Source organism: Sphingomonas sp. AC449 (assembly GCF_979253475.1).
In genome coordinates, this window is sequence record NZ_CEEDCZ010000008.1 from 1 (window position 1) to 57,671 (window position 57,671).

Annotated in this window: 47 protein-coding genes and 2 tRNA genes (1 of these 49 running past the window's edge); 32 read left to right on the plus strand and 17 right to left on the minus strand. The window is 67.5% G+C overall.

Translation table 11 applies throughout. The annotated features are described in order from the left end of the window. Positions 1-321: 321 nt before the first annotated feature. The gene (locus AC0CH3_RS13175; RefSeq protein WP_333951432.1) at positions 322-1,557 is read left to right on the plus strand and encodes a hypothetical protein; all 1,236 of its coding nucleotides are present in this window, start codon (positions 322-324) and stop codon (positions 1,555-1,557) included. 65 nt (positions 1,558-1,622) lie between these two features. After that, positions 1,623-2,945, plus strand: coding sequence for a hypothetical protein (locus tag AC0CH3_RS13180; protein ID WP_465237987.1), 1,323 nt, complete (start codon positions 1,623-1,625; stop codon positions 2,943-2,945). Positions 2,946-3,343: 398 nt separating this feature from the next. Here AC0CH3_RS13180 and AC0CH3_RS13185 read toward each other — a convergent pair. Continuing rightward, positions 3,344-3,417, minus strand: a tRNA-Gln gene (locus tag AC0CH3_RS13185). 185 nt (positions 3,418-3,602) lie between these two features. Here AC0CH3_RS13185 and AC0CH3_RS13190 point away from each other — a divergent pair. Both AC0CH3_RS13190 and AC0CH3_RS13195 read left to right on the plus strand, forming a co-directional pair. Beyond that, positions 3,603-4,622 carry a Ppx/GppA phosphatase family protein gene (locus AC0CH3_RS13190; protein ID WP_056018214.1) on the plus strand — a complete coding sequence of 340 codons (1,020 nt, stop codon included), beginning with the start codon at positions 3,603-3,605 and terminating at the stop codon, positions 4,620-4,622. Next, the gene (locus tag AC0CH3_RS13195) at positions 4,619-5,299 is read left to right on the plus strand and encodes an RlmE family RNA methyltransferase (RefSeq protein ID WP_031393473.1); all 681 of its coding nucleotides are present in this window, start codon (positions 4,619-4,621) and stop codon (positions 5,297-5,299) included. The genes AC0CH3_RS13190 and AC0CH3_RS13195 overlap by 4 nt, the downstream gene beginning before the upstream one ends. Positions 5,300-5,758: 459 nt before the next feature. Here AC0CH3_RS13195 and rpoZ read toward each other — a convergent pair whose 3' ends face one another. Then, positions 5,759-6,103, minus strand: a complete 345-nt coding sequence (gene rpoZ, locus AC0CH3_RS13200) for a DNA-directed RNA polymerase subunit omega (protein ID WP_031439727.1) — start codon at positions 6,101-6,103, stop codon at positions 5,759-5,761. Between the two features lie 159 nt (positions 6,104-6,262). Between rpoZ and AC0CH3_RS13205 the strand changes: the two genes are divergently transcribed. Continuing rightward, positions 6,263-7,471, plus strand: a complete 1,209-nt coding sequence (locus AC0CH3_RS13205) for a phospholipase D-like domain-containing protein (RefSeq protein WP_465237988.1) — start codon at positions 6,263-6,265, stop codon at positions 7,469-7,471. A 24-nt stretch (positions 7,472-7,495) separates the two neighbouring features. Here the strand turns inward: AC0CH3_RS13205 and tldD are convergent, their stop codons facing one another. Together tldD and AC0CH3_RS13215 are read right to left on the minus strand one after the other, a co-directional pair. After that, positions 7,496-8,926 carry a metalloprotease TldD gene (gene tldD, locus AC0CH3_RS13210; RefSeq protein WP_354300668.1) on the minus strand — a complete coding sequence of 477 codons (1,431 nt, stop codon included), beginning with the start codon at positions 8,924-8,926 and terminating at the stop codon, positions 7,496-7,498. An 18-nt stretch (positions 8,927-8,944) separates the two neighbouring features. Continuing rightward, positions 8,945-9,178: a zinc-finger domain-containing protein gene (locus tag AC0CH3_RS13215; protein WP_056018220.1), complete on the minus strand. Its 234-nt coding sequence runs from the start codon at positions 9,176-9,178 to the stop codon at positions 8,945-8,947. A gap of 266 nt (positions 9,179-9,444) precedes the next feature. Between AC0CH3_RS13215 and AC0CH3_RS13220 the strand changes: the two genes are divergently transcribed. The 5 genes from AC0CH3_RS13220 to AC0CH3_RS13240 all read left to right on the plus strand — a co-directional run bounded on the left by AC0CH3_RS13220 (position 9,445) and on the right by AC0CH3_RS13240 (position 17,808). After that, a complete protein-coding gene (locus tag AC0CH3_RS13220; RefSeq protein ID WP_333995711.1) occupies positions 9,445-10,368 on the plus strand; it encodes an ABC transporter ATP-binding protein in 924 nt (307 codons plus the stop codon). Next, positions 10,365-11,942, plus strand: a complete 1,578-nt coding sequence (gene nadB / locus AC0CH3_RS13225) for an L-aspartate oxidase (protein WP_333995713.1) — start codon at positions 10,365-10,367, stop codon at positions 11,940-11,942. The genes AC0CH3_RS13220 and nadB overlap by 4 nt, the downstream gene beginning before the upstream one ends. Before the next feature lie 116 nt (positions 11,943-12,058). Beyond that, positions 12,059-13,168 (plus strand): serine hydrolase, encoded by a 1,110-nt coding sequence (locus tag AC0CH3_RS13230; protein ID WP_354300665.1) that lies wholly within the window; start codon positions 12,059-12,061, stop codon positions 13,166-13,168. Between the two features lie 229 nt (positions 13,169-13,397). Next, positions 13,398-16,172, plus strand: coding sequence for a DNA polymerase I (gene polA, locus AC0CH3_RS13235; protein ID WP_354301284.1), 2,775 nt, complete (start codon positions 13,398-13,400; stop codon positions 16,170-16,172). Between the two features lie 118 nt (positions 16,173-16,290). Next, a complete protein-coding gene (locus tag AC0CH3_RS13240) occupies positions 16,291-17,808 on the plus strand; it encodes a lipopolysaccharide biosynthesis protein (RefSeq protein WP_354300663.1) in 1,518 nt (505 codons plus the stop codon). A gap of 35 nt (positions 17,809-17,843) precedes the next feature. Here the strand turns inward: AC0CH3_RS13240 and purH are convergent, their stop codons facing one another. The 4 genes from purH to AC0CH3_RS13260 form a co-directional block, all read right to left on the minus strand. Further along, positions 17,844-19,406, minus strand: coding sequence for a bifunctional phosphoribosylaminoimidazolecarboxamide formyltransferase/IMP cyclohydrolase (purH, locus tag AC0CH3_RS13245; protein ID WP_354300661.1), 1,563 nt, complete (start codon positions 19,404-19,406; stop codon positions 17,844-17,846). A 207-nt stretch (positions 19,407-19,613) separates the two neighbouring features. Further along, positions 19,614-21,347 carry a heparinase II/III family protein gene (locus tag AC0CH3_RS13250; protein WP_354300659.1) on the minus strand — a complete coding sequence of 578 codons (1,734 nt, stop codon included), beginning with the start codon at positions 21,345-21,347 and terminating at the stop codon, positions 19,614-19,616. After that, on the minus strand, positions 21,344-22,003 hold the full coding sequence (rpe, locus tag AC0CH3_RS13255) for a ribulose-phosphate 3-epimerase (RefSeq protein ID WP_056018230.1): 660 nt from the start codon (positions 22,001-22,003) through the stop codon (positions 21,344-21,346). The genes AC0CH3_RS13250 and rpe overlap by 4 nt, the downstream gene beginning before the upstream one ends. Before the next feature lie 171 nt (positions 22,004-22,174). Next, positions 22,175-23,464 (minus strand): RsmB/NOP family class I SAM-dependent RNA methyltransferase, encoded by a 1,290-nt coding sequence (locus AC0CH3_RS13260; RefSeq protein ID WP_354300657.1) that lies wholly within the window; start codon positions 23,462-23,464, stop codon positions 22,175-22,177. A gap of 106 nt (positions 23,465-23,570) precedes the next feature. Here AC0CH3_RS13260 and AC0CH3_RS13265 point away from each other — a divergent pair, with 106 nt between their 5' ends. Then, positions 23,571-23,729: a DUF1674 domain-containing protein gene (locus AC0CH3_RS13265; protein ID WP_082445075.1), complete on the plus strand. Its 159-nt coding sequence runs from the start codon at positions 23,571-23,573 to the stop codon at positions 23,727-23,729. Positions 23,730-24,005: 276 nt separating this feature from the next. Continuing rightward, positions 24,006-25,862 carry an AsmA family protein gene (locus tag AC0CH3_RS13270; protein WP_465237989.1) on the plus strand — a complete coding sequence of 619 codons (1,857 nt, stop codon included), beginning with the start codon at positions 24,006-24,008 and terminating at the stop codon, positions 25,860-25,862. A 48-nt stretch (positions 25,863-25,910) separates the two neighbouring features. Here AC0CH3_RS13270 and AC0CH3_RS13275 read toward each other — a convergent pair whose 3' ends face one another. Further along, a complete protein-coding gene (locus tag AC0CH3_RS13275) occupies positions 25,911-26,888 on the minus strand; it encodes an NAD(P)H-dependent glycerol-3-phosphate dehydrogenase (RefSeq protein ID WP_354300653.1) in 978 nt (325 codons plus the stop codon). Positions 26,889-26,899: 11 nt separating this feature from the next. Then, positions 26,900-27,925: a tRNA (adenosine(37)-N6)-threonylcarbamoyltransferase complex transferase subunit TsaD gene (gene tsaD, locus AC0CH3_RS13280; RefSeq protein WP_354300651.1), complete on the minus strand. Its 1,026-nt coding sequence runs from the start codon at positions 27,923-27,925 to the stop codon at positions 26,900-26,902. A gap of 74 nt (positions 27,926-27,999) precedes the next feature. On the opposite strand from tsaD, the gene hemC reads away from it, so the two are divergent. Together hemC and AC0CH3_RS13290 are read left to right on the plus strand one after the other, a co-directional pair. Next, positions 28,000-28,908 carry a hydroxymethylbilane synthase gene (gene hemC / locus AC0CH3_RS13285; RefSeq protein WP_056018241.1) on the plus strand — a complete coding sequence of 303 codons (909 nt, stop codon included), beginning with the start codon at positions 28,000-28,002 and terminating at the stop codon, positions 28,906-28,908. Beyond that, on the plus strand, positions 28,905-30,563 hold the full coding sequence (locus tag AC0CH3_RS13290) for a uroporphyrinogen-III synthase (protein ID WP_354300649.1): 1,659 nt from the start codon (positions 28,905-28,907) through the stop codon (positions 30,561-30,563). The genes hemC and AC0CH3_RS13290 overlap by 4 nt, the downstream gene beginning before the upstream one ends. Before the next feature lie 16 nt (positions 30,564-30,579). On the opposite strand, the gene AC0CH3_RS13295 is transcribed toward AC0CH3_RS13290, so the two are convergent. Continuing rightward, positions 30,580-32,145 (minus strand): globin-coupled sensor protein, encoded by a 1,566-nt coding sequence (locus AC0CH3_RS13295; protein WP_354300647.1) that lies wholly within the window; start codon positions 32,143-32,145, stop codon positions 30,580-30,582. Positions 32,146-32,660: 515 nt separating this feature from the next. Beyond that, a tRNA-Gly gene (locus AC0CH3_RS13300) sits at positions 32,661-32,735 on the minus strand. 163 nt (positions 32,736-32,898) lie between these two features. On the opposite strand from AC0CH3_RS13300, the gene AC0CH3_RS13305 reads away from it, so the two are divergent. The 7 genes from AC0CH3_RS13305 (at position 32,899) to AC0CH3_RS13335 (ending at position 41,009) form a co-directional block, all read left to right on the plus strand. Further along, positions 32,899-33,702, plus strand: a complete 804-nt coding sequence (locus tag AC0CH3_RS13305) for an ImuA family protein (RefSeq protein ID WP_056018245.1) — start codon at positions 32,899-32,901, stop codon at positions 33,700-33,702. Continuing rightward, positions 33,671-35,161: a Y-family DNA polymerase gene (locus AC0CH3_RS13310; RefSeq protein WP_354301282.1), complete on the plus strand. Its 1,491-nt coding sequence runs from the start codon at positions 33,671-33,673 to the stop codon at positions 35,159-35,161. The genes AC0CH3_RS13305 and AC0CH3_RS13310 overlap by 32 nt, the downstream gene beginning before the upstream one ends. Continuing rightward, entirely contained in the window at positions 35,158-38,499 is a 3,342-nt protein-coding gene (locus tag AC0CH3_RS13315) for an error-prone DNA polymerase (protein WP_465237990.1), read from the plus strand. Before AC0CH3_RS13310 ends, AC0CH3_RS13315 begins: the two co-directional genes overlap by 4 nt. A 200-nt stretch (positions 38,500-38,699) precedes the next feature. Continuing rightward, positions 38,700-39,596 carry a tetratricopeptide repeat protein gene (locus AC0CH3_RS13320; RefSeq protein WP_333997007.1) on the plus strand — a complete coding sequence of 299 codons (897 nt, stop codon included), beginning with the start codon at positions 38,700-38,702 and terminating at the stop codon, positions 39,594-39,596. Next, complete coding sequence (locus AC0CH3_RS13325; RefSeq protein WP_354300644.1) at positions 39,593-40,195, plus strand: LON peptidase substrate-binding domain-containing protein; 603 nt, start codon at positions 39,593-39,595, stop codon at positions 40,193-40,195. Before AC0CH3_RS13320 ends, AC0CH3_RS13325 begins: the two co-directional genes overlap by 4 nt. Next, positions 40,192-40,380 (plus strand): Trm112 family protein, encoded by a 189-nt coding sequence (locus AC0CH3_RS13330; protein ID WP_056018254.1) that lies wholly within the window; start codon positions 40,192-40,194, stop codon positions 40,378-40,380. Before AC0CH3_RS13325 ends, AC0CH3_RS13330 begins: the two co-directional genes overlap by 4 nt. After that, on the plus strand, positions 40,380-41,009 hold the full coding sequence (locus AC0CH3_RS13335; RefSeq protein ID WP_354300642.1) for a DUF2238 domain-containing protein: 630 nt from the start codon (positions 40,380-40,382) through the stop codon (positions 41,007-41,009). Before AC0CH3_RS13330 ends, AC0CH3_RS13335 begins: the two co-directional genes overlap by 1 nt. On the opposite strand, the gene AC0CH3_RS13340 is transcribed toward AC0CH3_RS13335, so the two are convergent. After that, the gene (locus tag AC0CH3_RS13340; RefSeq protein ID WP_354300641.1) at positions 40,991-42,205 is read right to left on the minus strand and encodes a UbiH/UbiF/VisC/COQ6 family ubiquinone biosynthesis hydroxylase; all 1,215 of its coding nucleotides are present in this window, start codon (positions 42,203-42,205) and stop codon (positions 40,991-40,993) included. The genes AC0CH3_RS13335 and AC0CH3_RS13340 overlap by 19 nt on opposite strands. Before the next feature lie 188 nt (positions 42,206-42,393). Between AC0CH3_RS13340 and AC0CH3_RS13345 the strand changes: the two genes are divergently transcribed. The 6 genes from AC0CH3_RS13345 to AC0CH3_RS13370 all read left to right on the plus strand — a co-directional run bounded on the left by AC0CH3_RS13345 (position 42,394) and on the right by AC0CH3_RS13370 (position 49,736). Further along, a complete protein-coding gene (locus AC0CH3_RS13345) occupies positions 42,394-44,712 on the plus strand; it encodes a DNA translocase FtsK (protein WP_056018260.1) in 2,319 nt (772 codons plus the stop codon). A 149-nt stretch (positions 44,713-44,861) separates the two neighbouring features. Further along, on the plus strand, positions 44,862-46,247 hold the full coding sequence (locus AC0CH3_RS13350; RefSeq protein ID WP_465237991.1) for a carbohydrate porin: 1,386 nt from the start codon (positions 44,862-44,864) through the stop codon (positions 46,245-46,247). Between the two features lie 134 nt (positions 46,248-46,381). After that, complete coding sequence (locus AC0CH3_RS13355) at positions 46,382-47,011, plus strand: LolA family protein (protein ID WP_354300638.1); 630 nt, start codon at positions 46,382-46,384, stop codon at positions 47,009-47,011. 328 nt (positions 47,012-47,339) lie between these two features. Continuing rightward, positions 47,340-48,122: an exodeoxyribonuclease III gene (locus tag AC0CH3_RS13360; protein WP_333995744.1), complete on the plus strand. Its 783-nt coding sequence runs from the start codon at positions 47,340-47,342 to the stop codon at positions 48,120-48,122. 25 nt (positions 48,123-48,147) lie between these two features. After that, entirely contained in the window at positions 48,148-49,227 is a 1,080-nt protein-coding gene (gene ribA, locus AC0CH3_RS13365; protein ID WP_354300637.1) for a GTP cyclohydrolase II, read from the plus strand. Next, the gene (locus AC0CH3_RS13370; protein WP_056018266.1) at positions 49,224-49,736 is read left to right on the plus strand and encodes a YdcF family protein; all 513 of its coding nucleotides are present in this window, start codon (positions 49,224-49,226) and stop codon (positions 49,734-49,736) included. The genes ribA and AC0CH3_RS13370 overlap by 4 nt, the downstream gene beginning before the upstream one ends. Positions 49,737-49,758: 22 nt before the next feature. Here AC0CH3_RS13370 and AC0CH3_RS13375 read toward each other — a convergent pair whose 3' ends face one another. Together AC0CH3_RS13375 and AC0CH3_RS13380 are read right to left on the minus strand one after the other, a co-directional pair. Continuing rightward, positions 49,759-50,433, minus strand: a complete 675-nt coding sequence (locus tag AC0CH3_RS13375; RefSeq protein ID WP_354300636.1) for an HAD family hydrolase — start codon at positions 50,431-50,433, stop codon at positions 49,759-49,761. After that, a complete protein-coding gene (locus tag AC0CH3_RS13380; protein ID WP_354300635.1) occupies positions 50,430-51,122 on the minus strand; it encodes a YggS family pyridoxal phosphate-dependent enzyme in 693 nt (230 codons plus the stop codon). The genes AC0CH3_RS13375 and AC0CH3_RS13380 overlap by 4 nt, the downstream gene beginning before the upstream one ends. Before the next feature lie 67 nt (positions 51,123-51,189). On the opposite strand from AC0CH3_RS13380, the gene AC0CH3_RS13385 reads away from it, so the two are divergent. Continuing rightward, on the plus strand, positions 51,190-51,672 hold the full coding sequence (locus AC0CH3_RS13385) for a thiamine phosphate synthase (protein ID WP_354300634.1): 483 nt from the start codon (positions 51,190-51,192) through the stop codon (positions 51,670-51,672). A 38-nt stretch (positions 51,673-51,710) separates the two neighbouring features. Here the strand turns inward: AC0CH3_RS13385 and AC0CH3_RS13390 are convergent, their stop codons facing one another. Further along, positions 51,711-52,424: a hypothetical protein gene (locus AC0CH3_RS13390; RefSeq protein ID WP_465237992.1), complete on the minus strand. Its 714-nt coding sequence runs from the start codon at positions 52,422-52,424 to the stop codon at positions 51,711-51,713. Between the two features lie 300 nt (positions 52,425-52,724). Between AC0CH3_RS13390 and AC0CH3_RS13395 the strand changes: the two genes are divergently transcribed. From AC0CH3_RS13395 to holA, 4 genes are read left to right on the plus strand one after another with little or no spacing between them, the layout of a single operon-like run. Continuing rightward, entirely contained in the window at positions 52,725-53,156 is a 432-nt protein-coding gene (locus AC0CH3_RS13395) for a DUF3576 domain-containing protein (protein ID WP_056019170.1), read from the plus strand. 10 nt (positions 53,157-53,166) lie between these two features. Next, positions 53,167-55,680, plus strand: a complete 2,514-nt coding sequence (gene leuS / locus AC0CH3_RS13400; RefSeq protein WP_354300632.1) for a leucine--tRNA ligase — start codon at positions 53,167-53,169, stop codon at positions 55,678-55,680. Then, positions 55,677-56,219, plus strand: a complete 543-nt coding sequence (lptE, locus tag AC0CH3_RS13405) for an LPS assembly lipoprotein LptE (RefSeq protein ID WP_056018273.1) — start codon at positions 55,677-55,679, stop codon at positions 56,217-56,219. The genes leuS and lptE overlap by 4 nt, the downstream gene beginning before the upstream one ends. Then, positions 56,216-57,235, plus strand: a complete 1,020-nt coding sequence (holA, locus tag AC0CH3_RS13410) for a DNA polymerase III subunit delta (RefSeq protein WP_354300630.1) — start codon at positions 56,216-56,218, stop codon at positions 57,233-57,235. Before lptE ends, holA begins: the two co-directional genes overlap by 4 nt. Before the next feature lie 70 nt (positions 57,236-57,305). Here holA and AC0CH3_RS13415 read toward each other — a convergent pair whose 3' ends face one another. Then, positions 57,306-57,671: the 3' end of a ParB/RepB/Spo0J family partition protein gene (locus AC0CH3_RS13415; RefSeq protein ID WP_056018278.1), read on the minus strand. 546 nt of this gene lie beyond the right edge of the window; the window shows 366 of its 912 coding nt (coding positions 547-912); the start codon falls outside the window, past its right edge; the stop codon is at positions 57,306-57,308.

Genomic DNA, 57,671 nt, shown 5'->3' on the forward strand with positions numbered 1-57,671 from the left:
GGATGCTGTCGCCCGTCGAGTTCGAACGGCAGCAGGCTTTGATGGCTCAAGGCGTCTAGAAAACGAGGGGCTACTCATTGTGACACGCGCTTAAGTGCAGCTTTTTACTTTTCGCGGAGGGAAATGTTGCTAGTCCAAAAGGGCCCATGAGCTGTCGGTCCGCTCACGGCGCGAGCTGCCGGACGGGAATGCGCCCCAATATCGGTCATTCAGATCGTCGTGAGGGAGCCTGAAAGCGGATGCTTGTGTATGTGAGAACAGCCAGCGAAGCGAACGACGGATCATTGCGCTAGTGTTGATCCCAACTTGAGGGGGAATGCGATGTCGAAAAAAGCTACGTTGGCTTCTTATCTCGACCCACCCAGCTGGCGACCCTTTACTCTCGACGAACAAAAAGCCTATTTCGCTGAACTGCGTGGTCGCGCGAAGGCGGGAAACAAGAGGCGTGCGGCGACCCGGGGACGCAAGGCCGCGCTCGTTCTGCAGGAGAGCGTCTCGCCCTTCGACGCCTACACCTATTTGCACGCCCGATTTGGCGCGCCGAACGGTCTCCAGACGATGCTGGCGCGGGACGATTCCGACAACCTGTTCCACTGGGACTACTATCTGAAGGCGGGCGGTGCGAAACTCCAGTTTGTTGGAGCGTCAGAAGAGGTCCATGTCCACTTCGACATCAACGTTACCGACGAGCAATGCGTCGCCTTCATCAAGGCGTTCCGCGCCGATTTCGGAAGGGTCGGCCAAGACAAGGGGCGCTTCGCCGCCAGCCTTGAGAAATGGAACATTTTCCCCAACCAGTTCCTTGCGATCGCCGATCGCTGCGCGGAACTCTATGACGACATCGCCACAGCGCTGCCCAAAATCGAGCGCAAAATACTCGCCGACAAGTTGACCACTCAGGCACTAATGGCCGAAAAGCGGCGTAAGGCGCATGCCCGGTGGATGAAGGCGGTCACGACCGCGCCGACGGAGCTGTCGGTGCTGATGCCCGTCCTTTTCGAATCCTTTATCGGTCTCATCGTCGCCTTGCTGATCAAGCCGGAGGTGAAGAGCAACGCGGAGGCCTTCAACGCTTTCGTCAGGAGTCCCCTCAATCAAAAGCTCCTCGCGATAGCCGACCGGTGCACGGGCTTTGGTAGGCCGCTCGCACAGGAAGATCCGGTCTTCGGGCGGTATTGGACGGTAGTGAACCGACGCAACGACATCATTCACGGTAATGTCGATCCGGTCCGGGATGCGCTCGAGGCAGTCTATTTCCATGGCAAGCGCCCGCTCTACAAGACGGGGGGCGACCGCATGCGCCAGCACTGGAAAAGGTTAATCGACCGGTACCGGCCACAGGATGTTGTGGACGACTATCTGGCGATGCACGCCTTCATCATCGACATCCTCGACCACATGACCCCTAATGGGCGTCGTGTGGTCGAAATGGTGATGGAGGACACCCAGCCCGGCTGGGATAACCGGCGCAAGATCGCCGGTCGCTTGTTTCCCGACCATGTGGCGACGACGGTGTTCGAGGGTATGCGGTACGATTGGCAGCTGGAGCGAAATTAGGCTTCGCGCCGATCGCGCACTCGAAGCAGGAATGAGGACGAGACGACACCATGGCGCGAAATCCAATGTGGATCGCCACTAGGCAGGGACAGGATTGGCGCGACGAAACATCGCTCGCGGCAATCGACTGGCTCGTTTCGACCGTCCCGCTCGCCGACTGGACCACCCGCATGGACCGCGTCCGCGCAGTGTTCGAGCCCGCTCGCGACCTTTGGCCGACTGGCGCCCGGCCTCCACTCTACGATCCGCGCGATCTAATTGCCTGGTACATATTCCAGGCAAACGCCTATGCCACCGATCGCGCAAACCTAGCGGAGCATGAGGCGTATCGGATCGCTCCGGTTTTCCGCCGGCTCGGCCAGCTCCTGCCGACGTTGAAGTGCGTCGTAGGCGCCGAAGAGCGAGCCGCGCGTATGATGGTCAATAATCGTTCTACCCCCGACGAAGCACTTTATGAACTACTGGTGGCGGGTGCCTACGGTTCGCGCGGCTGGAGCGATGTCCGCTTCGTGCCCGAGGACCCACCCAACCGGACACCGGATCTCCATATAAGTCGCGGACGCAGCCGCTGGGCGGTCGAATGCACGCGCACAGGCCGATCTGACTATATGGCGCAGGAGCGCGCGGCCGGCGACGTCCTAGCTCGTTTGGCGCTTGAGGAAGCCGAGCGGGCCCGAGTGTCGATCCGGGTGGAGACGATCTACCAAGACGAGTTGATCAACCTCCCCGAGCGGTACCTCGCCGACAGGGTCGCGAACTTTCTTTTGGGCGGGCCCGGCGAATGGGAAGATGCGGCCGGCGGGGGCAGAATCGAACGTGCGGATCTCAGGCAGCTGCGAGCCTTGCTTCCCCATGACGACATCATCTTCGGTGCAAGCCGGATGATCGAGTTGGTGATGGGCGACTATATGGATGCCGTCGACTATCGCATGGCGGGCGAATGGACGCCGGCGCCCGGCCGCGCCTTTCATGCGACGGCGGTTTCTCGAGCCAGCGTGATCGGCTGGATAAGCGCGTCGGAGGAGGCCGCACGGCGCAAGGCGATGCACTTTCGGTCGTTGGTCGCCAAAAAGGCAGGCCAGTTGCACGACCGGCCCGGTGTTCTCCATGTCGCTTATGAAACGACAGGCGGGAATGCCGTGGAGGGGCTGCGGCATCGGTTGAACGCCGAGCAGATGCGAAGCTTTGAGTCGCGTGGCAGCACGCTCGAATGGGTCTACGGGAACTATCTGACGCCGGAGCACACGACCGCGCGATTGGAGTCGGCGGCGCTTTCGGAAACCACCGCCACTTATCCAATCAGAGGCCGCCGGCATCGCCAGCCACTCCGACACCATATGCTTTTCCTCGACGACGACGGAACGCCGGGAAGCCACTGGCTACGGTGAACGTTGAATTCACGACCTCAGCCTTACTAAGGCCGTTCGCATCCCGTCCTATGTCAGCTTATCCTTGGAGCGTTCTTGATAACTGTCAGGCAGCTTTCGGCTCACTTCCAGCCGTTCAGCGGCACCTGAACGAACGCCCGGTTTCGGGAAGCGCATCATTAGCGCTGAATGGTCGGGATTGGATCTTAGGCGCACAGCTCCCTAATCCGACACATTCGATCTTGTAGGCATCTCTGTCGGGGTGAAGCGCGCATTTCATCCCAGCGACTTTACCTCTCACCAGCCATCTCAGCCCCACATCCCAGAGAAACGCGGCGATCTCCAGCCGCCAAGGGAAAGCACGCCCAAGGCGTACTCCTGTCACGGAGGTCCGGTTTCGGTGTCAAAGGATAAAGCGCTGGATGCCCCGTGAGGATTCGAACCTCAATAGGCGGTATCAGAAACCGCAGTCTTACCATTAGACGACGGGGCATCAGCGAGGGCGCGATCTAGGCGGGGCTTTGCCGCCTGTCAACGCCCCGATGTTGCCGATTCGCCACGTCGCTTGCGTAATCGCCGGGCTGCGCTACATTCGTTGCCAAGCACCGGGCGGGTATTTTCCCGCGGCGGCAGATATAGATAGTGAGTTTTGCGGCGATGGGGGATGTTTCCGCCCGAATGCCGTCCCGGCAGGGTGGTCCTGCCCGTCCGGCGGCGATCCGGCCCAGTCGTGGGCGATGGCCCGATGCGCAGGCCTTTGCCGCGCTGGATCTCGGCACCAACAATTGCAGATTGCTGATCGCACGCCCGCAGGCCGGCGGATTCGCGGTGATCGACGCGTTCTCGCGAATCGTCCGACTCGGCGAAGGGCTCGCCTCGACCGGCCAGCTGAGCGACGCCGCGATCGAGCGGACGATCGCCGCGCTGCGCGTGTGTTCGGAGAAATTGAAGCGCCGCAACGTCACGCTCGCGCGCTCGGTCGCAACCGAGGCGTGCCGCCAGGCGCGCAACGGCCCCGCTTTCATCGCGCGCGCGCTCGCCGAGACGGGGATCCATCTCGACATCATCACCGCGGAGGAAGAGGCGCGGCTGGCGGTGCTCGGCTGCCATGCGCTGATCGAACCCGGTAACGACCCCGCGCTGATCTTCGACATCGGCGGCGGTTCGACCGAGCTCGTGCTGGTCGATACGTCGACACCGATCCCGACCGTGCTCGACTGGCATTCCGCGCCGTGGGGCGTCGTGTCGCTGACCGAGCATGCAGGCGGCGGCAAGGGCGAGGCGGGCCGGCGCGCGGCCTATGCGCGGATGCGGCAGGTCGTCGCGGACAGCATCGCGCCGTTCGCCGCGCGGCTGCCGGCCAATGTCGAGCGGCCGCGGCTGCTCGGTACCAGCGGCACCGTGACGACGCTCGGCAGCGTGCATCTGGGGCTGAGCCATTACGACCGCTCGGTGGTCGACGGGTTGATCGTGCCCGCCAGCGCAATGCGGCGGATCAGCGCGAACCTGTCGCACATGGCGATCGAGGAGCGGGCGAAGCTCGCCTGCATCGGAAACGAGCGCGCCGACCTGGTGGTCGCGGGCTGCGCGATATTGGAGACGATCATGGACATCTGGCCCGCCGAACGGCTCGGCATCGCCGACCGCGGCATTCGCGAGGGCATATTGCGCCGCCTGATGGGCAGCCCGAAGCCATGAGCCGTGGTGGTTCGGGCGGGCATACCCGCGTCCTCACCGCGCGCAAGCGGACCGCGCAGTCGACGCGCTGGCTCGAGCGCCAGCTGAACGACCCGTACGTCAAGCGCGCCAAGGCCGAGGGCTATCGAAGCCGGGCGGCGTACAAGCTGACCGAGCTCGACGAACGGTTCGAGGTCATCAAGGGGTCGAAGCGCGTCATCGATCTCGGAATCGCGCCGGGCGGCTGGGCGCAGGTGATCAAGCGCCGCCTGCCCAAGGCGGCGGTGGTCGGCATCGACCTGTTGCCGGTCGACCCGATCGACGGCGTGACGATCTTCCAGATGGATTTCATGGACGATGCGGCGCCCGCGATGCTGATCGATGCGCTCGGCGGCGCGCCCGACCTCGTGCTGTCGGACATGGCGGCGAACACCGTCGGCCATCCGCAGACCGACGCGCTCAGGACGATGGCGCTCGTCGAGGCGGCGCTCGATTTCGCCTGCGACGTGCTGGAGAAGGGCGGGACGTTCGTGTCGAAGGTCTTCGCGGGCGGTGCCGATTCGGCGCTGGTCGCGGAGATGAAGCGCAACTTCACCAGCGTGAAGCATGCCAAGCCGCCGGCAAGCCGCAAGGGATCGGTCGAGTGGTTCGTCGTGGCGCAGGGGTTCAAGGGTCGATCGGTGGACCGGGAGCGCTGATCCACCGATCGACCCGGCCAGCGCCGCCCTGCGGCGTCTGACCCCGCGGCTTTGCCGCGGCGGGGTGGTTTTGGGGCCTGATGGCGGTGGCATCGCCGGCGCCCCTGCCCCCTGCGCCCTTCAGGCTTAATTCCGTGTCCCGCGACCCGGCACCCTCCCCCCGTTCGTGCTGAGCGTAGTCGAAGCACCTTGAGTCCCACGCCCTTCGACTACCCTCAGGGCGAACGGTGGGGGGGGTGGCGACCGATGGCCACCTGCACCGTGAAGGCGAACCTGCTCCCGCTACACTCCCTCCGCTTCACCCCCAACGACACCCGCGCAGAGAAAAGGCCCGCGGACCTTCAGGTCCACGAGCCTTTCAATCGCACCAACCAAGCGATGCCGCAGCATCGTTCGCCGGAAACCGATCAGGGTCGGATCGCAACATGGCCCGGCTCGCGCCGCACCACGTCCGTGCGATCAACCCTCGTAATCGGCACCCAGATTCTGGTTGCGCGGCGGGGCGGCGGCGGTGAGGCGCAGTGCCTCGGCCGATGCCGCGAGGCTGCCGACGGCATCGACCTCGTCGTCATCGTCGACGCGGACCTTCTGCAGGCCCTGGATGACCGATTCCTTGAGATGCGCGGGCTTGACGTTCTCGTCGGCGATCTCGCGCAGCGCGACCACCGGGTTCTTGTCGCGGTCGCGGTCGAGCGTCAGTTCGGCGCCGCCCGAGATCTGCCGCGCCCGCTGTGCTGCGAACAGCACCAGGTCGAACCGGTTGGGGATCTTGTCGACACAATCTTCGACAGTAACGCGCGCCATGACGCTTCCTTCGCAACGAACACCGATAGGGAGAATGACGGCGCCTACCCACACCCCGCCACAAAGTCAAGATTTTGCCGCCGGGGGGCGCCCACGTCCCCCCGCGCCGCATGGCCGCGAGGTTGCATCGGCCCGAGCCTGTGTCCACTAGCTCTTGCCATGACCATGCCCGCCCCCCAGCTCGATCGCACCACGGCCCCGCAGGCGGTGGACTCGGTCTTCACCGTCGACGGCAACCGGCTGACGCTGCTCGAAGCGGGACCCGAGCGGCTCGAGGCACTGATCGGGCTGATCGACGGCGCACGGCATTCGTTGCGAATCCTCTATTACATCTACGCCGACGACGACGCGGGGCAGCGCGTGAACGACGCGATGATCGCCGCGGCGAAACGCGGCGTGACGGTTGCGCTCATCGTCGACGGCTTTGGCAGCGACGATGCGGCGAGCGTCGACTTCTTCGACCCGCTCAAGGCCGCCGGGATCGCGGTGTGCCGGTTCTCCGCACGGTTCGGCCGGCGGTATCTGCTGCGCAATCACCAGAAGCTCGCGCTGGCGGACGGCGAGCACGACGACGCGCGGATCATCGTTGGCGGCTTCAACGTCGAGGACGATTATTTCGGGACGGTCGCCGACAATGCCTGGCGCGATCTCGGCCTGCTGATCGAAGGCCCGGCCGCGGGACGGCTGGCGGGCTATTTCGATTCGCTCAGCGGGTGGATCCATCAGCCCAAGGGCAAGCTGCGCAAGCTCAACCATGCGCTGCGCCGCTATAGCGAGACGCAGGGACCGATGCGCTGGCTGATCGGCGGACCGACGCGGCGGCTGTCACCCTGGGCGCGGGCGGTCCGCGACGACATGCGCCGCGCGACGAGTATCGACATCATCGCCGGCTATTTCACGCCAAGCCCGACGATGTTGCGCAGGCTGGATCGCGCGGGGCGTCGTACCGACCGCGTGCGCATCGTCACCGCCGCGAAATCGGACAACAACGCGACGATCGCCGCCGCGCGGTTCACCTATGCGGGGCTGTTACGCAAGGGCGTGCACGTCTTCGAATATCAGCCGACGAAGCTGCACACCAAGCTCTACGTGATCGACGACGCGGTCCATATCGGCTCCGCCAATTTCGATATGCGCAGCCTGTTCATCAACATGGAGCTGATGATCCGGATCGAGGACGCCGCCTTCGCCGCGCATGTCCGCCGCTATGTCGAATCCGAGATCGCGTGCTCGACCGAGATCACACCGGCGTTGTACAAGGAAAAGACCGGCTGGCTGCAGCGTGTGAAACAGTTCTGCGCGTATTTCGTCGTCGCGGTCGTCGACCCCAACGTCTCGCGCGGACTGAACTTCGGGGTCGAGGACTAGGGCGCTGACGGTCGGTGGCGACGCTTACTGCGCCGCCGTTCCGCCGACCGTCAGCCCGTCCACGAGCAACGTCGGCTGGCCGACGCCCGCGGGCACCGACTGCCCGCCCTTGCCGCACATCCCGATCCCTTCGTCGAGCGCGAAGTCGTTACCGATCCCGCGCACCTTGGTCAGCGAGCTCGGCCCGTCGCCGATCAAAGTCGCGCCCTTGATCGGTGCGCCCAGCTTGCCGTCCTCGACCAGATAGGCCTCGGTGCAGCTGAACACGAACTTGCCCGACACGATGTCGACCTGCCCGCCGCCGAACGCCTTGGCGAAGATACCCTTCTTCACGCGGCTCAGCAGCTCGGCGGGATCGTCGTTGCCCGCCTTCATGAAGGTGTTGGTCATCCGCGGCATCGGCGCGTGCGCATAGCTTTCGCGGCGGCCATTGCCCGTCGCCTCGACGCCCATCAGCCGCGCGTTGAGCCGGTCCTGCATATAGCCCTTGAGGATGCCGTCCTCGATCAGCACGGTCTCGCGCGTCGGCGTGCCCTCGTCGTCGATCGTCAGCGAGCCGCGGCGATCCTGGAGCGATCCGTCGTCGACCACGGTCACGCCCTCGGCTGCGACGCGCTCGCCGATCCGCCCCGAAAAGGCCGACGTGCCCTTGCGGTTGAAGTCGCCCTCGAGCCCGTGGCCGATCGCCTCGTGCAGCAGGATGCCGGGCCAGCCATTGCCGAGCAGCACGGTCATCTCGCCCGCGGGTGCCGCGATCGACTCGAGATTGACGAGCGCCTGCGACAGCGCTTCGTCGATCGCGCGGTTGTACGTCTCGGGCTGGAAGAGGTCGGTGTAGAGATAGCGGCCGCCGATGCCGTAGCTGCCCGTCTCGCGACGGCCGTTCTGCTCGGCGACGATCGACACGTTGAGCCGCACCAGCGGCCGGACGTCGGTGGCGACGAAGCCGTCGGCGCGGACGATTTCGACCACCGACCATGTCCCCGAGAGGCTGACCGAGACCTGCGCGACGCGCGGATCGCGCGCGCGCGCGGCGGCGTCGATCGTCTGGCATAGGTTCACCTTATCTGCGAACGGCACGAGGTCGAGCGGATCGGCGGCGGTGTAGCGGTGGCGGTTGGTGCCCTGCGGCGGGCCGGCCTTGGCGGCGACGCCGGGCTCGATCAGCGCCATCGTCTCGGCGGCGCGGCGGATCGCGGCGGGGGTCATCTCGTTCGAATGCGCGAACGCGGTCATCTCGCCCGACACCGCGCGCAGGCCGAAGCCCGAGCTCGTGTCGTACGAGGCGGTCTTCAGCCGGCCGTCGTCGAACCCGAACGCCTCCGCCTTGCGGTACTGGAGATAGAGTTCGCCGTCATCGGCCTTGGACAGTGCCTTGGCGGTGAGGGCCTGCGCCTGCTCGGGGTCGAGCGTGTCGCGGTAGAGGAACGAGCGGGGGTCTGCGGCTATCGTCATCCGATAGATATAAGGGGCTTAGCGCCCTGCGCCATCCCCATGGTCGCGCAATGTCGACTGGTCCGCACCATCGGCAGGGCCGCCGACGAGGATGAAGCGCCGGTCGCAATAGCCGCAATCGACATAGCCGGTCTCGTCGATCTGCAACCAGACGCGCGGATGGCCGAGCGCTGCGCCGCCGGGAATGTCGGTGGCGCCATCGCAGGCGACGCGGGCGTGGGTGACGCGGGTGGTTTCGAGCGGCGGATGCATGGCTGCGCGATAGCAAGCGCGGGCGGGGCGGGCAATTGGTTCTTCTGTGGTGATAGGAAGGAAGGATTTGTTCACGCGGAGGCGCGAAGGCGCGGAGATGATGCGCTTGTCGCGAAGCGTCCTTCACATCGGGAACGGCAGAACAGGACTTGGGTCTCCCGACCGAGAGGCTGGATGCGACTTCTCCGCGCCTCCGCGCGAACAAATCTTCTTTGCAACGCCCGAGGGGAGATGACCCGCCCTCCCCGCCCCGCTATGCCGCGACCATGACCGAAGCCGCGATCGCCATCACCAATCTCTGCAAGACCTATGCGGGCGGCAAGCGCGCGCTCGACGGCGTGACGTTCGACGTGCCGCGCGGCCAGATCTTCGGGCTGCTCGGCCCGAACGGCGCGGGCAAGTCGACGCTGATCAACATCCTCGCAGGCCTCGTCAACAAGACCGACGGCAACGCGGCGATCTGGGGCTTCGACACCGACGACCATCCGCGCAACGCCAAGGCGTCGATCGGGATCGTCAACCAGGAGATCCTGTTCGATCCCTTCTTCTCGCCGTTCGAGACGCTCGAGATCCAGGCCGGGCTGTACGGCGTCCCCAAGGCGAAGCGCCGGACGATGGAGCTGCTCCGCGCGGTGCATCTCGAAGACAAGGCGCACGCCTATGCGCGCACGCTGTCGGGGGGCATGAAGCGCCGCCTGATGGTCGCCAAGGCGATGGTCCATTCGCCCCCCGTGCTCGTCCTCGACGAGCCGACCGCGGGCGTCGACATCGAGCTGCGCCAGCAGCTCTGGACCTATGTCCGCAGCCTCAACGCGGCCGGCGTGACGGTCGTGCTGACGACGCATTATCTCGAGGAAGCCGAGGAGCTCTGCGACCGGATCGCGATCATCAACAACGGCCGCCTGATCGCGAACGAACCCACGCGCGAGCTGGTCGGCAAGGCGCAGGAGAAGATCGTCGCGGTGACGGTGGACCGCGACGTGACCGAGGTCCCCGCCAATGCCTGTTTCCAGAAGATCGCGCTCAAGGGCAGCCGGACGCTGGAGATCACCTATGCCAAGGACCGCGTGAACGCGGGCGAAGTGCTGGCCGCGATCCAGGGTGGCGGGTTCGGCATCGTCGACGTCTCGACCAAGGAACCCGATCTCGAGGACGTCTTCCTCAGCCTGACCCGCGCCGCCAACGCATGACGAGCGACATCCTGATCGTCGGATCGGGTGCCGCCGGGCTGACCGCAGCACTGAACCTGGCCGACCGCTTCACCGTGACCGTACTCGCCAAGGGCGCGCTCCACGAGGGCTCGACCGCCTGGGCGCAAGGCGGGATCGCCGCGGTTCTCGAACCTGGCGACACGTTCGAGAACCATGTCGAGGACACGATGGTCGCGGGCGCCGGCCTCAACGACCGCGCGGTCGTCGAGATGGTCGTCGAGGGCGCCCCCGCCGCGATCGAGCGCCTCACGCATCTCGGCGTCCCGTTCGAGACCGAAGGCAACGCGCTCCATTTGACGCGCGAGGGCGGGCACAGCCATCGCCGGATCGTCCATGTTGCCGATGCGACCGGCTGGGCGGTGCAGGAGGCGCTGCAAAAGGCCGCCGAGGCGCATCCCAACATCACGCTCGTCCCCGATCAGATCGCGATCGACCTCGCGACCGGTCGTCACGAGGAGCGCTATTCGGGTGCCGGCAACGTCTGGGGCGTCTACGCGGTCGATCGCCACACCGAACGCGTCGCGCTGTACACCGCGCGGGCGACGATATTGGCGACCGGAGGTGCCGGCCGGACCTATCTCTTCTCGACGGCGCCGCGCGGCGCGACGGGCGACGGCATCGCGATGGCGTGGCGGGCGGGTGCGCGCGTCTCCAACATGGAGATGATGCAGTTCCACCCGACCTGCCTCTACAATCTCGACGTGAAGAACTTCCTGATCACCGAGGCGGTGCGCGGCGAAGGCGGGCGGCTAATCAACCCGTCGACGGGACACCGGTTCATGGTTGATTACGATCCGGACCGGATGGAACTCGCCCCCCGCGACGTGGTCGCGCGCGCGATCGACGCGGAGATCAAGCGCGACGGGCTCGATTACGTCCATCTCGACATCAGCCACATGCCCGCCGACTTCATCCGGCATCATTTCCCCAACATCCACGACAAGCTGCTCGGGCTTGGCATCGACATGACGACCGGGCCGATTCCGGTCGTGCCGGCGCAGCATTACACCTGCGGCGGGATCGTCATCGACGAGCATGGCAAGACCGACCTCCCCGGCCTGTATGCCGCGGGAGAATGCACCGAATCGGGCCTGCACGGCGCGAACCGGCTGGCGTCCAACTCGCTGCTCGAATGCTTCGTGTTCGGCGAGGCGGCCGCGGACAGCATTGCCGCCGCATGGGACAGCCTGCCCCCGCCCCCGCCGATCCGCCCCTGGGACGAAAGCCGCGTCACCGATTCGGACGAGGAGGTGGTCATCAAGCAGACCTGGACCGAAATCCGCCGGTTCATGTGGAATTACGTCGGCATCGTCCGCACGACCAAACGGCTCGAACGCGCGCAGCACCGGATCAAGCTGCTCAACGACGAGGTGGCCGAATATTACCAGCATTTCCGGGTCACGCCCGACCTGATCGAGCTGCGAAATCTGCTCCAGACCGCCGAGCTGATCGTCCGCTCGGCGCTACACCGCCACGAAAGCCGCGGGTTGCACTATACGCTCGACTATCCCGGCATGCTGCCCGATGCGATCGATACCGTGCTCGTTCCCTGATTTTTCGCGGCCCGACGTGTCCAGAGTGCGGCTCGTCGCACGTGGCCGGTACGGGCATATCGCGGACGGTGCGGGCCGATAAGGATTGCCGCCGGATCACGGGGCAATCGGTACATATGGCATCTGGCAGGTTCGCGTGTCTCTTGGGGGTCACCGGCATCGCGCTCGCGGTTGCGGGCTGTGGCCCCTCGTCGCGACCGGGGACGAGCACCGCCGCGCCGCAGGGCGATCCGCAGGCGACCGTCTCGATCCCGATCCCGCCCGTCGCCGCGCGTCCTGTTCGTGCCGCGCCGGCACAGCTCGATGCTGCGATCGTCGCGCTGCATCAGGGGTTCGAGGGAAAGTCGGGGATCGCGATCCGCGCGGTCGATGATGGCTGGACGGTCGAGGTCGGCGGACGCCAGCATTTGCCGCAGCAATCGGTCAGCAAGCTCTGGGTCGCGATCACGCTGCTCGACCTGCGCGACCAGGGGAAGGCACGGCTCGAGGATCCCGTCGTGGTCCGGCCCGAGGACCTCACGCTGTTCCACCAGCCGATCGCGATGCTGGTCAAGGGCGACGGCTATCACACCACGGTCGGCGAGCTGCTGACGCGCGCGCTGACGCACAGCGACAATACCGCGAACGACCGGTTGCTGAGCTATGTCGGCGGCCCGCGGGCAGTGCGCGGCATGATCCTGCGCAAGCAGCTCGGCGAGATCCGCTTCGGTCCGGGCGAGCGCCAGCTGCAGAGCGGGACCGCCGGGCTCGTCTGGCAGCCGGCCTATGCGCTCGGCAATGCGTTTGCCGTCGCCCGCGCGCAGCTCGATCCCACGGTCCGTGCCGCGGCGCTCGATGCCTATGTCGCCAACCCGCCCGATGGTGCTGCGCCGATCGCGATTGCCGATGCGCTCGCGCGGCTTGCGCGCGGCGAATTGCTCAGCGCGAGCTCGACGCAGGTGTTGCTCGACACGATGGGGGCGTCGGTCACCGGCCGCGCGCGGCTTCGCGCTGCGCTGCCCGCGGGGTGGCGGATCGCGCACAAGACCGGCACCGGTCAGGATCTCGGGCGCCGCAACGCGGGCTTCAACGATGTCGGCCTGCTCACCGCACCCGACGGCAAGCGCTATGCGATCGCGGTGATGATCGGCGACACGCTGCGCCCGATCCGCGAACGCCAGATGCTGATCCAGTCGGTTGCGGCGGCCGTCGCCGCGCATGCGGGCAGCGCGCGCCCTCAAAGCTGACTTCAATCCTCCCCCGCCAGGGGGAGGTGGCTGGCACTTGCCAGACGGAGGGGGCGGTAAAGGCGACCTCGGCTCCGTGTCCTCCCCCTCCGTCAGGCTGACGCCTGCCACCTCCCCCTGCCGGGGGAGGATCGCCTGATCGAGACGCGCGAGATTTCCTCCAACCTGATACCCAACAGCCACGCTTCGCCCATTGGTCCGCGCGCGCGCATCCGCTAGACCGCGCGTGATGCCCCATCTCTATCTCGTCGACGGCTCCGGCTATATCTTCCGCGCCTATCACCGGCTGCCGCCGCTCACCAACAAGCATGGCGAGCCGGTCGGCGCGGTCTATGGCTATACGACGATGCTGTGGAAGCTCGCGGACGAGGTCCACGCCGCAGACGGCCCGACTCACATGGCCGTCATCCTCGACAAGTCGTCGAAGACGTTCCGCAACGATCTCTACGACAAGTACAAGGCGCAGCGTCCGCCGCCGCCCGAGGATCTCGTCCCCCAATTCCCGATGATCCGCGACGCGACGCGCGCCTTCTCGCTGCCGTGCATCGAGACCGAGGGGCTCGAAGCCGACGACATCATCGCCTGTTATTCGAGGGCCGCACTCGCGCAGGGCTGGGAGGTCACGATCGTCAGCTCCGACAAGGACCTGATGCAGCTGATCGAGCCCGGTCTCGACATGTACGACACGATGAACAACCGCCGGCTGGGCGCGGAGCATGTCGCGGAGAAATTCCACGGCGTGACCCCGGCGCAGCTCGGCGACGTGCTCGCGCTGATGGGCGACAGCGTCGACAACGTCCCCGGCGTCCCCGGCGTTGGCCCCAAAACCGCCGCCAAGCTGATCCTCGAGCATGGTGACCTCGAATCGGTGCTCGCCGCGGCCGAGGGGATGAAGAAGGGCAAGCTGCGCGACAATCTGATCGAGCATGCGGAGATGGCGCGGCTGTCGAAGGTGCTCGTCACGCTCAAATGCGACGTCGCGCTGCCCGAGCCGCTCGAGGATCTCGAGCTCAAGGGTATCCCCGACGCGCCGCTGCGCGCGTTTCTCGAACATCACGGCTTCAAGTCGCTGATCGCCAAGCTCTCCGCAGTGGCCGAGGCGCCGGTCGCCGAGTCGACCGTCGTCGCGGACATGGATGCGGACGAACCGTGCAAGCATGACGACTATGAGACCGTCGTCGACGAGGGCGCGCTCGACCGCTGGATCACGCTGGCCAGGCACCAGGGCTGGATCGCGATCGACACCGAGACGACGGGGATCGACGCGACGCGCGCGGATCTGGTCGGGATCAGCCTCGCGCTGCATCCGAACCTCGCCTGCTACGTCCCTATCGCGCATGGCGGCACCGATTTGCTCGCGGAAAACCCGGTCCAGATCGACCGCGCTACCGTGCTGGCGAAGATGAAGCCGTTGCTCGAGGATCCGAGCATCCTCAAGATCGGCCATAATCTCAAATACGACATGATCGTCCTCGCCCGCGCCTATGCGGCCACCGGCGGCGTGACGATCGCGCCGTTCGACGACACGATTTTGATGAGCTTCGATCTCGATGCCGGGCTTCACGGCCACGGCATGGACGAGCTCGCCGCCACGCACCTCTCGCACACCTGCATCGCGTTCAAGGACGTGGTCGGCACGGGCAAGTCGCAGCGCAGTTTCAACGAAATCGACCTCAAGGCCGCGACCCACTATGCCGCCGAGGACGCCGACGTCACGCTCCGCCTCTGGCGCCGGTTCAAGCGCCGCCTGCCCGCCGAGGGCTCGACGCGCGTCTACGAGATGGTCGACCGCCCGCTCGTCCCCGTCATCGCGCAGATGGAGATGCACGGCATCAAGGTCGATGCCGCGAAACTGTCGAAGCTCTCGACCGAGTTCGCCGCGCAGATGGCGAGCCTCGAAACCGAGATCCACGCGCTCGCCGGCGCGCCGTTCACGATCGGCAGCCCCAAGCAACTGGGCGACGTGCTGTTCGAGAAGATGGGGATCAAGGGCGGCCGCAAGGGCAAGTCCGGGGTCTATTCGACCGACGTCACCGAACTCGAACGCATCGCCGCCGACAAGGATTCGCCCGGCGCGGTGATCGCGCGCAAGGTGCTAGACTGGCGCCAGCTCTCGAAGCTGAAATCGACCTATACCGATGCGTTGCAAGCGCAGATCAACCCCGCGACGGGTCGCGTCCACACCTCCTACTCGCTGACCGGCGCGCAGACCGGACGGCTGTCGTCGACCGATCCCAACCTGCAGAACATCCCGATCCGCACCGAGATCGGCCGCCAGATCCGCGACGCGTTCGTGGCGGAGCCCGGCAACGTCATCCTCGCCGCCGATTACTCGCAGATCGAGCTGCGGCTGGCCGCGCACATGGCCAACGTCCCCGCACTGAAGCAGGCGTTCGCGAACGGCGACGACATCCACAGCCTGACCGCGCAGGAGCTGTTCGGCGAGGTCAACCGCGACACGCGCGGCCGCGCCAAGACGATCAACTTCGCGATCCTCTACGGCATCTCGCGCTGGGGGCTCGCAGGTCGGCTCGATGTGAGCGCGGACGAAGCGCAGGCGATGATCGACCGCTATTTCGATCGCTTCCCGGGCATCTCGAGCTACATCGTCGACACCACCGAGAGCGTCCGCGCGACCGGGTTCACGACGACGCTGTTCGGGCGGAAAACGCATTTCCCGCGGATCCGCTCGAAGATCCAGCACGAACGCCAGGGCGCCGAGCGCGCCGCGATCAACGCACCGATCCAGGGGACGAGCGCGGACATCATCAAGCGCGCGATGGTCCGCATGGGGCCCGCGCTGCTCGAGGCCGGGCTGCCTGACGTGCGCATGCTGCTCCAGGTCCACGACGAACTCGTGTTCGAGCTGCCCGAGGGTGATGTCGAGGCGGCCAAGCCCGTGATCGAACGCGTGATGGCCAACGCCGCGACGCCGGCGGTCACGCTCGACGTTCCCCTGGGTATCGAAATCGGTACCGGCCTGAGCTGGGGCGCAGCGCATTGATCGCGCAGGGCGGCAGCCGGCCGCGTCCGGCTGACTCGCACCAGCGCGGCCGGCGGAGCGCTTGCTCCGACCGACGACGCGGCTGTGCCGCGGCGCGACGCACCGACGGCGCCCGCCCGTGACGGAATCGACCAAGGATATCGACACGCTCGCCAAGGGCGGTCGGACCAACATCGCGGGCTTCGTCCTGCGGCTGGCCGCGCGGATCCCGTTCCTGTTCATCGCGGGCCGCATCTACGGCCCGGACCTGGTCGGCCGCTTCGCGATCGCGGTCGTGGTCGTCGAACTCGCCGCGTTGCTGGCCACGCTCGGCCTCAAGCGCGGTCTCGCGCAGGCGCTCAGCAGCGCGGATCGCCCGCACGCCAACGTTGTCTGGGACGCAATGGCGGTCGCGTTCATCGCCTCGCTGATCGCCAGCGCGGTGCTCTGCACCTTCCCGCAGATCATGTATCCCAACAGCGCGATCACCGGGCTCGACCGGTTCCTGCCGCTGATCATCGTCGCGGTCGCCTGGTCCGACGTCAGCCTCGCCGCGCTCGCCTATCGCCTCAACGTCAAGGCCGCGGTGACGGCGCGCGCGGTCGTCGAGCCGTGGACGATCTCGATCGCGGCCTGGGCCTTCTCGTATTTCACGATCCGCGACGGGCTCGTGCTCAGCTATGTCGCGTCGATGATCGCGGCGCTGATCGCCAGCCTCGTGCCGTTCCTGCGCAGCTACGGCGCCCCCCGCGGCTGGTCGCCGCACCTCCGTCCGCTCTATACGCTAGCGCGTGCCAACGTGCCGCTGGCGGGCGCGGACATCCTCGAATGGGGCAGCCGCAACGTCGACCGCTTCATCCTCGGCGTGATGTTCGAGCCCAAGATCGTCGGCATCTATTACATGGCGCAGCAGGTCGCGAGCCTGCCGCAGAAGCTCAAGACCAGCTTCGACCCGATCCTCGGCCCGGTGATCACGCAGAGCCTCGCGAACAACGACCGCGCCGCGATCGCCAACCAGGTCCGCCAGGTCGCGTTCTGGATCATGGCGGCACAGGGCGGGCTCGCGCTGATGGGCTCGATCCCCGGCGAAGCGGTGATGGGTGTGGTCGGCCCGCAATTCGTCGCCGGCACCGCCGCGCTCGCGTTCCTGCTGACTGCCGAATTCCTCGCCTCGACCGGCGCGGTCAGCGAATCCGCGCTCGTCTACATCGCGCGTCACCGGAACCTGATGATCTCGGCGGCGATGCTCGCCTTCCAGATCGGGCTCAGCTTCGCGCTGATCTTCCTGATCCGCGGGCTCGGTTATCCGGTCAATTATCAGGCGGCGGGGCCCGCGGTCGCGCTCATGCTGTCGGTCGCGCTGACCTCGGTGATCAAGTCCAGGCTGCTCGGCCACCTGCTCGGTGCGAGCGTGTCGCCATGGCGCTGGCCGCTCGTATGGGCCGCGCTGGCTGCGATCGTCGTCGGCGCCGCCTTCACCGCGCTGCCCAAACGGTATGAATGGGTCGAACTCGCGGTCGGGGAACCCGCTATCGCCGGGACGTATCTTTTCATCCTGTGGAAATGGGCGTTCGGCCCGGCAGATCGGGCGTTGTTCAAGAAGAAGCCACCCGAAGCCGAACCGGTGCTCCCCAACGCCGGTTCGGCCATCCCGTAACTGGCCCCCCGCAATCGCAGGGGGCCCGGGTCCGATCAATGCCGGAAGTGGCGCATCCCGGTGAACACCATCGCGAGACCGGCTTCGTCCGCGGCCGCGATCACATCCGCGTCGCGGATCGACCCGCCGGGCTGGATCACTGCGGTCGCGCCTGCCTCGACCGCGGCGAGCAGGCCGTCGGCGAACGGGAAGAACGCGTCCGAGGCGACTGCCGAGCCGATCGTGCGCGGGGTCGACCAGCCGGCCTTGTCCGCGGCGTCCTTGGCCTTCCACGCGGCAATGCGTGCGGATTCGAGGCGGTTCATCTGCCCCGCACCGATGCCCGCGGTGCTGCCGTCCTTGGCATAGACGATCGCGTTCGACTTGGTGTGCTTGGCGACGGTCCAGGCGAAGCGGCAGTCGATCAGCTCCTGCTCGGTCGGCTGGCGCTTGGTCACGACTGTGAGTTCGCCCGGCGTGCCGTTGTCGCGACCCTGGACGAGCCAGCCGCCGGCGATCGACTTCGCCGTCAGACCCGCACGGGCGGGATCCGGGAGCTCGCCGGTCAGCAACAGGCGGAGGTTCTTCTTCGCGGCGAACAGCGCGATCGCCTCCTCATCGGCGTCAGGCGCGACGACGACCTCGGTGAAGATCCCGGTGATCGCGCGCGCGGTTTCCGCGTCGAGCGTGCGATTGACGGCGATGATGCCGCCGAACGCCGAGACGGTGTCGCACGCGAACGCAGCGGCATAGGCCTCGGCAAGCGTGGCGGCGGTGGCGACGCCGCACGGATTGGCGTGCTTGACGATCACGACCGAGGGTTCGGCGTCGCGGAACTCGGCGATGAGCTCAAGTGCGGCGTCGGCGTCGTTGAGGTTGTTGTAGCTGAGCGCCTTGCCCTGGAGCTGGCGCGCCTGGCCGATGCCGCGGACGCTGTCGGTCGCGGTGTAGAAGGCGGCGGACTGGTGCGGGTTCTCGCCGTAGCGAAGCGTGTCGCCGCGCTTGAGTGTGATCGGCAGCACGGGCGGGAATGCCTCGGCCTGGTCGACGGTGCCGAACCACGTCGCGATCGCCGAGTCATAGGCGGCGGTGGTGGCGAAGGCCTTGGCGGCGAGGCGCTTGCGGTCGTCGAGCGTGGTGGTGCCGCCCGCGACGAGCGCATAGTCGGCGGGGTCGGTGACGATCGCGACATAGGCGTGGTTCTTGGCCGCCGAGCGGACCATGCTGGGGCCGCCGATGTCGATATTCTCGATCACGGTGTCGCGGTCCGCGCCCTTGGCGACGGTCGCCTCGAACGGATAGAGATTGACGATGACGAGGTCGATCGCGCCGATCTGGTGCTCGGCCATCGACGCGGCGTGGCCGGCATCGTCGCGCACCGCGAGCAGACCGCCATGCACCATCGGGTGGAGCGTCTTGACGCGGCCGTCCATCATCTCGGGGAAACCGGTCAGCTCTGACACGTCGCGGACGTCGAGGCCGGCCGCACGCAAGGCGGTGGCGGTGCCGCCGGTCGAGACCAGCTCGACGCCGTGGCTCGCGAGCGACTTGCCGAGATCGACGATCCCCGTCTTGTCGGAAACGGACAGGAGCGCGCGCTTGATCGGGATGCTGGTCATGAGGGTCTTTCGTGGTCCGGGAGTCGCCGTGCGGCGGCCTTTAGCCGCGGTTGACGTTGGGGAACAGGGGGCGGGTTGATCGCGCGCCCTCCCCGCCGCCGTCATCCTGACGAAAGTCAGGACCCAGAGCCACGGGCGCGGTCGTTTGGTATCCTGGGTCCTGACTTTCGTCAGGATGACGGGCGTGGGGGATGATCGCGGTGACCGTCAGGCCTTTTTCAGCGCCCAGCTCACGCTCGCGCCACCGGCTGCGGCTTCGCCCGTGATCATCAGCTGCTGCGTCGCGACGGGGCGGCCGTCCGCGTCGATCCAGACGCTGTCCTCGACCACCAGCGCGCCGCCGCGGCAGCGGAACTGCCAGAGCGCACCGCCCGGCAGGCGAAGGATCGCGCCCAGGCCGTCTGCGGTCGGCGACACCTGCACCCCCGCACCGAGATGGAAGCGGATCGCGAACAGCGACAGGCCGGTACGCCGCCTGCGCCCCTGCGGCAGAAGCGCATCCTCGCCGCGCAGCTCGCGCCCGTCGCCGGTCAGCATCAGCTGGCGGCGATGAAGGAACCCCCAGCGGCGGACATAGCCGTCATGGCTCGCCTCGATCCGGCTTGCGGCCTCCGATTCCTGACGGCTCAATTCGACTTCGCCGACGCCGCGGCCGAGCGTGCCGTCGGCATGGATCGCGGTGGAATTGCTGTCGGCGATCGTTAGCGTCGAATGCGCCGCGGTCGAGCGCAGCCCCTCGACCATTGCCGCGGGAAGCTGCGCGATACCGGCCCGCGCGCCGCCGCAATTGACGACGATGCGCGACGGACCGTCCGAGAACTCGAACGCGAGCGTCGAGGCGCAGCCCCCTTCGACGAGGCGCGCGATCGGCGGCGGCGCCGCGTCGACGATCAGCACCGCGCTGCTCGCCGCGAGCCGTTGATAGCCCCAGTCGCGCGCTTGGCGGAGCGGGCGCGTGCGGACGCCGCTCGCCTCGATCACGGCGGCGACCTGCGTCTCGCTCGAGGGTCCGCCGCCCTGCCAGCTCGACAACCCGTGATCGGCATGCGCGACGCCGAGCAACGCCGCGACCATCCGCGCGAGCGTGACGCCGACCGTCTCGGGAAGCGCGAGGCCACGCGCGACGTAGCTTTCCTGGAGCAGCGTCAGCAACTGGATCGTGTCGAGCAGCATCGACGGGCTGCGCGACACCGACCCGCCATCGTCGAACAACCCGGTGCCCAGCGCGCGGAGCAGCCCCGCCTCGCCGAACGCGCGACGAGGGTCGCCGCCGGGGATCAGCAGCCCGGCGGCGACGACCCCGCACCAGGCGGCGATGCGGGGGGCGCCCGCCGGCGCCTTGTCGGCCGTGCGATCGAGGTGGAGCGCGCCGCGTGCGAGCGCGTTCAACACCTTCGAGCGATAGATCAGGTCGGACGAGGACAGGATCAGCGGTGCGTGCGCGGTCCAGAACAGGATGCGACGGCCCCACATGTCGGGCCGCCATGCGATGCCCCCGGTCTTGTCGGCATAGGCAGTCAGCCAGAGCCCCATCAGATATTCGGCGATCGGTGCGCCGCGCGACCGCGTCGCCACCGTCGAGAGATCGCGCAGCCACGCGAAACTGTGCAGATAGTCGGCAAAGGCCTTGGGCAGCGGCTTGGCGAGGTCGAGCGTCTCGATATCGCGCGCCTCGCCGCGGAACGAGAGCACGCCGTCCAGCAGCATCGTCCCGCGCGGAATGTCGCCGAGGATCGGATCGTCGGGGACCGCGATCAGCTTGAGCGGGTAGCGCCCCTTGAGCCGAAGCGCATGCAGCGGCGTGCGCCATGTCAGCCGGTGGAAGCGCTCGGCCAGCCGATCGGCGAGCGACAGCCCCTTGTCGCGGCCGAGCCGGATCAGGCGGCGGCCTTCATCGATCCCGTCGAGCGCGGGGTCGGTCGCGGGATCGCGCTGGCTCAATCGCCCCTCAATGCCGCAATGTTCGCGGCATACTGCGCTGGCCCGCCGCGGAAGACCGAGGTGCCCGCGACCAGCGCGTCGGCGCCCGCCTCGATACAGCGCTTCGCCCATTCGGCATCGACACCGCCATCGACCTCGAGATCGATCGCACGACCGCTCTTTTCGATCATGGTGCGGATCGCGGCAATCTTCTTGAGCTGGCTCGGGATGAAGCTCTGTCCGCCAAAGCCGGGGTTGACGCTCATCACCAGCACGAGGTCGACCATGTCGAGCAGATAATCGAGCATCTTGGCGGGCGTGCCGGGGCAGATCACGATCCCCGCGCGCTTGCCGAGGCCCTTGATGTGCTGGAGCGAGCGGTGGATGTGCGGGCCGGCCTCGTAATGCACGGTGATGCAGTCCGCACCGGCGTCCGCGAACGCGTCGAGATAGGCGTCGACGGGAGAAATCATGAGGTGGACGTCGAACGGCTTGGTCGTCATGCCGCGCACCGACTTCATGACCGCGGGGCCGAACGAGATGTTGGGGACGAAATGCCCGTCCATCACGTCGATATGGATCCAGTCGGCACCGGCCGCGTCGATGGCGCGAACCTCCTCACCCAGTTTGGCAAAGTCGGCGGACAGGATCGAGGGAGCGATACGGACGGGTTGCATGGGATTGTCCTAGCGCGGGATCCACGTGGTGCGAAGGGCTTCTATCCTCCCCCCGCCAGGGGGAGGTGGCTGGCTCTTGCCAGACGGAGGGGGCGGTAAGCGAAACATCTGCTTCGCGTCCTCCCCCTCCGTCACCTGCGGTGCCACCTCCCCCTGGCGGGGGAGGATTAGTTAGCTGCGCTTGAGGCGGGCGATGAAGAAGCCGTCGCAGCCGCCTTGCTCGGCGAGCATGCCGGGGAGCGTGCGGACGCTACCAGCTAGGGGGCCGGTCTCGGTGGGCGTGATGCCCGCGGGAAGTTCGGCCTGGTCGACCGGCGCGATCGTATAGTCGCTGCGCGCGGACAGGAACGCATCGAGCTGCGCCTCGCCCTCCGACGGTTCGAGCGAGCAGGTCGCGTAGACGAGCGTGCCGCCGGGCTTCACCCAGTCGGCGGCGCGCGCGAAGATGCGTGCCTGGAGCGCCGCGGTCTCGGCGATGATCGAGGGGCGGACGCGGTGAAGCACGTCGGGGTGGCGGCGGAAGATGCCCGTCGCGCTGCATGGCGCATCGATCAGGATCGCATCCGCAGGCTCGGTCGGCGCCCATTCGAGGATGTCGGCGTTGACGACTTCCGACTTCAAATGCGTGCGATAGAGGTTTTCGCGCAGGCGCTTGATCCGGCTCTGCGAATTGTCGACCGAGGTGACGGTCCAGCCTGCCGCCGCGAGCTGCAGCGTCTTGCCGCCCGGCGCCGCGCACAGATCGAGGACGTGGCCCTCCCCCTTGCCGAGCAGCCGTGCGGGGAGCGAGGCGGCGATGTCCTGCACCCACCACGCGCCGTCGCCGAACCCGGCCATGTCGGGGACCGAGTCGTGATCCCCCAGGCGAAGATGCCCAGGCATGAAGCTCTCGCCACCGAGTTTCTCGCGCCAGCCTTCGGTTTCGGCGGGGTCGGCGATCGTGAGGTCGAGCGGCGGCGGTGCGGCGATCGCGCGGCCGGCGGCGTCGACCATCTCCTCGCCCCACGCGGCTTCCCAGCGGAGTTCGACGGGGGCAGGCAGCGTCGGGACTTCGGGGAGCAGCATGTTCGCGCGGAACAGCGTGCCGAACACGCCGTGGACGAGCTTGCGCGGGCCGCCGTCGACCAAGGGCAGCACGGTCGAGATCGCGGCGTGCGACGGCGTGCCGAGGATCAGCACCTGGACGAGCGCGATGCGCAGCGCCATCCGCGCCTTCGCATCGTCGGGGAGGTTGGTCTTGGTGACCGAATCGATCATGGCGTCGAGATCGGGGAGCCGGCGCAGCGTCTCGGCGGCGATCGCGTGCGCGAGGCCGCGATCGGGGCCGTGGATCGCGCGGGTCGCGGCGGGGAGCGCGGATTCAAGCGACTCGCCGCGGCGCAGCACGGCGTCGAGCAGGCGGAGTGCTGCGCGGCGGGTGGGGACGCCGAGCGGCTCGGGGGCGTGGGTGTAATCGGGCATCAAAGGTCCTTCGCGTTCGGATCGCACGCGCGGCTGTTATGGCAAAATCGCGCGGCGCGCCCCATGTGGCGGTTACGACGCCAACACGCAAATCCGGAGAGCCGCGATGGGCCAGCGCCCCGATCATGTGAAGCCACCCGAATATCTCGCGAAGACCACGCCGGTGCCAAAACCCGAGCCGATCGTGCCCGACAAGGATCCCGAACCGCGCGATCCCACGCGCTATGGCGACTGGGAGCTCAAGGGCATGGCGATCGACTTCTGATCCGGGCGCGATGGCCTGTCCGTGATGCTGACGGGATCAGGATCAAGTGTGACGAACGACAAACGTCCCGTCCGTCATCCTGACGAAAGTCAGGATCCAGGATCACGAACGACGCCGTAGCTGGCTCTGGATCCTGACTTTCGTCAGGATGACGGGTGGGGCGAGGATGACGGGTGGGGTGAGAATGGCGGGGTAGAGTGCGGACGACGGGAGTAAATCTGCGGCAGCGGTCCTGACGCAGGTGGAACGTATCTCCTGGCGGCGCGTCGCGGTAGGATGAGGGGATTCTTCGCTAAACGCTGGGTAAAAATCACCGGCATCGTCGTCGCGGGCGTGCTCGTGCTGGGACTGGTCGGGCTGGCGGCGTTTCCCTGGGGATCGCTCAAGGGGGTGATCCAGCGCCAGCTCACCGCGCGGTTCGGACGCCCCGTGACGATCGGCGGGATCGAGCGCGTAGATACGTTCGGATTCAACCCGACGATCCGCATCACCGACGTGCGTATCCCGCAGGCGTCATGGGCCGGAAAGGGCGATTTCGTATGGCTGCGCGAGGCCGAGGCGACGTTTTCCGGGCTCGCGCTGCTCAAAGGCGCGTTCGGGCCGCGCGATGTGAAGGCGCGCGGGTTGCGGCTCGTGCTGGTCCGCGACCGGAATGGCCGGACCAATTGGGAACGACCGGGCAAGCCGAAGGGCGGCGGGAGCTCGACCGACCTCGACGGGCTGACGATCAGCGACAGCGTGATCGCGTATCGCGACGACAAGCAGGATCGGTTCGTGACCGCGCGCTTCGCCTCCGATCCGGTGCGCGGGATCCGCGCGACCGGCACGGGCACGATCCGCGGTGCGGCGGTGCGGATTGCGGTCGCGGGGCCTTCGGTCGAGACGTTCCAGGGCAAGCCCTGGCCGTTCACCGCGTCGATCGATGGCGACGCGCTCTCGATCACCGCGAAGGGTCGGATGGACCGCCCGCTCGATACGGACGCGATGAGCCTCGACGTGACCGCGCGCGCGACCGATCTCAAGCTGATCGACGCGGTGATCGAGGCGGGGCTGTTCCGCACGCAGCCGGTGTCGTTCAGCGCGCATGTCCGCCACGACCAGCCGAAATGGACGGTGACACAGCTCGAGGGCGTCGTCGGGCGGTCCGATTTCGCGGGGCATGTCAGCGTCGACAAACAGGCGGGGCGGAGCAAGGTCGATGGCGCGATCGTGTCGCGGCAGTTCGACTTCGGCGACCTGTCGTCGGACGAGGGCAAGGCCAAGGGCGCCGCGCTCGAGCGCGCAATCGGCCCGCGACTGGTGCCGAACACGCGGATCGACATCGGCAAGATCGACACCACCGATGCGCGGATGGCGTTCAGGATCAAGCGGATCGTGAGTGCCAAGGGGGCGTCGCCGATCCTGTCCGCCAAGGGCGTGCTGGCGATCGATCACCAGTTGCTGACGCTCAGCGATCTCGATGCGCGACTGCCGCAGGGCCGTGTCGAGGGCAAGCTGACGGTCGACCAGCGCGGCGATCGCAAGGTGCCGATGGTCGAGATCAACCTGCGGCTGCGCGGCAGCAGCGTGCAGGATCTCGCGGGCGGCGGCGGCGATTTCAGCGGCAATGTCAGTGCACGCGCGCGGTTGAAAGGCCCCGGTGCGACGATCCGCGCGGCGGTCGGCAATGCGAACGGCACGATCGGGTTCGTCGCGCGCGACGGGCAATTGCCGCAGGGGATCGCAGCGGCGCTCGGCTTCGATGCGGCACGCGCGCTTCTGGCGAAGGATGGCGAGCGCGCGGGACTGCGCTGCGTCGTGCTCAAGCTCGACGTGACGCGCGGGCATGGACGGATCGATCCGATGATCGTCGACACGACCGCCAGCCAGTTGCGGGGAACGGGTAGCGTGGTGTTCCCGGGCGAGACGCTGAATATCCGGCTGAGCGGTACGCCGAAACAGGATGCGCTGCTCCGGTTGCCGGGATCGGCCTATATGACGGGGACGATCGAGCGACCCAGCGTGTCGATCCCGCCCGAGGTGAAGTCGGTGGGGAATATCTTCAAGGCGATCGGCCGCGCGATCACGGGGAAACAGGGGCCGACCGCGAGCGATGCGGATTGTTCGGGGCTCGCCGCGCGGGTCCTGCGGTAAATCTTTGATCCTCCCCCGCCAGGAGGAGGATGAGGCAATCGCCTCTTATCAGCCTGCCTCGCCTTTCAGCGGCCGCGCGAGCAGGTCGCCGATCACGTCGGTGACGGGTGCGCCTTCGAGCAGGCGGCAGACCGCCTCGGTGATCGGCATGTCGACCCCGGCATCGCGTGCCGCCTCGCGCAGGACGGGCGCGGTGAACGCACCCTCTGCCACCGTGCGGCGATCGCCGAGCAGCGTTGCGGCGGACTCGCCCCGCCCCAGACCGACACCCAGCGAGAAGTTGCGCGAGCTGGTCGACGAGCAGGTGAGCACGAGATCGCCGAGTCCCGACAGCCCGGCGAGCGTCTCCACGCGTGCGCCGCGCGCAAGCCCGAACCGGGTCATCTCGGCAAAGCCGCGCGCGATCAGCGCCGCGCGGGCATTCTGGCCGAGCCCGGCGCCCTCGACCACGCCGCAGCCGATCGCGAGCACGTTCTTGACCGCCCCGCCAATCTCCGCGCCGACGACGTCGGTCGACGCATAGGTCCGGAAATGCCGCGCCGCGAGCCGCGTCGCGAGCGCTTCGCCAAGCGCCTCGTCCTCGCAGGCGAGCGTCACCGCGGTCGGCAGCCCCGCCGCCACCTCATGCGCGAAGGTCGGCCCCGACAGCACCGCGATCGGCGCGTCGGGATGCACCGCGCGCGCGACCTCGCCGACGAGCCGCTTGCTGCCCGCCTCGATCCCCTTGGCGCACAGCACCAGCGGGATGCGGCCAATCGGCGCTGCGGCGAGCACGCTGCCGACATGCTGCGCGGGTGCAACGACGAGGATCGCGTCCATGTCCGCCAGCGCGGCGAGATCGCCGGTCGCGCGGATCGTCGGCGACAGCGCGACGCCGGCGAGGAACAGCGCGTTCGCTTGCGTCGCGTTGATCGAGTCGACGACCGCCGCCTCGCGCGCCCAGAGGACGACGTCGCGGCCGTCATGCGCCGCGACCTGCGCCAGCGCGGTACCCCAGGCACCGCCGCCGATGACGCCAATCCTCATGTCCTGCGCCCTCATGCCTTCACCCCTGCCCCGCGCACCGCCTCGGCGGTCGGATCGAGCGGCCAGCGCGGACGTGCGGCGACGTCGAGCGGGTCGGTCAGCCCGGCGGCGAACCGCTCCGCACCCGCCCAGCCGATCATCGCGGCATTGTCCGTGCACAGCCACAGCGGCGGCGCGACGAAGCGCAGCCCGTTGTCGGTGGCGAGACGCTGCAACGCGCCGCGCACCGCCGTGTTGGCGGCGACCCCGCCCGCGACGACGAGCGCGGTCGCGCCATAGGAGGTCCGCAGCGCCCTGGTGGTGCGGTCGATCAGGCAATCGACCACGGCCGCCTGGAACGACGCGGCGATATCTTCCGGCGGATATTGCCCGACGACGCGCGCGACCGCGCTCTTCAGTCCGGCAAACGAGAAATGCGGTTCGGCCGAGCCTTTGAGCGGCCGTGGCAGGGGCACCGCCTTTGCATCACCCAGCGCGGCGGCGCGCTCGACCGCCGGGCCACCGGGGAAGCCGAGTCCAAGGAGCTTGGCGGTCTTGTCGAACGCCTCGCCCGCCGCATCGTCGATCGTCGTCGCCAGCCGACGATACGCGCCGACGCCCTCGACCAGCAGCAGCTGGCAATGCCCGCCCGACACCAGCAGCAACAGATAGGGAAATTCGAGATCCGGGTCGGACAGCCGCGGCGACAGCGCATGCCCCTCCAGATGGTTGACCGCGATCAGCGGCTTGCCCGCGGCGTGCGCGAGCGCCTTGCCCGTCACCAGCCCGACCATGACGCCGCCGATCAGCCCGGGGCCCGCGGTCGCGGCAACCGCGTCGACATCCGCCAGCGTCAGCTTCGCATCGGCCAGCGCCGCGACGATCAGCGGCTCGAGCGCCTCGACATGCGCGCGTGCGGCGATTTCGGGGACGACGCCGCCGAACGGCGCATGCGCGGCCTCCTGCCCGAGCAGCCGGTGCGCGAGGACCCGCCGATCGCCGGTGACGAGCGCGGCGGCGGTTTCGTCGCAGGAGGATTCGATACCGAGAATGATCATCGCCTGTCTCTATCGCGCCGCACGAAGCTTGTCCCGCGCTTGTCGAATGCGTCACCATTCTGCATGGCACGACCATGACTCGTTTTCGGCTCGGTACGCGCGGTTCGCCCCTCGCCCTCACCCAGGCAGCGATGGTGCGCGACGCGTTGTGCCTGGCGCATGGCTGGTCAGCGGACGCCGTCGAGACGGTCGTGATCCGCACCACCGGTGACCGCGTCCAGGATCGCGCGCTGGCGGAGATCGGCGGCAAGGCGTTGTGGACCAAGGAACTCGACCGCGCGCTCCACGACGGCGAGATCGATTGCGCCGTGCATTCGATGAAGGACGTCGAAACGATCAGGCCCGAAACGATCCGGATCGCGGCGATGCTGCCGCGCGCCGACGTGCGCGACCGGTTGATCGGCGCGGAAAGCATCGCCGACCTGCGCCAGAATGCGGTGGTCGGGACCAGCTCGCCGCGCCGACGCGCGCAGATGCTGCGGTTGCGCCCGGACCTCGAAATCGTCCTCATCCGTGGCAATGTCGACACGCGGCGCGGTCGGGTGGCGAGCGGCGAAATGGACGCGACGCTTCTCGCCGCAGCCGGGCTCGATCGCCTCGGCCAGCATGATTGCGGCCATGCGATCCCGACCGACGTGATGCTGCCCGCCCCCGCGCAGGGCGCCGTCGGTATCGAGGTGCTTGGCGAGGGCGCGGCGGGCGCGATCGTTGCGGCGATCGATCATGCGGAGACCAGTCTGTGCGTGCTGACCGAGCGGGCGTTGCTCGCGCGACTGGGTGCGGACTGTCATTCGCCCGTCGCAGCGCTCGCATCGCTCGCGGGCGAGACGTTGACGCTGCGTGCGGAATTGATCGCCGAGGACGGACGCTGCGACGTGACGGGATCGATCGAGGGCGGGATCGACGAAGATCTGGGAACGGCGCTCGCGCTCGACCTGCTGACCCGCGCGCCCGCCAGCGTCAGGCTCCTGTTCGCGGCATGACCCGGTTCGTGGTCCTGCGACCCGAACCCGGCAATGCCGCTACGTGTGCAAGGCTGCGCGACCAGGGGCTCGAGGCGCTTGCCCTGCCGCTGTTCGCGGTGGTGCCGGTGGCGTGGACGCTGCCCGACCTGGCGCGGTTCGACGCGGTGCTGCTGACCAGCGCGAACGCGGTGCGTCACGGCGCGCTGCCCGATGCGCTGAAGAGGCTCCCCGTCGTTGCCGTCGGCGATGCGACGGCGGCCGCGGCGCGCTCGGCGGGTTTCGATGTCGCGATCACCGGCACCGGCGATGCGCGGTCGGCGGTCGATCAGGCCCGTACGAAAAATCTTGCCCGGCTGCTTCATCTCTCAGGGCGCGAGCGGGCGCCGACCGCAGGGACTGTCGAGGCCATCACCGTCTATTCGAGCGATCCCGTCCGCGTCGATGACGCGGACATTCGCGCGACCGGGGCGCAGCATGTCCTGATCCATTCCGCACGCGCGGCGCGCGCCTTTGCCGAACGGGTCGACGGCGCAGGGGTCGATCGCGCGACGATCGCGCTCATCGTCATCAGCGCCGCCGTCGGAACGGCCGCAGGCGGTGGCTGGAAGGAGGTGATCGTCGCTGACCAGCCGACCGACGACTCGCTCGTTGCGATTGCCGCAAACCGCGCGATTGACCCTGGCGCGCGTCGCGGGGATAAGCGCGTCATGAGCGACCAAGTGCCGATCGACCGTTCCAGGGCACGCGGCCCACGCCTGGGTGTAATAATCGCGTTGATCGGACTGGCGTTTATCGCCGGACTGGTCGCGATGGGCTATGCCTTCAAGACCGTTCCCTGGCTCGGCGCGCAAACCGCCGCGCTGACCGGATCCGGTGTGAAATCGTCCGCTGCGACGACCGGCAATGCCGATTACACGCCCGCGCAGCCGCTCAATGCCAATGGCGAGACATCGGCGCCGGCGGCGATCGATACCGCGGTGCTCGCGACGCGCGAAGCCACGCTGGCGGGCCAGCTCAGCGTGCTCGAAACGCGTACCGCCGCCGTGTCGGCGGATGCGAATTCGGCAGCGGCGCAGGCGACTCGTGCCGAGGGGCTGATGGTCGCGTTTGCCGCACGCCGGGCGATCGATCGCGGTGTCGGACTGGGCTATATCGAGGAGCAGCTTCGGCTGCGCTTCGGCAAGGCGCAGCCCCGCGCCACGGCGGCGGTGATCCAGGCGGCCCACCAGCCGGTGACGATCGAGGATCTTCGCCAGGGTCTCGACACCATCGCGCCCGACATCACCAGCACCAACGGCGTCGCCGAGGGTGGCTGGCTCAAGACGGTGCGGCGTGAATTCAACAATCTTATCGTGCTGCGCGAGGAGAGCATGGCCTCGCCGATGCCCGCCGACCGACTGGCACGTGCACGCAGGCTGCTCGAAGCGGGTCAGGTCGAGGCCGCCCGTGCCGAGGTCGCACGCCTGCCGGGTGCCGGCCAGGCGGGTAACTGGATGGCGGCCGCACGACGCTACATTATCGCGCGCCAGGCGCTCGATATCCTGGAGAATACCGCGCTCATGGGTCAGGCCGGGCAACCCCAGCCCAGCCCGATCATCGTCACGACACCGATCGTGCCGCCGACCACGGAGCAGGTCGAGGATCAACCCGCGCCGTTGACGGCGACACCCTGAACCGCTGACGTCGCCGTCAGAACGAGTTCCAGTCGTCGTCGCGGCGGACCATCGAAGAGATCGCCGCGACCGGCAGCGGCTTGACGGGCGAGGCATAGGCTTCGGGGGTTACGAAATCGCGCCTGGCCGGTTCGTTCGAACGCTGTGCAGCCGAGGCGTGGCCGTTGCGATGCCCCTGCCCGATCTGGAAGCGGTTCGCCCGGTCGGCGAGCGCCCCGACCTCGGTCGCCAAACTGCGCGCCGCGGCCGAGGTTTCCTCGACCATTGCCGCATTCTGCTGCGTTGACTGGTCCATCGTCCCGATCGTGGCCGAGATCTGTGTGATCGCCTCCGACTGCGCCTGGTTGTCCGATGCCATCGTCGCGACAAGTTCGTGGACCTGCGTCACATCGCCCAAGATCTCGGCGAGTGCGCCGTCGACCTTGGTCACGGCATCGACCGCGGTCACGATGTCCGTCTGCGTGACGGTCAACTGATCCCTCGCACGCTTGGCTTCCTCCTCGGCGCGCATGGCCAATGCGGATACCAGATCGGCGACGACCGCAAAGCCGCGTCCCGCATCGCCTGCGCGTCCGGCCTCGACCGCCGCGTTCATCGCCAGCACGCGCGTCTGGAACGCGATCTTGTCGAGCCCCTCGATCACGTTGTCGATGCCCTTGGCACTTTCGGAGACGCGCCCCATCGCCTGGACCGCCTCGTCTGCCACGGTGCGACCGCCGCCCACGGTGGTGATCGCCTGGTCCGCACGTTCGACCGTCCTGCTCGCCGCACTGGCGGACGCGCGCAACCGGCCATCCATCTGCGTCACCGACGCCGCGGTCTCCTCGAGCGAGGCAGCATTGCTTTCGGTACGACGCGCGAGATCCTCCGACGCCTGTGCGATCTCGTGCGATCCGGTGCGGATCGTCGTCGTGCTCTGCGACACCGCACCGATCAGGTCCCGCAACTGGTTGAGGGCGTCGTTATAGCTGACTTCGAGCGGTGCGAAGCTTTCGGGCAGACCGTTCAGCGTGTTCGTCAGATCGCCTGCGGCAAGCGCATTGAGCGCGCTGCCCGTCGCGGTGATTGCGGCGTTGCGTTCGACCTGTGCCTCTTCGAAATATACCGACAGCGACAATTCCATGTCGAGCAGCGCAGCCTTGACGATCGCGACGGTCGCATCGGTCGCGCTTGGTCCACGAAACCCGCCCATCAGGCGGCGCCAAGGGCTGTATTCCTTGCCGATACCCTCGAGAAGGACTTCGAGAACGACGGCATAGGCACCGACATACCAGCGCGGTTCGAGCCCGATGCGCGCATGCACCGAGCCGATGCGCCGCACGCTGCCGTAGAATTTCTCGTCGAACCGGCCGCTCGCGATATTGAGCCAGTGCGACGCCTGCGCCGACTTGGCCGCGTCCATATGCGCGGTATCACGGAAGAAATGCGCGGTTTCGGGTTGCTGTCGGACCCGCGCGTAGAAGCGGTCGAGTGCGCCGCCGATGATTTTCTGAATGAGCGGCCGGACCGCCGCCACTGTTGCCTGCTGTTTTGGCCCCATCTCCATGAAAGTGAGGCGCGACGAAACTTGATCCGATGACACTGACTGCTCCTTATCGCCACGCCCCCAAGACGGTTTTGCGATAGTGAATTATAGGGAGTGCCCCCGATCGACGGTCACGATCGTCGATGAATCTCGGCACCGGCCAGCCCGCTGCCCCGGCATCGCAGGTGGTCCAGCAACGCCATCCCTGACCGATTCCCGGGCCGCGCCAAGGATCTTGCGGATGCTCGCATAGCGGCCGGCTTTCAGGGCAAAGCGAAGCCGTCCGGCATGGGTTGGCGCATGTCGCAAGCGTAGCGGGCGTCTGCGCACGATAGACAGTGATGTTGGCTTCGATCGCCGTGACGTTCGTCGCAGCATGGTCGAGGTCGCGCGTGCGCGGCCATGTCTCTGGATGGAATGTTTGCGCCTGAAATCACAGGCCGAGCTCATGCCAATCTTTTGTCCGTGGCACGATAAGGCCGCGTGATGATGTAGGGCATGGTGAGTGTGGTGACATCCCGGGCGGGAGTGATGGTGTATCCATCGAAACCGCCACCCTGATGGGTGGCGGCTGGAGCGGGCGAAGGGATTCGAACCCTCGACCCCAACCTTGGCAAGGTTGTGCTCTACCCCTGAGCTACGCCCGCTCTGGCGCCTGTGCCGCCGGTCGAAATCGACACGGTGGCGGGGTGAGGCGCGCTATTAGCCCGGGGTTTCAGGTACGGCAAGCGCCTTCTTCGGAAAATTTCAAAGACGGTCGATTCAGATTCCGCTTGGAGTCTGACCGCATAGAACATTACAAGAACATCTGTGAACGACTCGCCCGCCCTTATCGCGCATCTCAAGCGTATCGCCGCTACCGGATCGCCGCTGCAGGGTGATGCCAGACCCGTCGATGCGTGGCTGAGGCACGGCATGGCAAGCGCCCAGCTCCACGAGATCTTCGCGACACAGGATGATGCGGCAAGCGCCGCCGGGTTTGCCGTCGCCAGCAGCCTGGCGGGCCATGCCGCGCCGGTCCTGTGGCTGAGGACCGAGGGCAGCGAACGTCAGGGCGGGCGTCTTCATGCCAATGGCCTGAACGAAATGGGGCTGGACGTAGGATCGCTGGTGCTTGCTGTGGTCGATGACGAGGCAAGCCTGTTGCGCGCGGCGGCGGATGCAGCGCGGTGCAAGGGGCTTGGTACCTTGCTGATCGAATCCTGGGGGCGTGCGGCGGGTATCGACCTCACCGCGACACGACGCCTGATGCTCGCCGCCGAGGCGTCGGGGGTCACGATCCTCAACCTGCGGATCGGTGCCGCCCCCGTGCCGAGCGCCGCCGCCACGCGGTGGCAGGTGGCATCGTGCCGATCCCGGACACTCGAGGCCGACGCACCGGGACGGCCAACCTTCGATATCGAATTGTTGCGCCGACGCGGAGGCCAGGCCGGTCTGCGCTGGCGCGTGGAGTGGGACCGTGACGCTTATATCTTCGACCAGATCGCCGCCGATGGCCAAAGCCCAGGGACCGAAATCGACGATTCCCCGCCGGTATCTGGCGCTGGTATTTCCGTGGCTGTCGATCGAGCGGCTGCGGACGATGCGCCCTCACCTCTTCGTCGGACGGGGTGACATACCCTTTGCGTTCGTCGAGTCGGTCGCGGGCGGGGTCAGACTGAAGAGCGTCGATCGCGAGGCGGCGCGCGCCGGGCTTCACCCCGGACTTGCGCTTGCCGATGCACGCGCACGCATCCCCGAACTCGAGGTCTATGATCATGACCCGCATGCCGATCACGAATGGCTCGAGCGGCTGGCGGATGGCTGCCAGCGTTACACGCCCTCGGTTGCCCTCGACGAACCCGACGGGCTGATCCTCGACATCGCCGGCTGCGTGCATGAATTCGAGGGCGAGCGCCGGCTTGCCGCCGATCTCGAGGACCGGCTGGCGCGCCGCGGTCTGCTGGTGCGCCATGCGTTCGGCGATACGCCCGATACCGCGCGCGCGCTCGCCCGTTATGCCGGTGCGCCCGCCCCCGATGAGCGGCGCGCGGTCAAACGCCTGCCGGTCGCAGCGCTGGGTCTCGACGAGGATGCGACGGCCGCCTTGTCGCGCGCGGGATTGAAGACCGTCGGCGATGTCATGGCGCGCCCGCTCGGGGTGATCGCCGCGCGGTTCGGCGAGGCGGCGGTCATGATGATCCGCCGTCTCGACGGCAGCGTGAAGGGGCCGATCGTTCCGCGCCGGACGGTCCCCGCGATTGGCACGGAGCGGCGCTTCGCCGAGCCGATCGCACGCACCGACTATGCATTGGAGGTACTGGCCGAACTGGCCGGCGAAGCCGCCGTGCAGCTGACCGAGCGCCACGAAGGCGGCCGGCGCTGGGAGGCACGGCTGTTTCGCGCCGACGGGCTCGTCCAGCGGTTGCGGGTCGAGACCGGCCAGCCGACGCGCGACGTCGCGCTGTTGATGCGGCTGTTCCGCGAACGCATCGACAGCCTCGCCGACCCGCTCGATCCGGGGTTCGGCTATGACCTGATCCGGCTCGACATCGCGCTCGCCGAGCGGCTCGATGCGTCGCAGCTGAAATTGGAGGGCGGGCAGAAGGGCGCCGCGCAGGACGATGGCGTCGCCGCGCTCGTCGATCAGCTCGGCACGCGGCTCGGCCGCGCGAAGGTGCGCCGGTTCGCGGCGCGCGACAGCCATATTCCCGAACAGGCCGAGCTGATGCTGCCCGCCGCCGAGACCGCCGCGGTCAGCGCGCGCCCCGCGGTCTGGACCACGCCCGAATCGGGTGAGCCGCCGCTGCGTCCGATCTATCTGTTCGACCCGCCCCAGCCGATCGAATCGATGATGGCCGAAGTGCCCGACGGCCCGCCTCACCGCTTTCGCTGGCGCCGCACCGTGCATGACGTCGCGCATAGCGAGGGGCCGGAACGGATCGCGGGCGAATGGTGGCGGCGCGAGGATATCCCGACGCGCGATTATTACCGGATCGAGGACCGCCGCGGCCGGCGCTTCTGGATCTTCCGCCACGGGCTGTATTCCGAGGTGGAGACGCCGCGCTGGTATCTCCACGGCGTGTTCGCGTGACCGGTTTCGCCGAGCTCGTCGCGGCGACCAATTTCTCGTTCCTCGACGGGGCAAGCGACGCGGGGACGATGGTCGGCCGCGCAGTCGAGCTGGGGCTCGGCGGGATCGGCATCGCAGACCGCAACACCGTCGCGGGCGTGGTCCGCGCGCACCAGGCGCTGAAGAAGGCGGAGGCTGCGCTGCTCGGCATGACGCTGCCACCGGTCGATTTCCGGCTGCTGGTCGGCGCGCGGCTGGTGTTCGAGGACGGCACGCCCGACATTATCGCCTATCCCGCGACGCGGCGCGGCTGGGGACGGCTGACGCGGCTGCTGACGGTCGGCAACCGGCGCGCGGAAAAGGGCGGCTGTATCCTCGGGCTCGGCGACCTGATCGCGCATCATGCCGAGATGATGCTGGTGGTGATGCCCGAGAGCAGCGCGCGCGGCGCGACGCCGGTATCGCCGCTGCCCGAGGGCGATGCGCTACCCGAACGCCGCGAGCGCGACCTGCCTGGAGTCCTGCGCGCGGTGAAGCGGCTCGGCACGGACTGCGTCTGGCTCGGCGTGACGATGCCGCGCGGTGGGCGCGACCGGCGGCGGCTGGCGCGGCTGGCCGGGATCGCCGATGCGGCGGGAGTGCCGATCCTCGCGACGACCGACGCGCTCTATGCCTATCCCGACGACCGCGACCTGCACGACATCGTCACCTGCATCCGCGAGGGGACGAGTATCCACAAGGCCGGGCGGCTGCTCGCCGCGAATGGCGAACGCCATCTGAAGCCCGAGAGTGAGATCGCCCGGCTGTTCCGCGATCGCCCCGACGCGGTCGCCGAGAGCGCACGGCTGCTGTCACGGATCGCCTTCACGCTCGACGACCTCAAATACGAATATCCGCACGAGCCGATTCCGGCCGGGTGGGACGCGCATGACTGGCTCGAACATCTGGTCTGGCAGATCGCGCTGGAGCGCTACGACTACCGCGTCCCCGAAAAGATGCTCGCGCTGCTCCACGAGGAGTTCACGCTGATCCGCCAGCGCAACTATGCCTATTACTTCCTCACCGTGTCCGACATCGTCCGGTTCGCGCGCGCGCAGGATCCGCCGATATTGTGCCAGGGGCGCGGCTCGGCGGCCAATTCGGTGGTGTGCTATCTGCTCGGCGTCACCTCGGTCGATCCGATGAAATACGACCTGCTCTTCTCGCGCTTCATCTCGAGCGAGCGCGACGAGCCCCCCGATATCGACGTCGATTTCGAGCATGAGCGGCGCGAGGAGGTGATGCAGTATATCTATCGCCGCTATGGCCGCGACCGCGCCGCAATCGCCGCGACCGTCATCCATTATCGCCCCAAGAGCACGGTACGCGAGGTCGGCAAGGCGCTGGGCCTGACCGAGGACGTGACGCAGCGGCTGACGAGCACGGTGTGGGGCAGTTTTTCGAGCCGGTTCGACGAACGCCGCTTTACCGAGACCGGCTTCGATCCCGACAATCCCGAGATCGCGCGGCTGCGCATGATGGTCGACCGGCTGCTCGAATTCCCGCGGCATCTGTCGCAGCATGTCGGCGGGTTCGTGCTGACGCAGGGGCGGCTCGACGAGATGGTGCCGATCCACAACGGCGCGATGGCGGACCGCACCTTCATCGAATGGGACAAGGACGATATTGACGCGCTCGGGCTGATGAAGGTCGACATCCTCGCGCTCGGCATGCTGACCTGCATCCGCAAGAGCTTCGACCTGATGCGCGAGCACGGGCTGGGCGACCATCTGCTCGACACGATCGCGGTGGCGGAGGACGACCGCGTCTATGACATGCTGTGCAAGGGCGACAGCATCGGCGTGTTCCAGGTCGAGAGCCGCGCGCAGATCAACATGCTGCCGCGGTTGCGCCCGCGCCAGCTCTACGACTTGGTCGTGCAGGTCGCGATCGTCCGGCCCGGGCCGATCGAGGGCGACATGGTCCACCCCTATCTCCGCCGGCGCAGCGGCAAGGAGAAGGTCGAGTTTCCCGCGCCCGATCCACGCTTCGGCCCTCCCGACGAGCTGCAACAGCTGTTGCGCTTCACCTACGGCGTGCCGCTGTTCCAGGAACAGGCGATGAAGCTCGCGATCGTCGCGGCGGGGTTCACGCCGAACGAGGCGAACCAGTTGCGCAAGTCGATGGCGACCTTCCGCAAGGTCGGCGGCATGGACAATTTCCACGCCAAGCTGATCGGCGGGATGGTCCGCCGCGGCTATCAGGCGGAGTTCGCCGAACGCTGTTTCAAGCAGATCGAGGGGTTCGGATCCTACGGCTTTCCCGAAAGCCATGCGCTGTCGTTCGCGCGGCTGGTCTATGTGTCGTCGTGGATCAAGTGCTTCCACCCCGCGGTGTTCACCTGCGCGCTGCTGAATGCGCAGCCGATGGGATTCTATGCTCCCGCGCAGCTGGTCCGCGATGCGGTCGAGCACGGCGTGCGCGTGCTGCCCGTCGACGTGAATGCGAGCGGGTGGGACAACAGCCTCGAATCCGCGATGGTGATGCGGCTCGGCTTTCGACAGGTCGACGGGTTCCGCGGCGAATGGGCGGCCGAGATCGCGCGGGTCCGGACCAAGCCGTTCGCCGGGATCGAGGATCTCGCCCGGCGTGCCAGCCTGCCGCAGCGCGCGATGAACCTGCTCGCGGATGCCGATGCGTTCCGCTCACTCGCCAAGGACCGGCGCGAGGCCTTGTGGGACGTGCGCCGTACGCCGCCCAAGCAGCTCGCGCTGTTCGCTGCCGCCGATGCGCCTGAACTCGGCGTGGAGCCCGACGCGCATCTGCCGGCGATGCCGTTGTCCGAACAGGTCGCGGCGGATTACCAGACGACGCGGCTGTCGCTGAAGGCGCACCCGATGGCGTTCCTGCGCGACCGCTTCGCCGCCGAGGGGATCTTGTCGAGCGCACAGGCCAACGCCACGAAGGACGGCCGCCGCGCGAAGGTCGCCGGCATCGTCCTCGTCCGGCAGCGCCCCGGCAAGGGCAATGCGATCTTCGTCACGATCGAGGACGAGACCGGGGTCACCAACGGACTGATGTGGGCGCGCGATTTCGAGGCGAACCGGCGCGCGGTGATGGCCTCCCGGCTGATGGTGCTCGAAGGCGTGATCCAGCGCAGCGAGGAAGGCGTCACGCATCTGATGACCGTGCGCGTCCAGGATCGCAGCGACATGCTGCGGCTGTTGTCGGAGGATCATGCGGTGGAGCCGCCGCTCGCGCGCGTCGACGAGGTGATCCGCCCGGTCGCGACGCGGAGTCCGGACGCGCGCGCGCACCACCCGCGCGCGACACACCCTCGCGACGTCCGTATCCTGCCCAAGTCTCGCGACTTTCATTGAAGCCGTCATCCCAGCGCAGGCAGGGATCCAGAGCCAAGCGCGGCGGGTTCTATGGCTCTGGATCCTGGGTCGAGCCCAGGATGACGGGTAGTAGGCGCGGTTTGTCGTGCGTACCGATCCATCCTAGAGGTGGCATTCATCGCGAGCGCCCCCAAATAGCGGGCAGAACCACACGGGAGTTGAACTTGGCCACGCTTGGAATGTCCCCCGCCGAGAAGGACGCCGTCGAGTCGTTCCGTCGCGACGTCGTCGAACCGTCGATGACGAAGCTCGTGATCATCGATTTCTGGGCCGAATGGTGCGGGCCCTGCAAGGCGCTCGGCCCGACGCTCGAAAAGGTCGCGGCGGATTATGCCGACAAGGGCGTCGTGCTGGCCAAGGTCGATACCGACAAGAACCAGTTCATCGCCGCGCAATTCCAGATCAAGTCGATCCCGACCGTCTATGCGATGTTCCAGGGCCAGCTGGTCGCGGACATGACCAGCGCGCGCACCGATTCGCAGCTCCGCGTCATCCTCGACCAGCTGCTGAAGCAATTGCCGATCGAATCCGAGGCCAACGAGGCCGTCGCCGAGATCGAGCCGCTGATCGCGATGGGTGAAGAGGCGCTGGCGGACGGCGACGGCGAACGTGCGATCAGCATCTTCCGCCAGATCGCCGAGATGGCGCCCGATCATCCGCAGGTCCATGCCGGCTTCGTCCGCGCGCTGGTCGCGACGGGGCAGCTCGACGAGGCGGCCGACTGGCTCGCGAACCTCGATCCGGCGATCGCGAAGGATCCCGCGATCCACCGCGCACAGGCGGCCCTCGCGCTCGCGCAATCCGCACCTGCGGTCGACGACCTGTCGCCGCTGATCGCCGCGGTTCAGGCCAATCCGGACGATCTGGCCGCGCGGTTCGCGCTCGCCAACGGCCAGATGGCGGCGAACGACCGCGATGCCGCGGCGGACACCTTCCTCGGCATCATCGCCGCCGAACGCGACTGGAACGAGGGCGCGGCGCGCGCGCAGCTGCTCAAGCTGTTCGAAGTGGTCGGTCTCGAAGACCCCTGGGTCTCTGGACAGCGGCGCCGCCTGTCTGCGATCCTGTTCGGATGACAACCCGGCTCTCCATCTTCCCGCTGCCCGGCGCATTGCTGTTTCCCGGGATGCAGCTCCCGCTGCACCTGTTCGAGCCGCGCTACCGGGCGATGATCAGCGATGCGATGGCGCGCGACCGCCGGATCGGCATGATCCAGCCGCGCGGCGACGATGGAGAGCTGTACCAGATCGGCTGTGTCGGCAAGATCGCCGAGGTCGAGGCGCTCGAGGATGGCCGCTACAACGTCATCCTTGAGGGCGTGGCGCTGTTCCGCATCGTCCGCGAGCTCGATGTCAGCACCGCCTTCCGACAGGTCGAGGCGGAGCTGTTGCCGATCCTCGAGGACGACGCGCTGTCGCTCGGTCGACGTTCGTCGCTCGAACTCGAATCGCGCCGCTTCGCCGATGTGCAGGGCTATGCGGTCGACTGGGACGCGGTCGCGCGGCTCGACGACGAGAGCCTGGTCAACGGCATCGCGCAGATCGCCCCGTTCGATTCCGCGGCGAAACAGGCGCTGCTCGAGGCGCCCGACATCGAGACGCGCGCCGAACTGATCATCCAGCTGATGCAGTTCTTCGGGCGGCATGACGGCGACGAATCGGTTACGCTGCAATGAGCGCGCTCGATCCCTGGCTGCTCGAGCGGCTCGTCTGCCCGGCGACGCGCACGCCGCTGCGCTATGACGAGGCCGCGCAGGAGCTGATCTCCGACGCGGCCGGCCTCGCCTACCCGATCCGCGACGGCATCCCCGTCATGCTCGTCGAAGAGGCACGGCGGATCGAAGGCCCCGTCGCCGGCTGATGCCAAAGGCCGACCGCCGCCTGGTCCTGCTCGGCCTGGTCTGGGCGATCGGGCTGCTGGCGTCGGGCTGGTCGCCCTTCGACCGGGCCACGTGGTGGATGGAGGTGGCGCCGGTGCTGATCGCCTTCCCGCTGCTCGTCGCGACACGACGGCGGTTCGCGTTCACCGATCTCGCGCTCGTGCTGATCGGGCTGCACGGCCTCGTGCTGATGCTGGGCGGCGCCTACACCTATGCGCGCGTGCCGATCGGCTTCGTGGCCCAGGACTGGCTGCACCTTGCGCGTAATCCCTATGACCGGTTCGGGCATTTGATGCAGGGGTTCGTCCCCGCGATCGTGTTGCGCGAACTGCTGATCCGCGGCGGCGGGATCGCGCACCGGCTGCTCGCCCCCACGGTGCTCGGCTTCTGCCTGGCGATCAGCGCGCTCTATGAATTGCTCGAATTTGGCGCCGCGATGGCGCTCGGCCAGGGGGCAGACGCGTTTCTCGGCACGCAGGGCGATCCGTGGGATACGCAGTGGGACATGCTGATGTGCCTGACCGGCGCGGCGCTCGCGCTGCTAACGCTGTCCCGCCCGCACGACCGGCAGATCGCGCGGGCGGAAGAGGATCAGATCGGCAGGCCCTGAAGCAGCTTGGGCAGGTCGCCGCTCTCGCCGCGCGCCTCCGCCATGAAGCGGTCCTTCAGCGGCGCGATCGCGTCGACCGCGCTGATCCCGAACCGCCGCACCGCACTCGCCGTCTTGCCGGGAATGCCGAACAGCCGGGTCAGCGTATCCGTCGCCGCCGCGGTCATGAACGTGTCGAGCCCACGCCAGCGCTGATAGCGCGCGAGCAACGCCGCATCGCCGAGGTCGAGCCCGAGCCGCTTGCCCTCGACCAGCACCTCGGCGAGCGTCGCGACGTCGCGGAAGCCGAGGTTGAGCCCCTGCCCCGCGATCGGATGGATGCCGTGCGCGGCATCGCCGACCAGCGCGAGCCGCGTGTCGGTGATCCGCGCCGCATGCTGGAACCCCAGCGGATAGGACGATCGCGGCGTCAGGTTTGACAGTTCGCCAAGGAACCCGCCCATCCGCTTGGTCGCCTCCGCGAGGAACGCACGCTCGCCGAGCTTCAGCATCCCCGCGGCGTTCTTGCTCTCGACCGTCCACACGATCGCGGACCGATGCCCCGCATCGTCGTCGGGCAGCGGGAGCAGCGCGAACGGGCCGCTCGCATAGAAGATCTCGTAGGCGATGTTCTCGTGCGACCGCTCGTGGTGGAAGGCGGCGATGATCGCGGTGTGATCATAGGACCAGTGCGCCATCGTGATGCCCGCCGCCTCGCGCGTCGGCGACTTGCGCCCTTCCGCCGCGACCAGAAGCGGTGCGCGGACCACCTCGCCCGAATCGAGCGTCATCGTGACCCCCGCCGCACCGCGATCGACCGAGACCGCCCGCGTCTGCATCCGCAGGTCAACATGCTCGGCAACGGTCGCCGCGTCGAACAGCGTGCGGCGGATCAGCTTGTTCTCGTACATCGTGCCGAGCGCCCCGTCGCTCGCGTCGGGGATGAAGTCGAGCTTGCCGGGTTCGAGCCCGTCGCTCACGCGGATTTGGCGAATCGCACAGCCGCGTCCTGCCAGCGTCGCGCCGATGCCGATCGCATCGAGCATCCGGTGGCTCGCGCTCGCGACCGCGGAGGCGCGGCCGTCGAAACCGGGCGCCAGCGTGACCGCCGGGTCGGCCGGGTCGATCACGATCGACGACACCCCGTGCACGTCGAGCGCCACCGCGAGCGCCGCGCCGACCAGCCCGCCACCGAGAATGAGTACATCTGTGTCCATGACCCCGCTCTATCCCGCCAGCCGGTCGCTGCCAACGCCGATCGGGTGGGGCGATAACCCCGATTGTCTTCGTCAGTGCCCCATGCCGTACCGATGGACGAAACCGGCGGTCCGTCGCGCTCGCCTTGACGTCGGACCCGGGCGGCGCGATGAAAAGTCGGGTATCGGACATTGAAGGATTACGGGTCATGGCCAGCCGCGCGCAGCCAGCCTTGTGGCGTGAGACGGTAAAGGCAGGGGCGGTGCGCAGCGGCGCGCTGATCGCGGCGATCGTGATCTTCGCATCGACCGTGCTGATGACGGTTGCACTCGCGAGCTATCATCCCGGCGATCCGGCGCTGAATACCGCGTCGGGGGGCTACCCCGCAAATCTGATCGGGCCGCCGGGAGCGTGGTTCGCCGACATCGCGCTGTCGCTGTTCGGCCCCGTGGTCGCGCTGTTGCTGCCGGTCGGGCCGATCGTCGCGATGCGGCTATGGCGCGACCAGCCCGCCGGACGCTGGGTGCGGATGCTGCGCGGTGCGACCATCGGCGTCGCGCTGATGGCGTCTGCGCTCGCCTTCGTATCGGACGGTGCCGTGCTGGCGCTGCCCGCCGGCTGGGGCGGAGTCGTCGGGCTTGCCGCCGCCAGCAGCGTCCATTGGGCGCTCGCGTTCATCGGCGACGCCGGCATCGAACTCTGGTCCGCGCGCGCCGTCGGACTGATCGCCGCGGTCGGCGGCGCCCTGATCTGGGGCCGGAGCGTCGAGCTCGATCTGGGCGACCGCAAATGGCGCTTCCGGCGGACGCGGACCGAGAACGGCGTGTTCGGCGACGCGGATGCGTATGACGACGACGAACAGGACGAGGAGGAGCCGCTGACGCTGACACGCAAGGCGGTTGCGCCGCGCGCGGTCGCCGAACCCGACACGCGTCCCGCCCCCGTGATCGCCGATCGCCAGAACGCACCCTCGCAGGCAAAGCCCAAGGAGCGCCAATCCTCGCTCGACCTGCGCGACAATTTCACGTTGCCGTCCGTCGATCTGCTCGTCCCCTCGCCGCCAAGCCAGGGCAACGTCGTCGACAAGGCCGGGCTCGAGCGCAACGCGCGTCTGCTCGAGAACGTGCTCGACGATTTCAAGGTGACGGGATCGATCATCGAGGTCCGGCCGGGACCGGTCGTGACGATGTACGAACTCGAGCCCGCGCCCGGCGTGAAGGCCAGTCGCGTGATCGCGCTGGCCGACGACATCGCGCGCAACATGTCGGCAATCTCCGCACGCGTCGCGGTGATCCCGGGGCGCAACGTGATCGGCATCGAGCTGCCCAACGCACGACGCGAGGCGGTGTCGCTGCACGAACTCGTCGGCAGCCAGACGTTCGAGGACCAGTCGGCCCAGCTGCCGATCATCCTCGGCAAGAACATCGCGGGCGATTCGGTGATCGCCGATCTCGCGCCGATGCCGCATCTGCTGGTCGCGGGTACGACGGGCTCGGGCAAGTCGGTCGGCCTGAACAGCATGATCCTGTCGCTGCTGTACAAGCTGACGCCGACCCAATGCCGGATGATCATGATCGATCCGAAGATGCTCGAGCTGAGCATGTACGACGACATTCCGCATCTGCTGTCGCCGGTCGTGACCGATCCCGCCAAGGCGGTGCGCGCGCTCAAATGGGCGGTCGAGACGATGGAGGATCGCTATCGCCAGATGTCGTCGGTCGGCGTGCGCAGCCTGGCGAGCTTCAACGACAAGGTGCGCGCTGCCAAGACCAAGGGGCAGCCGCTGGGTCGCAAGGTGCAGACCGGCTATCATCCCGACACCGGTGCGCCGATGTACGAGGAGGAGAAGCTCGAATACGACGTGCTGCCGCAGATCGTGGTGATCGTCGACGAGCTCGCCGACCTGATGATGACCGCGGGCAAGGAGGTCGAGTTCCTCATCCAGCGGCTCGCGCAGAAGGCGCGCGCGGCGGGTATCCACCTGATCATGGCGACGCAGCGCCCGTCGGTCGACGTCATCACTGGCGTCATCAAGGCCAATCTGCCGACGCGCATCAGCTTCCACGTCACGTCGAAGATCGATTCGCGTACCATCCTCGGCGAACAGGGCGCCGAACAGCTGCTCGGTCGTGGCGACATGCTGTACATGCCCGGCGGCAAGGGCATCGTCCGCGTCCACGGGCCGTTCGTCAGCGACGACGAGGTCCGCGCGGTCGCGGATCACTGGCGCGCGCAGGGGCTGCCCGACTATATCTCGTCGGTCACCGAGGAGCCCGAGGACGGCTTTGCGCTCGAAGGCGCACCGACCGGCGAGGATTCGGCGGAGGATCAGCAATATCGGTCCGCAATCCAGCTCGTGTGCGAATCGCAGAAGGCCTCCACCTCGTGGCTGCAGCGCCAGCTGCGGATCGGGTATAACTCGGCCGCGCGGCTGATCGAGCGGATGGAAAAGGACGGCATCGTCGGGCGGCCCGATCATGTCGGGCGGCGCGAAGTGCTGCGCGATACCGAGGGGCATGCGATCTAGCGGTCAAATACCGATCCTCCCCCCCCCCGGCCGGGAGAGGATTTGCCGAACCCGCGGCCGGCTCGCCGCGTCCGGGCGTGACGGAGGCTTTCGGACGCTCGCAGCCTGATCTACGGGGCTGTGACAAGTGACTGAAACAGGCGGACTTAATGCAGTATCGGTGGTTGGTGGCGGTGGCGCTGGCGCTCGCTATATCCGCGCAGGGTTCGGCGCAGGACACCGCCAAACAAACCCCCGGGAGCAGCACCACCGACACGCAGCATCGTCCGCGCGCGGGCGTTCGTCGCGACAGCGATCTTTCCCCGTCGGCGCTCACCGCCGATACGCAGCGCACCCCACCGCCCGGGCTGTTCGCCGACTGGTTCGATATTCGCAAAAGGCTGGCGGATCGCGGGATCGGGCTCAGCGCGCGCTATGCCTCCGAGAGCGGCTATAATTTTTCGGGCGGCGACCGGAAGCTGCTACGCGAGACCGGACAGTTCGACCTCGGCATGCTGCTCGATCTCGACAAGGTGGTCGGGCTCGAGGGCGGTGCGTTCCAGGCGACCATCACCTATCGTCGGGGCCGCGATCTCGGCGCCGACGCCAATCTCGGCGTGCTGCAACAGGTGCAGGAGGTGTATGGCCGCGGCCAGACGTTGCGCCTGACGCAGTTCTGGTACGAGCAGAAACTGGGGGAGAAGCTCGAACTGAAGATCGGGCGGACCAATCCCGGCGAGGATTTCGCGGTCTTCTCCTGCTATTTCCAGAATCTGAGTTTCTGCGGCGCGCAGCCCGGCAATCTGGTCGGCGATTACTGGTATAACTGGCCCGTCGGGCAATGGGGCGCGCGGCTGCGCTACGACGTCAGCGACCGGCTGACGCTGAAGACCGCCGCCTATGAGGTGAACCCGCGCAATCTCGAAAAGGATTTCGTGATCGGCCGGTTCCACGGCGCGACCGGCGTGCTCGTGCCGATCGAAGCCGAATGGCGGCGCGGCGATAACGATGGCCGCGTCGGCGCGTACAAGGTCGGCGGCTGGATCAACACGTCGAACGGCGACGATGTGTTCTACGACCGCAATCGACAGCCGATCGTGATCACCGGGCTCGAACCGCTTCGGCGCAGCGCGCGCTACGGCGTGTTTTTCAACCTCCAGCAACAGCTCACGGGCACCTCGAAGGACGGCAAGTCCGTGACCGGGCTCAGCGTGTTCCTCAACGCGACGCAGGCCGATCGGCAGACCTCGGTGACCGACAACCAGGTCGCGGCGGGCCTGTTCTACAAGGGGCTCGTGCCGTGGCGGCCCGGCGATATCCTCGGCATCGGTATCGCGCGGACCAATGTGAACGGACGCGTCGCGAGGGGGCAGGCGCTCGATCCGACGCGGCCGGCGGTGCAGGATGCGGAATATGCGTCGGAGATCTATTACAGCGTGCATCCGACCAGATGGCTGGAATTGCGGCCGAACGTGCAGTTCATCCACAATCCGGGCGGCGTGCACGATGCCCGCGATGTCGGCGTGCTCGGGTTGAAGGGTGCGATCACGCTGTAGGGCAGTTGGTCTTTCCTGTCCCGTCATCCTGACGGGACTGTGCTGTCGGACGCGCATTCAATACCGAAGCCACGCCGAATTCAGTGGCGGTTCAAGCGCGGGCCGGCAATCGTCCCCGCCCCAAGGAGATTTCGATGTTCAACACCCGCCCCGCAGCGATCGCGACGATCGCCGCCCTTTCGGTCGCAGCGATGCCGGCCCCGCTCGCCGCACAGGCGACCGGCGACCTCGCCGCCGTCCAGCGTCATCTTCAGTCTGTCAACACGATGACCGCGGACTTTTCCCAGGCGGATCGCAACGGCAAGGTCCTGACCGGCGTGCTGACGCTCAAGAAGCCCGGCAAGCTCCGCTTCCAGTATGAAAAGGGAGTGCCGATCCTGATCGTCGCAGAGGGCGGCGCGCTGACCTTCATCGACTATTCGGTCAAGCAGGTGCAGCGCTGGCCGATCAAGAATTCGCCGCTCGGCGTGCTGCTCGATCCGTCGCGCGACATCACGCGCTATGCCAAGCTGGTCGAGGGCTATGATCGCCGCGTCGTATCGGTCGAGGCGAACGATCCGAAGCACCCCGAATATGGCCGCATCACGCTGGTGTTCGCGCGCGATCCCGCTGCGCCTAGTGGGCTGATGCTGCAGGGCTGGGTTGCGCTCGACAGCCAGAACAACCGCACGACGATTCGACTGTCGAACCAGAAGTTCGGCGGCACCGTCAGCGACAGCGTCTTCCGCTGGAACGATCCCCGTCGAACGGCTTCGCCGCGCTGACATAAATCACACTTCGCGCCCGGACGGGCTTTGTCCGGACTGGCGAATGCGTAAGCTGAACAAAAGCTACACTTTCATTCATCGGCCCGACAGGTTGAGGCCGCTAGAGGGTGGCTCGCGGATGTGGGTCGTTCGGGATTTTTCCCCCTGTTGCCCGGACGGTGTTTCCACATCCCGCCTGCGTGACGAACGCTGAGTCGGCCCTCGCTCCATGCCCCCGGAGCGGGGGTCTTTTCATGCGAGGGCACGGGCCTTTCCGGCGGCGTATATCTTGCGCCGCGGCCCCCGCTGGCTTGTCCGCCCTTCGGTCCAACGCTACATCGCCTGCGTGAAGATCGTCTCCTGGAACATCAACTCGGTCCGTTTCCGGATCGGTATCGTCGAGCAATTCCTCCGCGAGGCCGCGCCCGACATCCTGTGCCTGCAGGAAACGAAGGTCATCAACGGTGACTTCCCGCTCGATGCGTTCCGTGCGCTCGGGTACGAGCACATCGTCCTGCACGGGCAGCGGATGCATCACGGCGTCGCGATCATCAGCCGCGTACCGATCACGGCCGACGATCGCCTCGACTGGCAGGCCAATAGCGAGGCGCGCCATGTCGGCGTCCGGCTCGAAAACGGCGTCCGTCTCGAAAACGTCTATATTCCCGCTGGCGGGGACGTTCCGGATCGCGAGGCGAACCCCAAATTCGGGCAAAAACTCGATTTCGTCGAGCGAATGACACAGTGGTCGGCCACGCTTTCGGGGCCGACGATCCTGGTCGGCGACTTCAATATCGCACCGCTCGAGTCGGACGTCTGGAGCCACAAGCAATTGCTCGACGTCGTCAGTCACACGCCCGTCGAGGTCGAGGCGCTCGCGCGCTTGCAGGCGGCCGGGAACTGGGTCGATCTCGGTCGTCAGTTCCATCCCGCACCGGCACGGCTGTTCACCTGGTGGAGCTACCGCGCGAAGGACTGGGCCGCCTCGGATCGCGGCAGGCGGCTGGATCATATGTGGGCCACGGGCGATGCCGCCGCTGCGGCGACCGCGCATCAGGTGTTCGAACCCTGCCGAAGCTGGCTGAAGCCGTCCGATCACGTTCCGATCATGACCGAGTTCGCGTTTTGAGCGCGCCCGCCGGTCTGCGCAAACCGTGACGATCGCGCCGCGCGATTCCGATCCAGCCGGCGCCAATCCTCGCGCGGCCGCCCGCGCAGTGGATGCGCTGCGTCGTGGCTGGCCGATCGCGATCGACGGGCTGACGCTTCTTGCGGTCGAAAGTGCCGATGCAGACCGGCTGGCGGCGTTCGATCCGTCGGAGACCGGCGGCGTGCTGATCTCGTCGGGGCGCGCGGTCACGCTCAAGCTCGCCAACCAGCTCGATGCCGCGGACCCGACCACACCCGTGCTGGTCGATCGTGCGCCATGGATCGACTTTGCCGCCGCGACCGCGCTCGCGGATCCGCAGTTCGATCTTGCGACACCGCTGAAGGGCCCGTTCCGCACCTTGCCGGTCCCGCACCCCGATGCCGCCACCGCGGCCTTGCGGCTTGCCCGGATCGCCGGTCTGCTGCCCGCGTTCTTTCTGGGCACGGGTACCCCGGAAGCGATCGCGACGACTCGCGACATCGACGCGCATGAGGACGCGACCCGGCTCGTCATCGCGACGCGCGCGCGACTGCCGGTGGAGGGTGCGGAGGATGCGGAGATCGTCGCGTTCCGATCGCCCGAAAGCGCCGACGAGCATATCGCGCTGCTCATCGGTCAGCCCAATGGCCAGCCGCCGCTTGTCCGCCTCCACAGCGAATGCCTGACGGGTGACGTGCTCGGCAGCCTCAAATGCGACTGCGGCCCGCAGCTTCACGCGGCGATCGACGCGATCCGGCAAAGCGGCTGGGGCATATTGCTCTATCTGCGCCAGGAGGGGCGTGGCATCGGACTGGTCAACAAGCTGCGTGCCTATGCGCTGCAGGACCAGGGGTTCGATACGGTCGATGCCAACACGCGGCTCGGTTTCGCGATCGATGCGCGCGATTTCGGTGTCGCCGCGCGGATGCTGACGCTGCTGTCGCAGGACCGGGTCCGGCTGCTGACGAACAACCCCGCCAAGGTCCTCGGGCTCGAGGCGAGCGGCGTGCGGGTGGCAGAACGCGTCCCGCACGCGCTTCCCGCCAATCCGCACAACAGCCGGTATCTCGCGACCAAGCGCGACCGTACCGGGCATCAGCTTTGAGCGACATTCCACCGTCGCGGCGGCTGATCGTCGTCTTCGGCGCCGCGGTCCGGCCCGACGGAAACCCGAGCCCCACGCTCGCGCGCCGGATCGCGTTCGCCGCCGCCGCCGCCGCGCGCTACACCGAAGCCGAACTCTTCTGCTCGGGCGCAAAGGGCGATCATGGTCCGTCCGAAGCCTCGGTCATGGCCGGGCTGTTGTCCGAAACCGTCGATCCGTCGCGCATCCACCTCGACGAGAAGAGCGTCGATACGCTGCAGAGCGTGATCGCCGCGACGCGGTTCGCCCGCGCGGGCCGGTACGCGCAGTGCATGATCTGTACCGACGGCTACCATCAGCCGCGCATCCGCATGCTGTTTGCGATGCTCGGCATGCCCGCAACCGCGATCCACGTGCCGCATGGCGGCAGTCGTCGCTACCAGATCAAGATGCGTACGCGCGAGGCCGCTGCGATACCCTATGATCTCGTCGCCGGCGTCGGCGCGATCCTGCGCCGGCGACGGCACTGATCGCGCCGCGGACGCCGCCGATCTAGGCCATCAACCGGGCGACCGCGTCGAAATCTTCCGCGAGCGCATCGACGCCGATCGCCTTCAGCCGATCACCATGCCCTGCCCCGCAATGCGTGCCTGCGGACAAGCCGATGACATAGCCACCCGAGGCCACCGCTCCGGTCGCGCCGACGGGCGAGTCCTCGAGGATCGCGGTGCGCGTGATGTCGACGCCCAGTCTCTGCGCACCGAACAGATAGAGATCGGGTGCGGGCTTGCCGTGCTCGACATGCTCGCGACCGCTGTAGAGATGGTCGCCGAACGCATCGCGCAGGCCGATATGATCGAGATGCCGCGCGATCCAGCGCGTGGGGCTCGACGAGACGATCGCCTTTGGCAAATCCTTTGGCAGCGACCGGACGAACGCGACCGCGCCCGCAATCGCATCGATCCCCGCCGCCATGACGCGATCGTCCTCGGCCTTGCGCGCGGCGTAGAAATCGTCGGGAAGCGGCCGGTCGATCCAGCGTTCGACCGCATCGACGAACTGCGGTCCGGCCAGCCCCATGAAATTGGCCATCGAATCGGCTGCCGTCGTCGGATGCCCGGCCGCGGTCAGCCACTCGGCGATGTGGCGATTGCCGATCGCCTCGCTGTCGATCAGAACACCGTCGAAATCGAACAGCAGCGCGTCGAACCGGACCGACGCCATCATGCCCGGGTCCCGCGCGCGCCGAACAGCGCGCTGCCGATCCGGACATGAGTCGCGCCGATCGTCACCGCGGTCTCGAAATCGTCGGACATGCCCATGCTGAGCCCGGTCAGGCCATGATCGCGCGCCAGCTTGGCGAGCAGCGCGAAATACGGCGCCGGCTCGACATCGGCGGGCGGCAGGCACATCAACCCCGCGACCGGGAGCCCCGCCGTGCGCGCCACCTCCAGCAGAGCGGGCAATTCGGCAATCGCGCAGCCCCCCTTTTGCGGCTCGTCGCCGATATTGACCTGAAGGAAACAGTCGGGCCGACGTCCGCTCTCGGCCATCGCCTTCCCGAGCGCCTTGACCAGCGACGGCCGATCGACGGCGTGGATCGAGTCGAACAGCGCAACCGCATCGGCGGCCTTGTTCGACTGCAGCTGCCCGATCAGATGCAACGCGACGTCCGGATAACGCTCGCGCAGCGCTGGCCATTTCTCGGCAGCCTCCTGCACGCGGTTCTCGCCAAACACACGCTGGCCCTGTTCCAGCAGAGGCTCGATCGCCTCGACCGGATGCGTCTTCGATACCGCGATCAGCGTCACCTCCGCGGGTTTTCGCCCGGCAATCGCCGCCGCCCTCGCAATCCGGTCGCGGATCGCGGCGAGCGGTGTCACGGCGTGGGGGGCAAGATCTGCGGTCGAATTCATCTCTGTCATGATGCGCGCTATAGGCAGCGAAATGCGGCGCCGAAACCCTGTCCCACGTCAGTGGCTGATGACCGACGAGCGAATGGGCGACGCGCTATGGCGTGCGCTGCGGCGCCTGCCGCCGGGATCGGGTGTCGTGTTCCGCCATTATGCAACCCCGCCGGCGGAACGTCGTACCTTGGGGCTGGCGATTCGCAGGATAGCGCATGCGCGGGGGCTGGTGCTGGTCTCGGCTGGCGCGATGCCGGGTATCGATGCTCGGCACAGTGGACGCCGGCCAAACCCGTCTGCTCTGCTCACCAGGGCCGTGCATGACCGGCGAGAGGCGCAGGCCGCCGCGATCGCGAAAGCCGATGCGGTGTTCGTGTCGCCGGTCTATCCGACGCGCTCGCATCCCGGCGCCCCGGCGATCGGGCCGGTCAAGGCCCGTCGTATCGGCCGTGCCGCCGGCGCGCCGCTCATCGCGCTCGGTGGCGTGACCCGGACACGATGGCGGAAATTACGGTTGATCGGCTTTTACGGCTGGGCCGCGATCGATGGCTGGCGGTGATCGCGGGATAACACGTTCTGCCCATGACGGGCACGCGTTCAGAAGCGGAACGCGGTACCGAGATAGACCGCCTGGCTGTCGCGGCGGTCGTCGTCGAGACGCACGAACCGCTCACGATCCGACCGATAGCGAACACCGGCGGTGACATCGATGTTGCGCGTCAGCGAATAGGACCCGCCGAGATCGACCGAATAGCTCGGCATGTCCTCGACGAGTTGCGGCGTGTTGGCCATCGGCCGGTCGGCCGCCGCCTTCACGCTGCCGGTGAAGCGCTTGCCGGCATAGCTGACCGCAAGATCGGCCGAACTGCGGCTGCCCGGCATGCCCGCCAGGTCGATCTTTGCAAGATCGCCCGAAACCGCGAACCGCTTCCACCCGACCGACATGCCAAGATTATACGCGATCGGCGCGAGCCCGACGGTCGGCGCGCTGCTGGTCGCAAGATGCGTGGTATCGATACCGCGGTTCGTCTGCGCGCGTACCGCGACGGTTACCGCACGGTTGTCGCGGCGAGTCTCGGCCGGCGTGAACCGGAAGCTGCCAGCATCGAAGCCGCCACGCGCGAACAGGGCAGCGAGCCGCGGATCGGCCGCCGATGGCGTGAACGACCCCGTCCCGCGAACCGCGAGCGGCGGACGCTTGGCGATCCGGACCTGCTGTTCGGACGCGCCGAACGCGGGCGCGACGAAAGCCGCGGCGGTCGCAACCACCCCAGCAAGCATCCCGACCATCACGCGTTTGGCGACCAACACCACGACTCCCTGCGAATATTTTATAGATGACCCTTTACGAGTCTTTCGCTGAACGGCGCCTAACACGGTTTGATCCCCGTCAGCCATCCACACCCGGCAATTCTCCGCAGGTGTTGCATTAGGCACACAGCCGCCCGCGCCCGGCCCGATCGGCCACGCCGCCTTCCCCCTGACCAATGCGCGCTCCGAACGCGCGCAGACATCAGGACGCACGACGACCGGGATCGTCCGCGGCGATCCTTGCGGGTCGGGGGTCGCCCCTGTAGAGGCTGGACACATTTTATTGCCAGGATGATGCCGATGTTCCGCCCGCGTACCGCCCTCGTGGTTCTCGCCGCTCTGCCGCTGGTCGCGTGCGGCGGCGGCAGCGCCCGTCCCAAGGCCGATCTGGCCGCCTCCAAGATCACCACGATCGGCGTCAACAGCTATCTTTGGCGCGCGTCGCTCGACACGCTCAGCTTCATGCCGCTGCTCCAGACCGACTCGAACGGCGGCGTCATCGTCACCGACTGGTACGTCAATCCGCAGACCCCGTCCGAGCGGATGAAGGTAACGGTATCAATCCTCGACCAGGACCTGCGCGCGGATGCGCTGCGGATCGCCGCACTGCGCGAGATCAACCGCAACGGCCAGTGGGTGTCCGCGCCCGTCCAGGCTGCGACCACGCAAAAGCTTGAGGACATCATCCTGACCAAGGCCCGCGACCTGCGTCGCGCCTCGATCGCGGGCTGAGGACGACATCATGGCGTCGCGTTTCAATGCGTTGAAGGCGGACGCGGCGTGGCAGAAGGTCTGGGACGAACGCAACACGTTCGCCGCCGACGATTCTTCGACCAAGCCGCGCTCGTACGTGCTCGAGATGTTCCCCTATCCGTCGGGGCGCATCCATATGGGGCATGTCCGGAACTACACGATGGGGGACGTGCTCGCGCGGTTCCGTCGGATGAAGGGCATGGAAGTGCTCCATCCGATGGGCTGGGACGCGTTCGGCATGCCCGCCGAGAATGCGGCGATGGAAAAGGGCGTGCATCCGGGCAACTGGACGCGCGCCAACATCGCGACGATGAAGGCGCAGCTGAAGCGCCTCGGCTTCGCGCTCGACTGGACGCGCGAACTGGCGACGTGCGAGCCCGACTATTACGGGCATGAACAGGCGCTGTTCCTCGACCTGTTCGCCGCGGGGCTCGTCTACCGCAAGGAATCGGCGGTCAACTGGGATCCGGTCGACATGACCGTGCTCGCCAACGAGCAGGTGATCGACGGGCGCGGCTGGCGCTCGGGCGCGCTGGTCGAGCGGCGCAAGCTGTCGCAGTGGTTCCTCAAGATCACCGACTTCGCCGACGAACTGGTCGACGGCCTCGGTGCGCTCGAGCATTGGCCCGACAAGGTCAAGCTGATGCAGGAGAACTGGATCGGCCGCAGCCAGGGGTTGCAGTTCAAGTTCGCGCTGGCGGGCAATGCGACCGGCATCGACTCGGTCGAAGTGTTCACGACTCGTCCCGACACGATGTTCGGGTCGAGCTTCGTCGCGGTCGCAGCGGATCATCCGATCGCGCGTGCCGTCGCCGAGACGAACTCCGATGCGGCTGCGTTCATCGAACTCTGCAAGCGTGGCGGGACCACCGCCGCCGAGCTCGATACGCAAGAGAAGCTGGGCTTCGACACCGGGATCCGCGCGACGCATCCGCTTGATAAAACGTGGGAACTCCCCGTCTACATCGCGAACTTCGTGCTGATGGAATATGGCACGGGCGCGGTGTTCGGCGTGCCCGCGCATGACCAGCGCGATCTCGATTTCGCGCGCAAATATGACCTGCCTGTCAAGCGCGTCGTCTCCGAAGGCGATGACGAGGCGCCTGTGTTCGTCGGCGACGCCGCCTGGACGGGCGCCGGCACCATCGTGAACTCGCACTTCCTCGACGGCATGGACATCGAGGACGCCAAGCGCACCGTGATCGAGCGCGCGGAGGGCGAAGGCTGGGGCAAGGGCACGACCGTGTTCCGCCTGCGCGACTGGGGCGTCAGCCGCCAGCGTTACTGGGGCACGCCGATCCCGATCATCCACTGCGACGCGTGCGGCGCGGTGCCGGTGCCCAAGGACCAGCTGCCGATCGTCCTGCCCGAGGACGTGTCGTTCGACATCCCCGGCAACCCGCTCGATCGCCACCCGACGTGGAAGCACGTCCCCTGCCCCAGCTGCGGCGGGAATGCGCGGCGCGAGACCGACACGCTCGACACCTTCGTCGATTCGTCGTGGTATTTCATCCGCTTCGCCAGCCAGCCGGACGCGAAACCGTTCGACCGGAGCGGCGCGGAGAAGTGGCTGCCGGTCAACCAGTATATCGGCGGCGTCGAGCATGCGATCCTGCATCTGCTCTACGCGCGCTTCTGGACGCGCGCGCTGAAGCATATCGGCATGCTCGACATCGCCGAGCCGTTTGCCGGTCTGTTCACGCAAGGCATGGTCACGCACGAGACGTACAAGTCCACGGACGGGCGCTGGCTCGGCCCCGACGACGTGCGCGACGGCATCGAGATCGCGACGGGTGATGCGATCACCGTCGGTCGCGTCGAGAAGATGTCGAAGTCGAAGAAGAACACCGTCGATCCCGAGCCGATCGTCGACCAGTATGGCGCCGACGCGGTGCGCTGGTTCGTGCTCTCCGACTCGCCCCCCGAGCGTGATCTGCCCTGGAGCGAATCGGGCATCGAAGGCGCGTGGCGGTTCGTCCAGCGTCTCTGGCGTCTGATCGAAGCCGACGGTGCCGCCAAAGCCGAAGGTGACGACATCGCGCTGCGCAAGCTGTGCCACCGCACGACGGTCGGTATCGAGAGCGATATCAATGGCTTGCAGTTCAACAAGGCGGTCGCACGGCTCTATTCCTTGTGCAGCGCGATCGAAAAGGCACCGCCGTCCGCCGACCGCGAACAGGCGCTCCGCACGTTGCTGCTGCTCGTCAGCCCGATGGTGCCGCACGTTGCCGAGGAAGCCTGGGCAACCGCGGGCAATGACGGCCTGATCGCCGACGCTGCGTGGCCCGCGGTCGATCCGGCGCTGCTCGTCGATGACGAGGTCACCATCGCGGTGCAGGTCAACGGCAAGCTGCGCGACACGTTGGTGTTCCCCAAGGGCGCGCCGAAGGACGAGGTCGAAGCCGCTGCGCTTGCCTCGGAGAAGATCGTCCGCCTGCTCGAGGGCAAGCCGCCCCGGAAAGTGATCGTCGTGCCCGACCGTCTCGTAAACATCGTCGCATGACACGGCTGCGTATCCTCGCCGGTGCGCTGATGCTGCCCGTCACGCTCGCCGGCTGCGGGCTGCAGCCCTTGTATTCGGGCGGCAGCACGGGCGCGGTCGCAGGCGCGCTCGGACAGGTCGAGATTGCGCCGATCGAGGGCAAGGCGGGCTGGCTGATGGCAACCGCGCTCCGCGACCGCATGCCGTCGAACGGGAGCGCGCCGCTGTACCGCGTCGACATTCGGCTCGACGACCAGATCAGTGGTCTGGGCGTGCGGCGCGACGACAGCGTTTCGCGCGAGCGCCGCGTCCTGCGTGCACGCTATCAACTCGTCCGCATCGGCGACGGATCGGTGCTGCTCGACGCGACCGCGGGGTCCGACGCCGGCATCGACGTCGTTCGATCCGAATATGCGACGATCGCCGCGGAAAACACCGCGCTCGAACGCTTGTCGGCGATCGTCGCAGACCAGATCGTTGCGCGTATTGCGCTCTATGCCCGGCGAACCCCGGCGAGCCGTGCCGTGATCGATCCGCCCGCGACCAGCCCGACGCCGTGAAGGCCAGCGCTGCCCAGATCCGCGCGGCGCTGGCCAAACCCGGCCCCGACATCCGTCTCTATCTGCTCCACGGCCCGGACGAGGCTGGCGCCGCCGATCTGGCCCGGACGCTCGGCAAGGCGATGGGTCCCGACGCCGAACGCGTCGATCTCGACGGCGTACAGTTGAAGGGCGATCCATCACGGCTCGCGGATGAGGCTGCGGCGATGTCGCTGTTCGCCACCGCGCGGCATGTCCGCGTGACGACCGCAGGCGAGGAAAGCCTGGAGGCCTTCACGACGCTGTTGAACGCCGATCGCGCGGGCAACCCCGTCGTGGCGATCGCACCATCGGTCAAGACGAGCGCGAAGATCGTCAAGCTCGCGCTCGAATCGCCGCGCGCGATGGCGTTTGCCTGCTACGCGCCGACTGCGGCCGACGCCGAACGCCTCGCCGCCACGATGGCGGGCGATCAGGGCCTTCGCCTGGCAGGCGGCGTCGCGCGGCGGCTTGTCGAGACGACGGGCGGCGACCGCGCCGTGATGGCACGCGAGATCGACAAGCTCGCGCTGTATCTCGATGCCAGCGCCGAGCGGCCACAGGATCTCGAGCACGCCGCGCTGGACGCGGTGGGTGCCGACCTCGGCGATGCGGAAATGACGCGCGCGATCGACGCGGTGATCGAAGGCCGCGTCGCCGATCTCGGGACCGAACTCGCGCTGCTCGAACAGGCGGGCACGTCGCCGATCCCGTGGCTGCGCCAGCTCGTCCGTCGGCTCGTGACGCTGGCCGACATGCGCGGGGAGATCGATCGTGGCGACGCGGTCGATGTCGTGATGAAGCGCCACCGCGTCTTTTTCCGCGAGGAGGCCCAGACCGCCAAGTCACTGCGGCGCTGGTCGCCGACGATGCTCGCCACGGCGATCGCACGCGTCCGAGCCGCCGAGCGCGCGATCATGGCGTCGGGCAACGCCGGCAGCGTCGTCGCCGAAGCTGCGGTCGTAGCCTTGTCGCAAGCGATCGCGCGACGGCATTAACGCCGAGGCCATCGGCCTCACCCCAGGTCGACGTCGGTGCCGATCAACTAAGGAGAGCCGACGCCGACCGTCAGATCGCGCCGCCCGTCAGCCGCTGACAGACCATGTCGAGCTGATCGAGCGTCGAATAGCTGAGCGTCAGCGTCCCACCGGTCTCACTATGCGCAACGCGCACCTGCAGGCCGAGGAGGTCCGCGAGTTGCCGCTCGAGGGCGGCGATATCCGCATCGGGTATCCGTGCGTCCGCCGGCGGGGTCGCAGCGCGCCCGCCCGATCGCGATCGTCCCGGCTTTGCATCGCGCGCCAGCTTCTCGGTCTCGCGGACCGACAGACCCCGTTCGACCACCTGGTCGGCAAGCGTCTCGACATCGGGCGACCCCAGCAACGCGCGCGCATGGCCCATCGACAGCGATCCATCGACGACCTGCGCCTGGAC

Bases quoted from the DNA above. Each gene is read 5' to 3' on its own strand.
- AC0CH3_RS13175 (WP_333951432.1), top strand. From the start codon at position 322: ATGTCGAAAAAAGCTACGTTGGCTTCTTATCTCGACCCACCCAGCTGG.
- AC0CH3_RS13180 (WP_465237987.1), top strand. From the start codon at position 1,623: ATGTGGATCGCCACTAGGCAGGGACAGGATTGGCGCGACGAAACATCG.
- AC0CH3_RS13190 (WP_056018214.1), top strand. From the start codon at position 3,603: ATGCCGTCCCGGCAGGGTGGTCCTGCCCGTCCGGCGGCGATCCGGCCC.
- AC0CH3_RS13195 (WP_031393473.1), top strand. From the start codon at position 4,619: ATGAGCCGTGGTGGTTCGGGCGGGCATACCCGCGTCCTCACCGCGCGC.
- rpoZ (WP_031439727.1), bottom strand. From the start codon at position 6,103: ATGGCGCGCGTTACTGTCGAAGATTGTGTCGACAAGATCCCCAACCGG.
- AC0CH3_RS13205 (WP_465237988.1), top strand. From the start codon at position 6,263: ATGACCATGCCCGCCCCCCAGCTCGATCGCACCACGGCCCCGCAGGCG.
- tldD (WP_354300668.1), bottom strand. From the start codon at position 8,926: ATGACGATAGCCGCAGACCCCCGCTCGTTCCTCTACCGCGACACGCTC.
- AC0CH3_RS13215 (WP_056018220.1), bottom strand. From the start codon at position 9,178: ATGCATCCGCCGCTCGAAACCACCCGCGTCACCCACGCCCGCGTCGCC.
- AC0CH3_RS13220 (WP_333995711.1), top strand. From the start codon at position 9,445: ATGACCGAAGCCGCGATCGCCATCACCAATCTCTGCAAGACCTATGCG.
- nadB (WP_333995713.1), top strand. From the start codon at position 10,365: ATGACGAGCGACATCCTGATCGTCGGATCGGGTGCCGCCGGGCTGACC.
- AC0CH3_RS13230 (WP_354300665.1), top strand. From the start codon at position 12,059: ATGGCATCTGGCAGGTTCGCGTGTCTCTTGGGGGTCACCGGCATCGCG.
- polA (WP_354301284.1), top strand. From the start codon at position 13,398: ATGCCCCATCTCTATCTCGTCGACGGCTCCGGCTATATCTTCCGCGCC.
- purH (WP_354300661.1), bottom strand. From the start codon at position 19,406: ATGACCAGCATCCCGATCAAGCGCGCGCTCCTGTCCGTTTCCGACAAG.
- rpe (WP_056018230.1), bottom strand. From the start codon at position 22,003: ATGCAACCCGTCCGTATCGCTCCCTCGATCCTGTCCGCCGACTTTGCC.
- AC0CH3_RS13260 (WP_354300657.1), bottom strand. From the start codon at position 23,464: ATGCCCGATTACACCCACGCCCCCGAGCCGCTCGGCGTCCCCACCCGC.
- AC0CH3_RS13265 (WP_082445075.1), top strand. From the start codon at position 23,571: ATGGGCCAGCGCCCCGATCATGTGAAGCCACCCGAATATCTCGCGAAG.
- AC0CH3_RS13270 (WP_465237989.1), top strand. From the start codon at position 24,006: ATGAGGGGATTCTTCGCTAAACGCTGGGTAAAAATCACCGGCATCGTC.
- AC0CH3_RS13275 (WP_354300653.1), bottom strand. From the start codon at position 26,888: ATGAGGATTGGCGTCATCGGCGGCGGTGCCTGGGGTACCGCGCTGGCG.
- tsaD (WP_354300651.1), bottom strand. From the start codon at position 27,925: ATGATCATTCTCGGTATCGAATCCTCCTGCGACGAAACCGCCGCCGCG.
- hemC (WP_056018241.1), top strand. From the start codon at position 28,000: ATGACTCGTTTTCGGCTCGGTACGCGCGGTTCGCCCCTCGCCCTCACC.
- AC0CH3_RS13290 (WP_354300649.1), top strand. From the start codon at position 28,905: ATGACCCGGTTCGTGGTCCTGCGACCCGAACCCGGCAATGCCGCTACG.
- AC0CH3_RS13310 (WP_354301282.1), top strand. From the start codon at position 33,671: ATGCGCCCTCACCTCTTCGTCGGACGGGGTGACATACCCTTTGCGTTC.
- AC0CH3_RS13320 (WP_333997007.1), top strand. From the start codon at position 38,700: ATGTCCCCCGCCGAGAAGGACGCCGTCGAGTCGTTCCGTCGCGACGTC.
- AC0CH3_RS13325 (WP_354300644.1), top strand. From the start codon at position 39,593: ATGACAACCCGGCTCTCCATCTTCCCGCTGCCCGGCGCATTGCTGTTT.
- AC0CH3_RS13330 (WP_056018254.1), top strand. From the start codon at position 40,192: ATGAGCGCGCTCGATCCCTGGCTGCTCGAGCGGCTCGTCTGCCCGGCG.
- AC0CH3_RS13335 (WP_354300642.1), top strand. From the start codon at position 40,380: ATGCCAAAGGCCGACCGCCGCCTGGTCCTGCTCGGCCTGGTCTGGGCG.
- AC0CH3_RS13340 (WP_354300641.1), bottom strand. From the start codon at position 42,205: ATGGACACAGATGTACTCATTCTCGGTGGCGGGCTGGTCGGCGCGGCG.
- AC0CH3_RS13345 (WP_056018260.1), top strand. From the start codon at position 42,394: ATGGCCAGCCGCGCGCAGCCAGCCTTGTGGCGTGAGACGGTAAAGGCA.
- AC0CH3_RS13350 (WP_465237991.1), top strand. From the start codon at position 44,862: ATGCAGTATCGGTGGTTGGTGGCGGTGGCGCTGGCGCTCGCTATATCC.
- AC0CH3_RS13355 (WP_354300638.1), top strand. From the start codon at position 46,382: ATGTTCAACACCCGCCCCGCAGCGATCGCGACGATCGCCGCCCTTTCG.
- AC0CH3_RS13375 (WP_354300636.1), bottom strand. From the start codon at position 50,433: ATGATGGCGTCGGTCCGGTTCGACGCGCTGCTGTTCGATTTCGACGGT.
- AC0CH3_RS13380 (WP_354300635.1), bottom strand. From the start codon at position 51,122: ATGAATTCGACCGCAGATCTTGCCCCCCACGCCGTGACACCGCTCGCC.
- AC0CH3_RS13385 (WP_354300634.1), top strand. From the start codon at position 51,190: ATGACCGACGAGCGAATGGGCGACGCGCTATGGCGTGCGCTGCGGCGC.
- AC0CH3_RS13395 (WP_056019170.1), top strand. From the start codon at position 52,725: ATGTTCCGCCCGCGTACCGCCCTCGTGGTTCTCGCCGCTCTGCCGCTG.
- leuS (WP_354300632.1), top strand. From the start codon at position 53,167: ATGGCGTCGCGTTTCAATGCGTTGAAGGCGGACGCGGCGTGGCAGAAG.
- lptE (WP_056018273.1), top strand. From the start codon at position 55,677: ATGACACGGCTGCGTATCCTCGCCGGTGCGCTGATGCTGCCCGTCACG.